53 protein-coding genes, 1 tRNA gene and 2 CRISPR repeat arrays (1 of these 56 running past the window's edge) are annotated in these 57671 nt (G+C 37.3%); of the genes, 42 read left to right on the top strand and 12 right to left on the bottom strand.

Translation table 11 applies throughout. From position 1 onward, the window contains the following. The 5 genes from HMPREF3129_RS07195 to kwaB all read left to right on the top strand — a co-directional run. Window positions 1-181, top strand: the 3' end of a protein-coding gene (locus tag HMPREF3129_RS07195; protein WP_036918678.1) for a DUF927 domain-containing protein. 2522 nt of this gene lie to the left of the window's left edge; 181 of the gene's 2703 nt are visible here — the last part of the coding sequence; its start codon lies beyond the left edge, outside the window; its stop codon occupies window positions 179-181. Between the two features lie 287 nt (window positions 182-468). Then, window positions 469-696: an ogr/Delta-like zinc finger family protein gene (locus HMPREF3129_RS07190; protein WP_049217256.1), complete on the top strand. Its 228-nt coding sequence runs from the start codon at window positions 469-471 to the stop codon at window positions 694-696. Beyond that, the gene (locus HMPREF3129_RS18675) at window positions 686-841 is read left to right on the top strand and encodes a hypothetical protein (RefSeq protein WP_157849168.1); all 156 of its coding nucleotides are present in this window, start codon (window positions 686-688) and stop codon (window positions 839-841) included. The genes HMPREF3129_RS07190 and HMPREF3129_RS18675 overlap by 11 nt, the downstream gene beginning before the upstream one ends. A 745-nt stretch (window positions 842-1586) precedes the next feature. Continuing rightward, window positions 1587-2189, top strand: a complete 603-nt coding sequence (gene kwaA, locus HMPREF3129_RS07185) for an anti-phage protein KwaA (RefSeq protein WP_052124565.1) — start codon at window positions 1587-1589, stop codon at window positions 2187-2189. A gap of 9 nt (window positions 2190-2198) precedes the next feature. Then, a complete protein-coding gene (kwaB, locus tag HMPREF3129_RS07180; protein ID WP_036918675.1) occupies window positions 2199-3173 on the top strand; it encodes an anti-phage protein KwaB in 975 nt (324 codons plus the stop codon). Window positions 3174-3216: 43 nt separating this feature from the next. On the opposite strand, the gene HMPREF3129_RS07175 is transcribed toward kwaB, so the two are convergent. From HMPREF3129_RS07175 to HMPREF3129_RS07165, 3 genes are all read right to left on the bottom strand, one after another. Further along, the gene (locus tag HMPREF3129_RS07175; RefSeq protein WP_036918672.1) at window positions 3217-4383 is read right to left on the bottom strand and encodes a tyrosine-type recombinase/integrase; all 1167 of its coding nucleotides are present in this window, start codon (window positions 4381-4383) and stop codon (window positions 3217-3219) included. 164 nt (window positions 4384-4547) lie between these two features. Next, window positions 4548-4622: transfer RNA gene (locus tag HMPREF3129_RS07170), tRNA-Arg, on the bottom strand. 325 nt (window positions 4623-4947) lie between these two features. Further along, complete coding sequence (locus HMPREF3129_RS07165) at window positions 4948-5643, bottom strand: fimbrial protein (RefSeq protein ID WP_004243775.1); 696 nt, start codon at window positions 5641-5643, stop codon at window positions 4948-4950. Between the two features lie 1321 nt (window positions 5644-6964). On the opposite strand from HMPREF3129_RS07165, the gene mlaA reads away from it, so the two are divergent. Continuing rightward, a complete protein-coding gene (gene mlaA, locus HMPREF3129_RS07160) occupies window positions 6965-7708 on the top strand; it encodes a phospholipid-binding lipoprotein MlaA (RefSeq protein WP_004248410.1) in 744 nt (247 codons plus the stop codon). Window positions 7709-7783: 75 nt separating this feature from the next. Here the strand turns inward: mlaA and fadL are convergent, their stop codons facing one another. Further along, window positions 7784-9124, bottom strand: a complete 1341-nt coding sequence (fadL, locus tag HMPREF3129_RS07155) for a long-chain fatty acid transporter FadL (RefSeq protein ID WP_036918670.1) — start codon at window positions 9122-9124, stop codon at window positions 7784-7786. Between the two features lie 345 nt (window positions 9125-9469). Here fadL and HMPREF3129_RS07150 point away from each other — a divergent pair, with 345 nt between their 5' ends. From HMPREF3129_RS07150 to sixA, 4 genes are all read left to right on the top strand, one after another. Continuing rightward, window positions 9470-9766 carry a YfcZ/YiiS family protein gene (locus HMPREF3129_RS07150; RefSeq protein ID WP_004243769.1) on the top strand — a complete coding sequence of 99 codons (297 nt, stop codon included), beginning with the start codon at window positions 9470-9472 and terminating at the stop codon, window positions 9764-9766. 236 nt (window positions 9767-10002) lie between these two features. Next, entirely contained in the window at window positions 10003-11307 is a 1305-nt protein-coding gene (fadI, locus tag HMPREF3129_RS07145; RefSeq protein WP_004243765.1) for an acetyl-CoA C-acyltransferase FadI, read from the top strand. Next, window positions 11307-13475 (top strand): fatty acid oxidation complex subunit alpha FadJ, encoded by a 2169-nt coding sequence (fadJ, locus tag HMPREF3129_RS07140; protein ID WP_070486908.1) that lies wholly within the window; start codon window positions 11307-11309, stop codon window positions 13473-13475. The genes fadI and fadJ overlap by 1 nt, the downstream gene beginning before the upstream one ends. A 433-nt stretch (window positions 13476-13908) precedes the next feature. Next, window positions 13909-14382, top strand: a complete 474-nt coding sequence (sixA, locus tag HMPREF3129_RS07135; RefSeq protein WP_020945935.1) for a phosphohistidine phosphatase SixA — start codon at window positions 13909-13911, stop codon at window positions 14380-14382. Between the two features lie 54 nt (window positions 14383-14436). Here the strand turns inward: sixA and smrB are convergent, their stop codons facing one another. Further along, the gene (smrB, locus tag HMPREF3129_RS07130) at window positions 14437-14979 is read right to left on the bottom strand and encodes an endonuclease SmrB (protein WP_004243759.1); all 543 of its coding nucleotides are present in this window, start codon (window positions 14977-14979) and stop codon (window positions 14437-14439) included. Between the two features lie 152 nt (window positions 14980-15131). After that, window positions 15132-15686 carry a Dps family protein gene (locus HMPREF3129_RS07125; RefSeq protein ID WP_004250672.1) on the bottom strand — a complete coding sequence of 185 codons (555 nt, stop codon included), beginning with the start codon at window positions 15684-15686 and terminating at the stop codon, window positions 15132-15134. 448 nt (window positions 15687-16134) lie between these two features. Here HMPREF3129_RS07125 and prmB point away from each other — a divergent pair, with 448 nt between their 5' ends. From prmB to HMPREF3129_RS07090, 7 genes are all read left to right on the top strand, one after another. Beyond that, window positions 16135-17013 carry a 50S ribosomal protein L3 N(5)-glutamine methyltransferase gene (gene prmB / locus HMPREF3129_RS07120; RefSeq protein ID WP_052124588.1) on the top strand — a complete coding sequence of 293 codons (879 nt, stop codon included), beginning with the start codon at window positions 16135-16137 and terminating at the stop codon, window positions 17011-17013. Window positions 17014-17101: 88 nt separating this feature from the next. Then, the gene (gene aroC, locus HMPREF3129_RS07115) at window positions 17102-18187 is read left to right on the top strand and encodes a chorismate synthase (protein ID WP_004243753.1); all 1086 of its coding nucleotides are present in this window, start codon (window positions 17102-17104) and stop codon (window positions 18185-18187) included. Between the two features lie 172 nt (window positions 18188-18359). Continuing rightward, on the top strand, window positions 18360-19160 hold the full coding sequence (locus HMPREF3129_RS07110) for a sulfite exporter TauE/SafE family protein (protein WP_036918665.1): 801 nt from the start codon (window positions 18360-18362) through the stop codon (window positions 19158-19160). Window positions 19161-19176: 16 nt separating this feature from the next. Next, complete coding sequence (locus HMPREF3129_RS07105; protein ID WP_004243749.1) at window positions 19177-19731, top strand: elongation factor P hydroxylase; 555 nt, start codon at window positions 19177-19179, stop codon at window positions 19729-19731. A gap of 136 nt (window positions 19732-19867) precedes the next feature. After that, complete coding sequence (locus HMPREF3129_RS07100) at window positions 19868-20140, top strand: YfcL family protein (RefSeq protein ID WP_004243748.1); 273 nt, start codon at window positions 19868-19870, stop codon at window positions 20138-20140. A 321-nt stretch (window positions 20141-20461) separates the two neighbouring features. After that, complete coding sequence (locus HMPREF3129_RS07095) at window positions 20462-21358, top strand: hypothetical protein (protein WP_070486906.1); 897 nt, start codon at window positions 20462-20464, stop codon at window positions 21356-21358. 101 nt (window positions 21359-21459) lie between these two features. After that, window positions 21460-22008, top strand: coding sequence for a GNAT family N-acetyltransferase (locus tag HMPREF3129_RS07090; protein ID WP_004248403.1), 549 nt, complete (start codon window positions 21460-21462; stop codon window positions 22006-22008). 87 nt (window positions 22009-22095) lie between these two features. On the opposite strand, the gene mnmC is transcribed toward HMPREF3129_RS07090, so the two are convergent. After that, window positions 22096-24135, bottom strand: coding sequence for a bifunctional tRNA (5-methylaminomethyl-2-thiouridine)(34)-methyltransferase MnmC2/FAD-dependent 5-carboxymethylaminomethyl-2-thiouridine(34) oxidoreductase MnmC1 (gene mnmC, locus HMPREF3129_RS07085; protein ID WP_036918663.1), 2040 nt, complete (start codon window positions 24133-24135; stop codon window positions 22096-22098). Window positions 24136-24339: 204 nt separating this feature from the next. Between mnmC and fabB the strand changes: the two genes are divergently transcribed. After that, window positions 24340-25551, top strand: coding sequence for a beta-ketoacyl-ACP synthase I (gene fabB / locus HMPREF3129_RS07080; RefSeq protein ID WP_070486904.1), 1212 nt, complete (start codon window positions 24340-24342; stop codon window positions 25549-25551). A 568-nt stretch (window positions 25552-26119) separates the two neighbouring features. Here fabB and HMPREF3129_RS07075 read toward each other — a convergent pair. Then, on the bottom strand, window positions 26120-27040 hold the full coding sequence (locus HMPREF3129_RS07075; protein WP_004248401.1) for a DMT family transporter: 921 nt from the start codon (window positions 27038-27040) through the stop codon (window positions 26120-26122). 121 nt (window positions 27041-27161) lie between these two features. On the opposite strand from HMPREF3129_RS07075, the gene HMPREF3129_RS07070 reads away from it, so the two are divergent. The 11 genes from HMPREF3129_RS07070 (at window position 27162) to HMPREF3129_RS07020 (ending at window position 37991) form a co-directional block, all read left to right on the top strand. Further along, window positions 27162-27947 (top strand): AraC family transcriptional regulator, encoded by a 786-nt coding sequence (locus HMPREF3129_RS07070; RefSeq protein WP_004248400.1) that lies wholly within the window; start codon window positions 27162-27164, stop codon window positions 27945-27947. Between the two features lie 148 nt (window positions 27948-28095). Continuing rightward, window positions 28096-29223 (top strand): 4-phosphoerythronate dehydrogenase PdxB, encoded by a 1128-nt coding sequence (gene pdxB, locus HMPREF3129_RS07065; RefSeq protein ID WP_036918658.1) that lies wholly within the window; start codon window positions 28096-28098, stop codon window positions 29221-29223. A gap of 44 nt (window positions 29224-29267) precedes the next feature. After that, window positions 29268-30278 (top strand): aspartate-semialdehyde dehydrogenase, encoded by a 1011-nt coding sequence (locus tag HMPREF3129_RS07060; RefSeq protein WP_004243737.1) that lies wholly within the window; start codon window positions 29268-29270, stop codon window positions 30276-30278. After that, window positions 30278-31147: a tRNA pseudouridine(38-40) synthase TruA gene (truA, locus tag HMPREF3129_RS07055; RefSeq protein ID WP_004243736.1), complete on the top strand. Its 870-nt coding sequence runs from the start codon at window positions 30278-30280 to the stop codon at window positions 31145-31147. Before HMPREF3129_RS07060 ends, truA begins: the two co-directional genes overlap by 1 nt. A 39-nt stretch (window positions 31148-31186) precedes the next feature. After that, complete coding sequence (locus HMPREF3129_RS07050) at window positions 31187-31888, top strand: DedA family protein (protein ID WP_004243735.1); 702 nt, start codon at window positions 31187-31189, stop codon at window positions 31886-31888. Between the two features lie 296 nt (window positions 31889-32184). Next, a complete protein-coding gene (gene accD, locus HMPREF3129_RS07045; RefSeq protein ID WP_004243734.1) occupies window positions 32185-33147 on the top strand; it encodes an acetyl-CoA carboxylase, carboxyltransferase subunit beta in 963 nt (320 codons plus the stop codon). Then, window positions 33140-34438 carry a bifunctional tetrahydrofolate synthase/dihydrofolate synthase gene (folC, locus tag HMPREF3129_RS07040; RefSeq protein ID WP_036918656.1) on the top strand — a complete coding sequence of 433 codons (1299 nt, stop codon included), beginning with the start codon at window positions 33140-33142 and terminating at the stop codon, window positions 34436-34438. Before accD ends, folC begins: the two co-directional genes overlap by 8 nt. Further along, a complete protein-coding gene (gene dedD / locus HMPREF3129_RS07035) occupies window positions 34428-35066 on the top strand; it encodes a cell division protein DedD (RefSeq protein WP_004243732.1) in 639 nt (212 codons plus the stop codon). The genes folC and dedD overlap by 11 nt, the downstream gene beginning before the upstream one ends. A 182-nt stretch (window positions 35067-35248) precedes the next feature. Further along, window positions 35249-35740: a colicin V production protein gene (gene cvpA, locus HMPREF3129_RS07030; RefSeq protein ID WP_004243731.1), complete on the top strand. Its 492-nt coding sequence runs from the start codon at window positions 35249-35251 to the stop codon at window positions 35738-35740. A gap of 30 nt (window positions 35741-35770) precedes the next feature. After that, entirely contained in the window at window positions 35771-37288 is a 1518-nt protein-coding gene (purF, locus tag HMPREF3129_RS07025; RefSeq protein WP_004243730.1) for an amidophosphoribosyltransferase, read from the top strand. A 121-nt stretch (window positions 37289-37409) separates the two neighbouring features. Further along, the gene (locus HMPREF3129_RS07020) at window positions 37410-37991 is read left to right on the top strand and encodes a UbiX family flavin prenyltransferase (RefSeq protein ID WP_017827869.1); all 582 of its coding nucleotides are present in this window, start codon (window positions 37410-37412) and stop codon (window positions 37989-37991) included. 19 nt (window positions 37992-38010) lie between these two features. Here the strand turns inward: HMPREF3129_RS07020 and HMPREF3129_RS07015 are convergent, their stop codons facing one another. Together HMPREF3129_RS07015 and HMPREF3129_RS07010 are read right to left on the bottom strand one after the other, a co-directional pair. After that, window positions 38011-38916, bottom strand: coding sequence for a TIGR01777 family oxidoreductase (locus HMPREF3129_RS07015; RefSeq protein ID WP_036918654.1), 906 nt, complete (start codon window positions 38914-38916; stop codon window positions 38011-38013). Between the two features lie 64 nt (window positions 38917-38980). Beyond that, entirely contained in the window at window positions 38981-39595 is a 615-nt protein-coding gene (locus HMPREF3129_RS07010) for a glutathione binding-like protein (RefSeq protein WP_004250689.1), read from the bottom strand. A gap of 196 nt (window positions 39596-39791) precedes the next feature. On the opposite strand from HMPREF3129_RS07010, the gene yfcD reads away from it, so the two are divergent. Continuing rightward, a complete protein-coding gene (yfcD, locus tag HMPREF3129_RS07005) occupies window positions 39792-40334 on the top strand; it encodes an NUDIX hydrolase YfcD (RefSeq protein WP_004243726.1) in 543 nt (180 codons plus the stop codon). On the opposite strand, the gene HMPREF3129_RS07000 is transcribed toward yfcD, so the two are convergent. Next, window positions 40331-41377 (bottom strand): LacI family DNA-binding transcriptional regulator, encoded by a 1047-nt coding sequence (locus HMPREF3129_RS07000; RefSeq protein WP_004243725.1) that lies wholly within the window; start codon window positions 41375-41377, stop codon window positions 40331-40333. The genes yfcD and HMPREF3129_RS07000 overlap by 4 nt on opposite strands. A gap of 226 nt (window positions 41378-41603) precedes the next feature. Here HMPREF3129_RS07000 and HMPREF3129_RS06995 point away from each other — a divergent pair, with 226 nt between their 5' ends. The 12 genes from HMPREF3129_RS06995 to alr all read left to right on the top strand — a co-directional run bounded on the left by HMPREF3129_RS06995 (window position 41604) and on the right by alr (window position 55005). Further along, complete coding sequence (locus HMPREF3129_RS06995; protein WP_004243724.1) at window positions 41604-42047, top strand: PTS sugar transporter subunit IIA; 444 nt, start codon at window positions 41604-41606, stop codon at window positions 42045-42047. Window positions 42048-42076: 29 nt separating this feature from the next. Further along, window positions 42077-42364 (top strand): PTS sugar transporter subunit IIB, encoded by a 288-nt coding sequence (locus HMPREF3129_RS06990; RefSeq protein WP_012368108.1) that lies wholly within the window; start codon window positions 42077-42079, stop codon window positions 42362-42364. Between the two features lie 10 nt (window positions 42365-42374). After that, the gene (locus tag HMPREF3129_RS06985; RefSeq protein ID WP_004243721.1) at window positions 42375-43631 is read left to right on the top strand and encodes a PTS ascorbate transporter subunit IIC; all 1257 of its coding nucleotides are present in this window, start codon (window positions 42375-42377) and stop codon (window positions 43629-43631) included. Window positions 43632-43761: 130 nt separating this feature from the next. Continuing rightward, window positions 43762-44401: direct repeats of the CRISPR family, unit length 29 nt; unit sequence GTGTTCCCCGTATGCACGGGGATGAACCG. A gap of 245 nt (window positions 44402-44646) precedes the next feature. Then, window positions 44647-47340 carry a CRISPR-associated helicase/endonuclease Cas3 gene (locus tag HMPREF3129_RS06980; protein WP_036918650.1) on the top strand — a complete coding sequence of 898 codons (2694 nt, stop codon included), beginning with the start codon at window positions 44647-44649 and terminating at the stop codon, window positions 47338-47340. Continuing rightward, a complete protein-coding gene (casA, locus tag HMPREF3129_RS06975) occupies window positions 47337-48935 on the top strand; it encodes a type I-E CRISPR-associated protein Cse1/CasA (protein WP_036918648.1) in 1599 nt (532 codons plus the stop codon). Before HMPREF3129_RS06980 ends, casA begins: the two co-directional genes overlap by 4 nt. Then, on the top strand, window positions 48922-49509 hold the full coding sequence (gene casB / locus HMPREF3129_RS06970) for a type I-E CRISPR-associated protein Cse2/CasB (RefSeq protein ID WP_070486902.1): 588 nt from the start codon (window positions 48922-48924) through the stop codon (window positions 49507-49509). Before casA ends, casB begins: the two co-directional genes overlap by 14 nt. Window positions 49510-49539: 30 nt before the next feature. After that, window positions 49540-50574, top strand: a complete 1035-nt coding sequence (cas7e, locus tag HMPREF3129_RS06965; RefSeq protein ID WP_036918645.1) for a type I-E CRISPR-associated protein Cas7/Cse4/CasC — start codon at window positions 49540-49542, stop codon at window positions 50572-50574. A gap of 12 nt (window positions 50575-50586) precedes the next feature. Then, window positions 50587-51324, top strand: coding sequence for a type I-E CRISPR-associated protein Cas5/CasD (gene cas5e, locus HMPREF3129_RS06960; RefSeq protein ID WP_036918643.1), 738 nt, complete (start codon window positions 50587-50589; stop codon window positions 51322-51324). Next, window positions 51324-52001, top strand: coding sequence for a type I-E CRISPR-associated protein Cas6/Cse3/CasE (cas6e, locus tag HMPREF3129_RS06955; RefSeq protein ID WP_036918640.1), 678 nt, complete (start codon window positions 51324-51326; stop codon window positions 51999-52001). Before cas5e ends, cas6e begins: the two co-directional genes overlap by 1 nt. Next, window positions 52002-52922, top strand: coding sequence for a type I-E CRISPR-associated endonuclease Cas1e (gene cas1e / locus HMPREF3129_RS06950; RefSeq protein WP_036918638.1), 921 nt, complete (start codon window positions 52002-52004; stop codon window positions 52920-52922). It begins immediately after the preceding gene. 2 nt (window positions 52923-52924) lie between these two features. Beyond that, window positions 52925-53221, top strand: a complete 297-nt coding sequence (gene cas2e, locus HMPREF3129_RS06945; protein WP_017627993.1) for a type I-E CRISPR-associated endoribonuclease Cas2e — start codon at window positions 52925-52927, stop codon at window positions 53219-53221. A 58-nt stretch (window positions 53222-53279) separates the two neighbouring features. After that, window positions 53280-53613: a CRISPR direct-repeat array (repeat unit 29 nt; unit sequence GTGTTCCCCGTGTATACGGGGATGAACCG). 168 nt (window positions 53614-53781) lie between these two features. Then, window positions 53782-55005 carry an alanine racemase gene (gene alr / locus HMPREF3129_RS06940; RefSeq protein ID WP_036918635.1) on the top strand — a complete coding sequence of 408 codons (1224 nt, stop codon included), beginning with the start codon at window positions 53782-53784 and terminating at the stop codon, window positions 55003-55005. A 77-nt stretch (window positions 55006-55082) separates the two neighbouring features. Here the strand turns inward: alr and HMPREF3129_RS06935 are convergent, their stop codons facing one another. Continuing rightward, a complete protein-coding gene (locus tag HMPREF3129_RS06935) occupies window positions 55083-57482 on the bottom strand; it encodes a membrane-bound PQQ-dependent dehydrogenase, glucose/quinate/shikimate family (RefSeq protein WP_036918632.1) in 2400 nt (799 codons plus the stop codon). Window positions 57483-57671 lie beyond the last annotated feature (189 nt).

Genomic DNA, 57671 nt, shown 5'->3' with positions numbered 1-57671 from the left:
ATGGAAAGAAATTTGCAAGGGATTTGATGCCCGTAAAGTGGTGCGTTTGTGTGTTGAAAAAGGGTGGCTTGAAACGGGTAAGGATGGAAAAACGCAAACCAGTATTCGCCTGCCAGAAATAGGTGTTAAACGGGTTTATGTCTTTAATAGCGACGTTTTAGGCTGTTCCGAAATAGAGTAAGAAAAACTGACCGTCTTATGTTTTTGATGTAACAGGTGTAACAGGTGTTACAATATTGATTTTAAAGGTTTTTATCTGTTACACCTTTTGTTTTTAAATGGGTAACAAGGTGTAACACAGCCGATTTGTTACACCTGTTACACCTCTGTTTTTTGAAAGTGTAACAAAAGAAAGTCTTATAATTCAACGGTGTAACACCTGTTACACCTGTTACACCTCAAAATAGCAAGAGATGTATTTAATTGGCTTTTTTCTGGCGGGCATAACGCCCGATAAGGAGAAACAAGGTGAAATTAATAAAAGTGCTTTGTCCTGCATGTTCAGCAAAAGCGAAGATCCATTACATTAAAATGAAAGGCGAAAACAATGACCCTGAATTGTATTGTGCTTGTAATGACTTGGAGTGTGGCATGACGTTTGTTTTAGATGTCACTTTTTCACACACATTGAATCCCAGTAAATTAATGCAATCTCGTCCTTCCATTGAACAAGGAGAAAATAGTCATGTTATTTAAAACAACACCGTCTATTTCTCTTGAAGTAAATCAAAATTCAATGGTGATTAATTTATCTGGATTTAGTGCTGAGGATGCAATAAAAATTATTCAGGCTCTCGTATCAGAACAAGTAAAGCATCCATTGTTACCGCCTCACCCTTGATTTATTTTTTCATTCGATTTCAGTTTGAATTTTCTGTGAACCCGCATGAATTGGGCTTTTCAGTTTTTCATGTGGGGTTTACATTAAAAATAATTCTCACGTAAAGTATGAAAACTCTTTTATTTTCATAGCATTATAAGTCTACTTGCTTCTCTCTTTTTTTCGTCAAACTGAAATAACCTGAAATCCTTTTCAATCATTTCAGTTTGACTCTGACGCAAAGAACCCAGTCACCATGCGCTCTCGCGATATGTTTTGTAAAAAATTCAAACTGAAATAATTTTTAGATCCAAATTGTGCAGGCGGGTGCGGAGTAGTGCATTTTACGTGGAGTTTTATTTTATCTTTGTGAATTCCTGAGCTTTATAATGAATTCTAAATAGTTATGCGGAATGGATAGACTACTGTTTTATTTGGGTTTATAACTTATTCTACTAAGTATTAACTAAATATGATATTAGCAAAAAGGTACAAATGACTTGTGCTAACATAAAATGTTTTTAAAAATATGATATTCATCACTGGATAACATTTCTAAATAATTTAGATTTGTAGTTTTATAATTTTTAGCCATACTTAAGCTTGATAAGGTTTCTTATTGTACTGAAAATTTATCAATAAGTTATCTTTTTCATATAAAAGGATGTGATCAGCTACATATATGATGTTCATAGTTATTGTACTATGCTGGGTTATAAGTATTTTAAAAGGTGAGGTGTTTTTTGACCTCATTAAGGAATGAAAAATGAGTGATGAATCAAAAAAAAATAAGGAGAGAACAAGAAGAAAAATAGATTTATATATCTTATCTCTTGCTATTTTGTTTGTTTTTTTTATTTTTATTACAGGTAAAATACCTATATGCTTCTCATCACAATGTGAGTTTATTGGTTTTTTAGAATTATTAAAAATTAATGTCGTCCCTATTGTTTGCATAGTTTTATTGATGTATGCATACTACGCATATTTAAGGTTTAAATATGATACAAAACGATCTGTTGAACTTCCTGTCGAAATTATAAAGATAGATAAAATAAACTATGAACATTTAACTTTTTTGGCGACATATATAATACCGTTGATAACTTTTGATTTTGAAAAAGAACGCTATATTCTAGTTTTAGCTGTATTATTAATAATTATGGGTATTATTTATATAAAAACAGATCTTTTTTATGCTAACCCTTCTTTAGCATTATTAGGTTTTAATATCTATAAAGTTAATATAAAGATAGGTAAGAATGATATAAAGGAATGTGTAATAGTTATAACTCGTAAAAAATTAAAAATAAAAGATAAAATTAGTTATATAGTACTTGATGATAGGGTTTATTATTCTGGTGATTAAGGATTAGTTATGGCTGTAAATATACCGACTAAAGAGAGCTTAGATATTGATCTACAATATTATGTTAATAATATTAATGACATTGCTGTAGTAGTTTATGCTATTATTAAGGGTAATAATGTACCTTTAAGAATGGATATAGAATCTCCAGCTCAATCTGGACTTAAATCTTTATTTTTAAACTTTATAGATAATGAGATTATTAAAAATAGTGAGTTAACTATATTACCTCTATCGTCAGCAGATGAACGAAATAATGTATTATATCATTATGATATTGAGCTCCCTCAGGAGTTAGTGTGCATAAATACTATTTTAGAGAACGAGAACGAGCAAGAATTTGATTTTAATACGCATAATATAGATGAAATAAAAGCTTTACTAATCTGTATAGGTAATGCAGAAAATAATATTATTCTTTATAAAACAATGGCTACTGTAAATATATTTTCACGAGATAGTTTCTTTCTTGTAAAATCTGATACCAGATTTAAAGAGATCAAGCAGGATTTTTTCAGAGTTAGCGGAAATTTTCAACTAATCAAAGTAAATGGAGAACTTTACGTTATAGATTTGAGTTTGGTCGAAAAAATGTTTGGTTTTCATGATGTTATAAAAAAAGAGGCCAGCCAGGGAATACGGTCTATTCGTAATATGAATTTAATCTCAAATATCGATGTTATACAAGAATTAATTGATGACGTTAAATACGCAAGGAAATTGACTCGCGTCGCTAAATCTTCCCCAGTAATTCAGGCTGGTATTAATAATTCAAGCATTATTTCATTTTGTAAATCTTATCCAACCCTAAAAGGGCGTATTAGATTTAATGAAGATGACACAATGATCACTTTGGATACAAAAGTTTCAAAGGATTTATTTATTAAAGTATTGATGGATGATTTTTTAACATCTCAATTAACTCAGTTTTACTATGATAGCATCGCCAAAGATGCGCTGATTGCTGAATCAGTTGATAGTTAAGACAATAATCATTTATACAAAGAAAAAACAAAAGAGTATTATATCAACGCATAATATTAGATGAATACCATTTGAGCATGTTTTTTCTGTTTTCAAGGTACAAAGCATGATTATAAATTCCACGGATGGAATTTTTATCAACATGAGCAAGCTGTAACTCTATCCATGCGCTATCAAAACCGTTTTCATGTAAAATAGTACTCATCATATGGCGAAAGCCATGCCCTGTTAATCTGCCTTTATAACCTATCTTTTCAATAACCTTATTAATACTTGCTTCGCTGATTGGTTTTCTTACATCATTTCGACCAGGAAATAATAATGGGTAATATCCTGTAATTACTTTTAACTCATTGAGTATCGCAATAACTTGTGGGGATAATGGTACTAAATGAGGACGGCGCTTTTTCATTCTCTCTTTGGGTATTTCCCAAATATCATTATCGAAATCAAATTCTGACCATTCAGCTAGTCTCAATTCAACAGTCCTAACACCTGTCAGCATTAACAGCTGGGTGGCATACTTCGTTATTTTACTGCCTTGATAGTTATTTAGCGCTTTAACAAAATCAGGGATCTCATCTTCACGTAAAAACGGGAAGTGTTTAGTTTCAGGCTTATTCATTGCTCCCGCTAAATCAGGTGCAGGATTATATTTTACCCTACCCGTTATGACCGCATAACGAAAAACTTCACCACAGCGCCTACGGATTTTATTTGCTTGTTCTAATGCACCTCTTTTCTCAATTTTTTGAAGAACAGCTAATAATTCTAAGGGAGCAATTTGGTCGATAGGTCGCTTTCCTATATAGGGAAAAATATCATTTTCAAAACAACGCAATATCTCGCTTGCATAACCATCACTCCATGTAGAGCATTTAGAGCTATGCCATTCCATCGCTACCGCATAAAACGTATTTTCTGTTGCGTATCTTAACGCTATCTTTTCTGATTTACGGGCATCGCTTGGATTAATATTCTCAGCTAACTGCTTTTTAGCTTCATCACGTTTCTTTCTTGCTTCAGCTAGTGTGACTTGCCCATATACGCCCAACGAAATCATTTTAGGTTTGCCCGCAAAACGATAACGGAAACGCCATCCTTTAGAGCCATTAGGTTCAATCAATAGAGATAATCCGTTACCATCATTCAATGTATACGGCTTTTCTTTGGGATTAGCTTTGCGGATTTGAATATCTGTTAATGGCATAATGTGTATAGTTTTTCCATTGAACCTAGACGTACACTCAATTTTATACACATTAGTGGCTGGATTCCAGTAAACATCTTAGAACATTACTGAACACTAATTTTAAATAACTTATTGTTTAAATTATTATTTAATACATTATTGAACATCATGAGATGTATAACTGGCGTTCCCTACAGGAATCGAACCTGTAACTAGCCCTTAGGAGGGGCTCGTTATATCCATTTAACTAAGGGAACATTTTGCGAGAGGGTGCTTAACTGTTTCTCAGTGTCCGTATAGTACCGTTTTTGTGGTGGAGGGATCAAGGTATTTAGTCATTGAGTTAGCAAGGTTTATTTTGTAATCAATGATAATACTGTCTTAATCGCTATTTCTATATTTTTATATGTTACAGTAGATCGAAATAAAAATGATAAATATAAAATTAGTAGGTTAATTGAATGAGTCATAAAAAATAAAAACAATAAACGGGAGGGAAATAAAATAAAAAAGATCTCTACCCGTTTAATGTATACAAGCTAATAGCTTGTTAATATAGTGAGAGTGCTTTTGTTAAACTTTTTAAACACCGAAAGAGAATGTTAATACGGCCTCACCAATAAAATCGAGTCCATTACTAATATCTATCGCTTTTTTAGCTAGCTTATCACGAGAAAGAATGAATGTATGAGATGATATTCCTGGTATAAATTTTGTGGTAAAGATTTCACCTGAGACTAATTTAAGAGATGCGGCGGATACATCCTCTTGTTGCTCTGATGTCCACCCATGAATATTATTTTTAACTAAGACAGACACCCCCACTTCAGCTGTTTTAGGTGTTGCTCGGCTTATAAAAGCCGTTTTTCCGTCAACAGTTGCATCTTTCCAATTAAAAAATGAAGCCCCAACAGCTTTATCTGGGTTGGCTTTATCAACTAAGCGAAACCAAGCACTATCAAAACTAGTATTATAATCAAGATCCACATCACCATATGTGTCAGTAGGTATAAAAGTCAAATAAGTTTTAGCATCACATTCAATACTGATGCTTGTTTCTGGTTTCATATCCACATATTGATAGTTTGAAGATTGTGGTATCAAGCTTGGCGATATGCGGCCATAGTCAAAGACAACTTCTGTATTGTTAGAACTATTGATTGTACAAGTTGGCGGTTTTATATCCCCATTGATCTGTAATTGAGCCGAAGGTGTTACAGCTAGCGCTGATGTTGATATAGCCGCTAGTAAGGTAAAATAGAGAAAATTCTTTTTCATTTTACTCTTCCTTTTCGTGAATGAATAATGAATTATTAAATTAGAGGATTATGATACCCCTTTTAAATTATTATTTAAGTTTTAAAATTAAGTATTTTCTTTTATTTTAGTCTGTTTAATCAAATTATGATGTTATTGAAAATATTTTATTATTTTCATCTAATTTAGAATATCACAAAATGTTTTATTTAAAATGAATCGTAAAGCTATTGTTTGAATTTTTATCATAAAAGTATAATCATTTCGTTAATGGTTATATTGTTATTTCTGCCCATTTTAATAATGAGTAATGAAAATTTTAATGCTTTTTGATTTTATATGTAGTGGGGCATCAAAAAGAGATTATTAATAATAGCTTACTTATAATGTGATATTTATTACTCATTTTGTTTAAATGTTAAATTCAAAAACTAAATGTAATAGTAGCTTGCTCTATATAATCTAAATTCTTCAGGAATATCTATATTTTATTTAGAGGTTTTTTAATTTATTTATATATCAATAAATTACATTACTTTCTGCTCCTCTAGTTTCTAAAATTACACTAAAGTTTTTTCCATGTGTTAGCTTTATTTTCTACAAACAAATCTGAAACTGTAAATGTTAAAAAAGTATCTACATTACAGGATGTTTTAATATCGCTACGTTGAGAGCCTAATGCATACTTAGCATTTTCAGGAATAATTGATAGTGCATGTTGGTGGCTTGATATCTCGATTAATTTGTAACTTAGCTGAAGGTATCTGGTAAAACTTGATGATATAATGGGTCAGCAAGGAAAAATAGAGAAATTTTTCTTCATTATATCCTAATATCGAAAATGATAATTTAGCTATTGATAGCCTAATCATGATATCTTTATTTTATCTATTTATGACTATCTTTAATCTATTCTAATTTTGCTTATTATAATTAAAAAATATTGATAAATTATTTTTATGTTTTATTTGGATAGGGAAATTTGTATATGTATCTTTATGTTTTTTTATTTCTTGATATAAAATGGATAAAAATAACAAATAAAATAGCGTATTTTTTATATAGATAGATACTTTAAGGTAAGAAAATTCTTAGCTTGATTATTGCGAATTACTTCTTCTTTGAACTATGTAACTATAGGTGTTTTGCATAAAAAACAATCTAAAATATTTTTATCAATCGGGCATAGTTAGCTCTATTGGATAAAAATAAATCCCGAATGTTCTTATAAGATTAAAAACGAATAACAGTATCACTTATCGCCTATTGACAGTATTATATGTAAAGATGATGAATAGTGACCTATGCTCTGATTATCATAGGACAGTTAGCGGAGAACATTATGAAGTATCGCCTGTGCGGTGTTGCTCTTTTAGTAGCTTTACTTTCAGGATGTGCAAGCACACCTAACAATGGTGACAGTCGTTCTGATCCCTTGGAAGGGTTTAACCGCCAGATGTTTAATTTTAACTATTATGTTTTAGATCCTTACGTATTACGACCTGTAGCCGTAGTATGGCGTGATTATGTTCCACCACCAGCACGTAATGGACTATCGAATTTCTTAGGTAACCTTGAAGAGCCAGCAAGTATGCTAAATAGCATCTTACGTGGAGATTTTGAAAAAGGGGCTAAGCATTTCGGGCGTTTTTGGATCAATACCGTATTTGGTATTGGTGGTTTAATCGATGTTGCAGGAATGTCTAGAGAGTCAATGGAAAAAGAAGTTCCTGTAAGGTTTGGTAGTACGTTAGGGCATTATGGTGTGGGATATGGCCCTTATGTGGTATTACCGGGCTATGGCAGCTTTACAGTGCGAGAAGAGGGGGGCGATTGGGCTGATGCCACCTATCCAGTACTGAGTTACCTCACTTTCTGGATGTCTGCGGGTAAATGGGCCCTTGAAGGTATTGAAACGCGAGCTCAATTATTAGATTCAGATGCAATTTTACAAAACTCATCTGATCCATATTTAATGATGCGTGAAGCCTATTTCCAAAAAAATGATTTCGATGCTAATGGCGGGAAAACAGGTGAAAATCCAAACGCAAAAGCGATTGAAGATGATTTAGACTCTATCGATTAATCTATTTATCTGGTTATTTAAATAAAAAATGGTCTTTTTTAAGACCATTTTTTGTATTTAAAGTAGCAAATCAGCTTAGAAGCGATAGTTAAAGTTCATACCGTATAACCATGCTTTACCTGATGATTCAAATTCATAAGCCGGCAATGGTAAGCTTTCAGATAGCTTCTCTTTAATCGTCACTTTCTTACCGTGCATATAGGCTAAACCAACATCCACAGACATATCTTTATTAAATGCGTAGGTTGCCCCTGCACTTAACCAGAAGCGATCTTGGTCAGGGATCGAGATAGAGCGTTTATCAGCAGGAACAGGACTATCATCAAAGGCAATACCGGTGCGGAATGTCCAATTATCATCATGGTAATAAGTGGTTCCTAATGCAATACGCCATGCATCACGGAAGCCTTCTTCTTTGTTGAAGAGTTGTTGACCATCACTTTTACGTGTTGCTCTTAACTCTTTAAACTCACTCCAACTGGTATAAGCTAAATTATAATGGACAGCCCATTTAGGGGCGACACGGTGGTAAGCAGCAAATTCCCAAATCTCCGGTAGGTTAAGGTCTAATTTACCTTTGATAGTATCTCCATTAGTACCAACCACCCCCATACCTTCTAGTGCGGGTAATGAGCGGATATCACTTTGATAATCACCATCTTTAAATTTCACTTTTACTTTAGAGCGATAAGTGAAGCTGATACGGTTATCTTCATCAAACTCATATAATAAACCGGCGTTCCAGCCAAAGCCCCAAGCATCCCCTTTTAATTGTGCAAAGCGATCACTTGGCGATAAGCTTGATACATAACCACCTAATGGAGGAGGAAGTTTGCTACCCAATAGCTTACCTGCTTCACCTACATGGCGGGTAATTTCAGCATCAGCATAGAGCGCATTTAAGCCTAAACCGACACTAAATTGTTTATTAACCCGATAACCTGCACTTAAATTTAAGTTCATGGTTTTTAAATCAGTTTTGCCGCCAATTAAACCTGCTGGGTAATCTTTTTTAAAGTCGGTAGCTAAACCAAAGTTAGTAGTACCTGATGCACCAATTGCCCATTTATCGTTGATAGGCGCAACAAAGTGAATATTGGGGACTAAAGCACTTGGGGCGATATCGCCGGCATTAGTGCTGGCGCCAGAGAGTGGAGATTTACCTTTAATATCAACACTGGGATTAATATGGATAGCACCGACGGAAAACTCAGGACGATCAAACATGGTCAATGCGGCAGGGTTTCGACTACCTACACTCGCATCATCTGCAATAACGCCTTCTCCTGAAAAAGCACGACCTAGTGCTGAAGTTGAATATTCATTTAACTGAAAACCGGCAGCGCTTGCATAAGAGGAAAGTGTTCCTACAATGGCAGCGAGAGCTGTGCGAGTAAACAGGTTTTTACGGTTCATGACCTAAACCCTCATAATTTTTTTAAATAAGTAACTTCTGATTAGAAGCGCTGGATTTTAGGTGCGGTTGTCGTTATGACAAATCAGACCAGTTGCTTAAGTATAAAGATGAATAGTGGTGATGTTGCAAGTTTGTTTTATATATATTTCCAATTTGATTTAAAATTTGGGATTTAGTTAACATTAATTTTACATTAAATGCCAATAAAGATGGTTTTGTTTATTAAACAAACAGTAAAATCAATTTTTTTTGTAAAATTGTAGGTTAATTTGAGCTAACGCAGGTTATTTTATTTTTTTGCTATTATGATAGATAATTAACACTTCTTTTGTTGGGAGACTAAAATGGCAGACGCAATTAATCGTTGTAATGCAGAAGAAACAGCTGCTTGTTGTTGTGTTGATGTTGGTACTATTATCGACAACAAAAATTGTACCGCATCTTATCAGCACGTTTTTGCCGATAAGGCTCAAGCTGAAGCGATGTTAAATGAGCTAACAGCTAAAGCTAATGCCACTGCATCTGAACCTTGCCAAATTAAACATCAATTTGCTGATGTCGAAGGTGGCGTTCAATTAACCGCTGATTTTACTTTCTCTTGTGAAGCAGAAAATCTGATCTTCCAATTAGGATTACGTTAATCCTTTGAAATTAAACTTCTTCAAGGCTATTGAAATTCAGTAGCCTTTTTTATTTTTTATCATTATTTATTCCTTCCTTTTATTGTTTTCTTCGAGTTACAGCTAATTGAATGAAATAATGAGCGCTAACTCCCACTTCTTATAAAATGATGTTTCTGATAAGTGAAAATTTTGTTAACTCTATTAATCAGGTCAGACCTCTTTGGTGTTAGGAATTCATTTTGTCAGGAGTCGTTATGAAGTCATCAGCGAGCAGTACCATAAAAGATCGTGTTGCGATTGTCAGTGGATTGCGTCTCCCATTTGCTAAACAAGCAACCGCTTATCGGGGGATCCCTGCGGTTGAGCTGGGGCGCTCGGTTGTACAAGAATTAGTGATCCGTAATGAAATTCCTCCTGAAATTATTGATCAACTGGTGTTTGGTCAAGTAGTACAAATGCCTGCCGCACCGAATATTGCCCGCGAAATTGTACTTGGCGCAGGGCTAAGTGTAAAAACAGATGCTTATAGTGTAACCCGTGCTTGTGCAACGAGTTTTCAGGCTATTGCTAATGTGGCTGAAAGTATGTTGGCAGGTCATGTTTCAGTGGGTATTGCTGGTGGCGCAGATTCATCTTCTGTATTACCGATTGGCGTGAGTAAAAAATTAGCCGATGTTTTACTCAGTTTAAGTAAAGCGAAAACATTAGGGCAACGGCTTAGTTATTTAAGTCAACTACGCTTTGGTGATCTGCTACCCGTTGCACCCGCAGTGGCTGAGTATTCCACAGGATTGCGTATGGGGGATACTGCTGAGCAGATGGCTAAGACTTATCATATTTCAAGAGTTGCGCAAGATGAATTAGCACATCGCTCTCATCAATTAGCGGCCAAAGCGTGGGAAATGGGAAAATTAAATGACGAAGTTATGACGGCATTTTTCCCACCCTATAAATCAGGTTTTCATCAAGATAATAATATCCGCAAAAATTCTGTACTTGATTCTTACGCAAAATTGAAGCCCGCCTTTGATAGGCGCCACGGTAGTGTGACAGCGGCTAATAGTACGCCTCTTACGGATGGTGCTGCTGCTGTGCTAATGATGAAAGAGTCTGTTGCCAAAAGTTTAGGCTATCAACCTTTAGGTTATCTACGTAGTTATGCTTTTACCGCCATTGATGTCTGGAAAGATATGTTGCTGGGGCCTTCTTATGCGACTCCGTTAGCACTATCAAGAGCCGGTCTTACTTTGAGTGATTTAACACTAATAGATATGCATGAAGCTTTCGCTGCTCAAACGTTGAGTAACTTAACCTTATTTGCAAGTGATAAATTTGCTCAAGAGCAACTCGGACTGTCAAAAGCAATAGGCGAAGTTGATATGGATAAATTCAATGTTCTTGGTGGCTCTATTGCTTATGGACACCCCTTTGCTGCAACAGGGGCGAGAATGGTGACTCAAACATTACATGAACTGAAACGCCGAGGTGGTGGCTTTGGTTTAACAACAGCTTGTGCTGCGGGCGGATTGGGTGCAGCGATGATTTTGGAGGTGGAATAATGGCGACTCAACAAAGGATACAAACCTCATCTGAGAAATCACCGGTATTCCAGTTTTCAGTACGTCCCGATAAGGTCGGAATTATCACCATTAATGTTGTAGATGAAAAGGTCAATACACTGAAAGCTGCTTTTGTTGAACAGTTTCAAAATGTATTAAAACAGGCTCAGCAACATTCAGGTGTAAAAGGATTAATTATCACCTCAAGTAAACCTGATAATTTTATTGCTGGTGCTGATATATCAATGATTGCAGATTGCAAAACCAAAGAAGAGGCCACCGCATTAGCAAAAGCAGGACAAGATCTTTTTACTCAATTAGAAAATTATCCTTTGCCTGTCGTCGCGGCCATCAATGGTGTCTGTTTAGGTGGGGGATTAGAACTAGCATTAGCCTGCCATGGGCGAATTTGCTCCGATAACAGTAAAACTCGTTTAGGTCTTCCAGAAGTTCAATTAGGATTGCTACCAGGTTCGGGGGGAACCCAACGATTACCACGTTTAATAGGGGTTACGACCGCCTTAGATATGATCTTAACTGGACGACAAATTAATGCCAAACGGGCTTTCAAGCTTGGCTTAGTCGATGACGTTGTGCCACAAGCTATTTTATTAGATGTTGCAGCCCAATGGATTTTAACAGCTAAAAAAGTTGCTAAAAAACAGACTATTATGGAGCGTTTTTGGGCAAATACCACATTAGGAAGAAATATCCTCTTTGATCAAGCTAAAAAGCGCACTTTAGCTAAAACCAAAGGTCATTACCCAGCGGCAGAGCGTATTCTTCATGTTATTGAACGAGGCTTAGAGAAAGATATTCAAACAGGTTTTAAAGAAGAAGCTAATGCGTTTGGTGAATTAGCCATGACCCCGGTTTCATCTGCATTACGGCATCTCTTTTTTGCCTCAACAGCATTGAAAAATGAAACAGGATCATCTGCAAAGCCAGATAAGTTACACCATATAGGTATTTTAGGTGGGGGGTTAATGGGGGGCGGTATTGCTTTTGTGACAGCAACAAAAGGTAATTTACCCGTTAGAATTAAAGATATTAGTGATAAAGGCATTGCGCAGGCACTTAACTATAGTTGGAAAGCGTTATCAACTAAGGTCAAGAAAAAGCGGCTCTCTGCTCGTGAACGCCAACGACAAATGGGGTTATTATCAGGGACATTGGATTATAGCGGTTTCCATCAAACTAACCTTATTGTCGAAGCTGTTTTTGAAGATTTGGCTTTAAAGCAAAAAATGGTGGCTGATATTGAAGCCTTAGGTGAAGGCAAGATCATCTTTGCTTCAAATACATCTTCTCTTCCTATCCATAAAATTGCTGAAAAAGCACAATATCCAGAAAAAATAATAGGGCTGCACTATTTTAGTCCCGTTGAAAAAATGCCCTTAGTTGAAGTGATCCCTCATGAAAAAACGGATGCTAAGACAATCGCCACAACTGTTGCTTTTGCTAAAAAACAAGGCAAAGTTGCCATTGTGGTAGGAGATAAACCCGGTTTTTATGTCAATCGAATTCTCGCCCCTTATATTAGTGAAGCCTTAACCTGTTTGGTTGAAGGGGAAACGATAGAGAATATTGACAAAGCATTAGTTCAATTTGGCTTTCCAGTCGGCCCCATTCAACTTTTAGATGAAGTGGGAATTGATATTGGTACTAAAATAACGCCTATTTTAGTCAATGAGTTTGGTGAGCGTTTTGCATCTCCTCCTGCGGTTGATGCGATTATTGCGGATGACAGAAAAGGGCGTAAAAACGGTCGTGGTTTTTATCTCTATAATCAGCATGCCTTACCTTTCTCTTTAGGAAAAAATAAAAAGCGTGCAGATCCGATGATTTATCGCTTATTACAGGTTAAACCTAAAAATCAGTTATCGGCTTCAGAAATAACCGAACGTTGTTTATTGCTTATGCTTAATGAAGCTGTTCGTTGTTTAGATGAAAACATTATTCAACAACCTAGGGATGGTGATATTGGTGCTGTTTTCGGTATTGGTTTTCCTCCCTTCTTTGGTGGACCATTCCGGTATATAGATAGTATGGGAACAACAAAAATAGTCGATAAGCTTAATCAATTAACTGAAAAATACGGTGAAAAGTTCCAGCCATGTGAGCGATTAGCAGCAATGGCCAAGTTAAATGAACGATTCTATAGCTAACTATCTATTCTATAATGTAATGAGTAGAAAGGATGATTAAGGCGCTTATGCGCCTTTTTTTGTACCTATATAATTGAGATGCAGTTCACTCATTGGGCGAGGGTTTACGGCGTTTTTCGCTAAATTAAGCGCTGATTAAACAAGGTGTTATTATTAATGAAAAATCGGCTTATAAATGTTAATGATAGCTGAGTGAAAAGTGTTTTTGGGGGACAATAAACGCAACTGGTATATTCTAAAGACAGTTTGTTTTAATAAGAGATTAAATATAATTTTTTGGTGTTAAAATATACCAAATAGAGCAAATTTACTGGATAAAATAGCGTATTATTTGTTAGGGGTTTTTGGTCAAAACTAGATATTTGTTATTCTTACTTGCTTTATGTATTGATACCCTTAGAAATGATAACAACAAAATAGGTTTATATTGATTATGCAAATTTTTATTATGCGCCACGGTGAGGCTACTTTTGATGCGCCCAGTGATGCACTACGATCTTTAACAGAGCGTGGTGAATATGAATCATTAACCATGGCGAATTGGATGACACAGCAAAAGCATAGTATTGATTATGTTTTAGTTAGTCCTTATTTGCGGGCACAACAAACACTGAATGTTGTGCAACAAGGCTTAGTATTACCCGCTAAGATAGAAACCGATGAAGGGCTTATTCCTGGGGGTAATCCTGATCATATTGCACATTATTTAAGGGCATTAGGGGAAGTGGGATATCACAATATTCTAGTTATATCACATCTACCTTTAGTGGGGTATGTCGTGGCAGAGCTTTGTCCAACAGTGAGTGCTCCGATGTTTTCTACCTCAACGATTGCTTGTGTTGATTTTGATTTATCAACAGGCTCGGGGAAATTGCTGTGGCAAGTCTCCCCAGCAAACTTAAAATAAATTACCGAATAAAGTCTATATGTTATTTATATTGTTCTGATTTATTCGGTGATGTTAACGACGCGCAATATCATCATTTTCGACTAACAGCAATAGTGCAGCATCACCTCCCCACTCTTTTGGTGCTTGATGAAAAGCAATAATATCAGGGTGTTGAGCTAACCAAAGAGGGGTTTGCTGTTTTAAAATATGTTTACCATGCCCATGCATAATACAGGCACAATACACATGCTCTCTTCTACAGGCCGCGATTAAGGCACCAATTTCTTGTTTGGCGATTAATTGTGTTAATCCATGTAAATCTAAAAAAAACTCTGGTACATAATCACCACGACGCAATTTTTTTAGCTCGTACGCATTTGCCCCTTCTCTTAAATAACGCATCGGGCCTTCTGTTGCCAAGTTAGGTTGAAACTCATCGGAGAAATAGTAAGAAGCATCTATTTGCTCTTGCTGTAATCGCTCTGTTGGATAATGAGTCACTTTTTTTCGCGGTGTTTGGTGGCGTATTTTATCTTGTGGGAGCTTTTTGGTGCCTTTTATCATCTCCTGAAATAATTCTATTTCTGAAGGAGGTAATATGAATTTTTTGTTCATTTTTAGCGTTCTTCATCATTGCTATCATCTATATCTATAAATAATAGTACCTTAAATATAAGGGGAGATAAAAAACTATTGTTAAATAGATGAAACAAAAAAGGCAGGGGGGATCCCTGCCAAAATAGTCACATAGCTAGCAAATAGATTAATTAGTGCCCTGATGTTTCTGCACGTCGACAAGCTTCAAATAAGAACCAAGTACGACGCTCTGTTTCATCGATCCAATTTTCAATTAAGCTTGCGGTAGAGATATCGTTATTTTCATCACAGACAACATGTGCTTTTCTCAGTTCTGCTGCAAGTAATTGATTATCTTGACATAGCTCAGCTAACATATCTAAAGGCTCAACAAATTCAGCATCATTATCTTTAATACGTTGCATTTTTGAGATCTGCCCTATAGAGCGTAATGTCATGCCACCAATTTTACGTACACGCTCGGCAATAGGATCTGTCATGGCAAAGAGCTGATCACCTTGTTCATCTAACATTAGATGATAGTCACGAAAATGAGGACCGCTCACATGCCAGTGGAAGTTCTTTGTTTTTAGATATAAAGCAAACACATCCGCAAGAATAGCATTCATCGCTGCACTAACTTCTTTTGTTGCTTTAGGTGCTAAATCTGTAGGGGTAGATAGAGGACGGGTTTGGAGTTTATGTGCATCATTAACTTCAGCAGGGGTTAGTTTTTTACTGCTCATTTTCATCTCCTAATAAATCGAAAAAGTATTATTGAGAGAACAACATCGTAAACAGAACAACCAATTGCAGAACAAGATGTTATTGATATTACTGACTGTTCAGTTCAATAATAAATCACATGTAAATAAGTATGGATCGATTTCTTATAATTACTAGTTAAAGTGATAAATATAATTATTTATTCTGGTTTTTTGTCTGTTGTTAGTTGATTGTATGGTTATTGTGTGATTGATTTGGTTTATCTGGCTAATATTGAATTTGTTTCGTCATAAAGATAAAACGAGATGAATTTAATAATATTGTCTTTTTTTATTATCTAACGCTGATTTATCACGATCTTCATGGCAAACTACAGACTTTCTATTTCGTCAGATCCGTCAGAGGACAACAGTTTTGGATATCACAGCAAAAGAAGAAGCCGTAGCTGATTTAAGCACGATCTTAGATATGTTACGTTGGGCTATGAGTCAGTTTAATTCATCAGATATTTATTATGGTCATGGTACGGATAACGCATGGGATGAAGCGTTACAGCTTGTTCTACCTACACTGGCTCTTCCTTTAGATATTCCTGATGCTCTTTTATCAACCAAACTTACAACCTCTGAAAAAATGGAAATCATTCAACTTATTGAGGTTCGTATTGAACAAAAAATTCCTGTGCCTTATTTAACGCATCGAGCGTGGTTTTGTGGACATGAATTTTATGTTGATGAACGTGTCTTGATCCCTCGTTCTCCCATTGGTGAATTGATTAATAACCATTTTGCTGGACTGATTGGGCAAGAGCCAACCCGTATCCTTGATTTATGTACTGGCAGTGGATGTATTGCTATTGCTTGCGCCCATGAATTTCAAGAAGCAGAAGTCGATGCCGTCGATATTTCAGCTGATGCGTTAGAAGTTGCCGAGTTTAATATTGAAAATCATGGTTTAATTCATCGTGTTTATCCAATGCAATCTGATCTCTTTGAGGCAATTGTTCCTACACCATACGATATTATCGTGACGAATCCACCTTACGTTGATGCTGAAGATATGGGTGACTTGCCTGATGAATACCATATTGAACCCGAACTTGCATTGGCTTCTGGTGTGGATGGCTTAGATATCACCAGACAAATTTTACTAAAAGCACCTGATTATTTAAGCGAAAAAGGCATTCTTGTCTGCGAAGTAGGTAATAGCATGGTGCATCTTATCGAACAATTTCCTGAAGTTCCTTTTACTTGGCTTGAGTTTGAAAAGGGAGGCATTGGTGTCTTTATGTTAACGCGTAAGCAACTTGTCGAATTTTCAGATAGCTTTGCTAGCGATAAACGTTGATGTCAATGTGATGAAACGGTAGATTGTTATGGTTGCAAATAACATATTAATAACATCACACAGTCAGTCATAAGATAGGAATTGAGGGATGGCGGGAAACAGTATCGGGCAATTATTTAGAGTAACCACTTTTGGTGAGTCTCATGGCACAGCGTTAGGTTGCATTGTGGATGGTGTTCCTCCCGGATTACCTTTAACGCAAGCGGATCTACAAGTTGATTTAGATAGACGTAAACCGGGAACTTCACGTTATACCACACAACGTAGAGAGCCTGATCAAGTGCGTATTTTATCGGGTGTTTTTAATGGTGTAACAACGGGAACCAGTATTGGATTATTAATAGAAAATACGGATCAGCGCTCTCAAGATTATAGCGAAATTAAAGATGTATTCCGCCCAGGGCATGCAGACTACACCTATGAACAGAAATATGGTTTACGTGATTATCGTGGCGGGGGACGCTCTTCTGCTCGAGAAACCGCCATGCGTGTCGCAGCGGGTGCTATTGCCAAAAAATACCTTAAACAAAAATTTGGTATTGAAGTAAAAGGTTACTTATCTCAATTAGGGCCAATTAGTTGTGAGTTAGTTGATTGGTCAATTGTAGAAACCAACCCATTCTTTTGCCCAGATCCTTCTCGCCTAGATGCCCTTGATGAATATATGCGAGCGCTAAAAAAAGAGGGTAATTCTATAGGTGCCAAAGTTACCGTGGTTGCAGAAGGTGTACCTGCAGGATTAGGCGAACCCGTTTTTGATAGACTTGATGCCGATTTGGCTCATGCGTTAATGAGCATCAACGCAGTAAAAGGCGTTGAAATCGGAGATGGTTTTGATGTGGTGACCTTAAAAGGGACTGAAAACCGCGATGAAATTACCAAAGAAGGTTTTAGCAGTAATCACGCGGGGGGCGTATTAGGTGGCATTAGTAGTGGTCAACCTATTATTGCACATATTGCTTTAAAGCCAACTTCAAGTATTACTATTGCTGGTAAGACACTTAATCGACAAGGTGAAGAAGTCGATATGATCACCAAAGGGCGACATGATCCGTGTGTCGGTATCCGAGCTGTTCCTATTGCAGAAGCTATGATGGCTATTGTGTTACTTGATCATGCGTTACGTCAACGGGGTCAATGTGGTGATGTTATTCCTCCATTAATGCAATGGTGATCTTAGCTTACATCAATAATACAGCGCATAATCTGTAGTAAGTTTGCTATGAGTTTTTAAAGGTGTGAGCGCCTTATTATTCTATGCTCAGATAGTGTTACTGTTTTTATTTAAAATAATCAAATAAATCAGTAACACACGCCCCCTCATTTCTGATAATTCGGATAGATAAATGGATTGGCTATTTTCAGATGGCATCTACCTTCTACTCTTTTTTGTTGCTGTATTAGCAGGCTTTATTGACTCTATTGCTGGCGGTGGTGGCTTGATCACTATTCCTGCCTTGCTCTCTGCGGGAATATCACCCGTACAAGCGTTGGCAACAAATAAGCTTCAATCAGTGGGCGGTTCTTTTTCAGCCACACTCTATTTTATTCGTCGTCGCGTCATTGATTTAAAAGCACAGCACTTTGCCATTTTTATGACTTTTATTGGTGCTGTTTCTGGTGCGATGTTAGTACAATTTATTAATCCTGAATTACTAAAACAAGCGCTACCTGTTCTTACTATCGCAATCGGTCTCTATTTTTTATTAACACCATCTATCGGGGCTAAGGATAGTAAGCAACGTCTTGGCTATTATACTTTCGGGGTTATTATTGGCGGTGGTATTGGCTTTTATGATGGTGTTTTTGGTCCTGGAACGGGATCTTTTTTCGCTTTAGGTTATGTCATGTTACTTGGTTATAATCTCTCAAAGGCGACAGCACATGCTAAATTACTCAATTTCACCTCTAATTTTGGCTCTTTGCTATTTTTTATTCTTGGTGGACAGGTAATTTGGACCATAGGTTTAGTTATGTTATGCGGGCAGTTTATTGGTGCTCGCTTAGGTGCAGGGTTGGTGTTAACCAAAGGACAAAAATTAATTAGACCAATGCTGGTCATTATCTCCTTTTTGATGAGCATCAAACTCATTCATGACAATCATGGTGATACTATTGCACTTTGGTTTTCTGCACTTTTTAATTAGGAAAGATAATTTTTAAATGTCAGCACATCATTATCAGCAGTTAATTGATATTTTTAATCAATGTTTTAGCGATAGTTACCAAACACGTTTAGTTAAAGGTGATAACGAGCCAATTTATTTGCCTAAGAGTGAAGAGATACCTTATCACCAAATCATTTTCGCACATGGATTTTACGCGAGTGCATTACATGAAATATCGCATTGGTGTATTGCTGGGGATGCGCGTCGTCAGCAGGTTGATTATGGTTATTGGTATTGTCCTGATGGGCGAGATCAAGTGACTCAAGAGCAGTTTGAACGAGTTGAAATCAAGCCTCAAGCTCTTGACTGGTTATTCTGCCAAGCAGCCAATTATCCATTTAACGTGAGTTGCGATAATTTAGACGGGGATTTTGAGCCAGACCGTTACCAGTTTAGAAACAAGGTGAGAGAGCAAGTATTAGCTTATTTGCGCGATAAAAATATCCCGCCACGTGCACAGCTATTTATTAATGCGTTACATTTGTTTTACAATACACCTGAGTTAACGCCGGAGCAATTTCCTTATCAGGAAAATCCCCTCGTTAATTAAGGATGACGAGATAAACTATCCTCGTCTATCCACTGCGCAGGTTTTAGTAAACCAATAAAGCCTGAGGTAATAAGGTTGCTATTGAAACATTGAGTGACTTAAATCTGATAGCAACATTATATATTGAGGATAAATAATGCTTTCTGAGTATGAAACGTACTTATTAGATAAAATTGATAGCCGTGTTGAACATGCTACGGATGATGAATTATTTGCTGGTGGATATTTACAAGGCCACATCACTTTAGCGATTGCGGAGCTTGAGCAAGAAAACAATACGCAATTATCAGCATTAAAATCCCGTGTAGAAGAGAGCATTCAAAAAGCTATCAAAGCAGGAGAGCTTTCTCCTCCTGATCAAATATTGGTTTTATCGACGTGGCATGATTTAGTTAACTCGATTAATTAGTATAAATAACCTATATTGAGAACAACCGATACTATCGGTTGTTTTTCTTTGATTGCTAACGATTAACCACATCGAAAACCTTGTTTAAGACAGTTGAGCTTGAAAAAGAAAGGATTTTATACAAAAATTCTCCTTACTATTTATCAATTGTTTTTATTTGATTTTTCAAAGTCGATGTCTCTTTCATTGATTAAAGCATAATAGTGCTATCTTTTGTTACTCCTTGCCATTTCTGCCAAATTACTTTTAAATGTTTTTTAGGAATGTTTCTCGGGATGCAAATGATTTGCATAAAATATTTATGATAAGGATAACAATACGATGAAAAATTTCTTTAAAATAAGCCTTATTGCTAGCATGGTATTGGTTTTATCTGCCTGTGATCAACTTGATTTAGATAATAAAAAAGATAAGTTTTATTACAGTAATCCCAGTGAAAAAAGCATGAGCTTTGTTGTTGATGATAAAACATATCAGGTTGAGCCGGGTAAAAGTGGTTATTTAACACTCTCACCGGGCGAACATAGTTTACAAGATAGTGCAGGTAATAAATCCACTTTTATGGTGTATGAAAACAACAATGGTGGAATTTTAAATCCTGATAATTTTATGTATTACCGTTTATCTGAAGTCTATGCTGTACAAGGTAAGGGAGATCGCTTTAAACCAACAGAATATAAAGTGGTTATTAATGGCTATCAGTTAGAAATGCCATTACAAAGCACGAATGCTACCTTGATTGATGGCAATGTATTTAAATGTACTTATACGTTAGGTGAACCTTTCCCCAGTGAAATTAAAAGCCATAATAAAAACGAAATGGGGAACATCAAAACCAAATGTTTTGATAAACCTGAATTAATCCAATATATTATGACTGATTATGGTCAAGATCTAAAACCACTTTCCCCTCAAGATGAGTATAACGATACTGTTAATCTAGCGTTAGACTACAGTTTACCTCAACCACAGTTTACTGATCCTGATATTCAAGCAGAGGCAGAAAATTGGGTTGCATTGCTTGATCAAATTAAAGAAAGTAATGATCCTAATATCCATAAACAGCTTAAAACACCATTACATGAAGCAATAAATAAGTTATCAAAAGCCGATAGTGAAAGAGCAGTAAAAAACTCTGTTGAAGATAATAAATACTATAATTCTTTTATTCACCAAGCGAGCCAATATCAATCTTATGGGATCTTACCTAGAGATTAAATTTTTGGTAGAACGGATAAAAAGCCATCCTTATGGATGGTTTTTTTATAGGTAATTGATACTCTTAATAAGCAAATAGCAAGTTATAAAAGAGATTATTTATGACCAACGCATCAAATAAAATCGCCACTCACGAGATCACTATTCGGCCAACTCAATTGGCTGATGCCAACCAACTACCGAAGATTGAACAATCGGCAGGAGAGTTATTTAGCAGCATAAAAGAATTAAGTTGGATCAGCGAAAGTGGTGTACAAAGTGTTGAGGCGCATATTCAATTTATCCATCAACATGCTCACTGGGTTGCTGTTAATCATGACAATCATCCCGTTGGTTTTATCATGACGCAACAACTACCTGAAAGTGTATTTATTCATGAATTATCGGTAAGTAAAGATTGGCAAAATAAAGGGATTGGTAAATTGCTGATCCAGACAGTAAAAAATGAAGCTAAATTACAGCAATTTAATGCGGTAACGTTAACGACTTTCCGCGATGTCCCTTGGAATGCTCCCTATTATCAGCGTTTAGGTTTCCATATCTTACTTGAGCATCAAATACCCTATTCTTTACAACAAATTTTAGATAATGAAGTAGAGCATGGGGGATTTGCGAGAGAAATGCGTTGTGCGATGAAGTGTGAAATTTAAATACTATAATTTAAATACTATAAAGATATTTAAGTAACCAATAAACAATAGTTACTTAAATATCAACCGTAATTTCAGTGACTGATCCTATGATTTTAATTCAATAGCTTTTCCGCGTAGTAATGGTCTTACCCAGAAACGATTTGGATGTAAGGCATTTAACACACTATCTTCTACAGGAAATGGCTCATCAAAGATTTGGCTTGCTAAGATCTCCGCAGATAAAGGTGCAGAGCATAAACCACGTGAACCTAATGCACTAATAATATAAAGCTGATGATAACTCGGTGCCAAAATAGGTGTTTGCTTTCTACGCTTAAATCGATCTAAATGCGTATAGGCGACAACTAATTTTTCAAAATCGGGTACTTCACCTAATAAAGGAAGGTGATCTCTTATTGTACAGCGGATCCCGACACGCGCATCGTTATCACTAAAATCTACCTGCTGTGCCCAAGGTGATTGTGCTAAACAGTGCGTGAGGTGCCATTGATTATTTTGTTGCTCTTCAATTGAAACATTTAAATCTAGTCGATCACGACGAAAGCTTGCCCCAACACAATGCAGATTATCTTGAGGATCAACCGGCGTAAAATAGCCATCATAGCAGAGCACCGCTTTTAATTGTGCGATATCAGGTGTCGTTGAAATATGGCTAACTTGACCCCTTACTGCACTGATAGGCAGTTTTTCACTTTGTATAAAATCAGTAATACGGTGCCCATTAGCTAAAATAACGCAATCATGTTGTGTTTTATACGTTGTTGCTTGGTGAGTCACCTCTAACTGCCAATGCTGTTGTTGTGAGGTTAATTGAGTGACTTGATGTTCAAAGAGTAGCTTGAGACCTTGTTGTTGTGCGTATTTTAATGCATTGGTGGTTAACTCTGTGGGAGAAAGCCAACCTGCTTGAGGATAAAAAAGACCATCTTGGTTGATGGCTAATCCACAAAGTGAATTCATTTCATCTTGATGGACATAATGAGCGAGTTGAGAAAAAGGTGTGGAATGCTCGATTATTCGCGCTATTTTTTTGCGCACTTTTTCATTATAAATGACTTGGGCAACACCGGACCATTGATGTGAAAAGTTGACGCCATTATGGTTTAACTCATCATAATAACGGCGGGCATATAAAAAAGCGCTAGTGAAAAAGTGTTCTAACTCATCAGATTTACCATTAAGTAATGGGTATAACACACCCTGCCGATTGCCTGAGGCATTTGCCGCAGGATGTGTATCTTCACAATAGAGCGTGACTTTGGCGCCTCTTTTTAAGCAGGCGAGCGCAGTTAATGCACTGGCGATCCCCCCACCGATAATAGCGATATCTTTTCTTTGTGTAGCACAAGGTCTGGCATAGTAGGGAACAAATGCATTGGCAGGAGGATGGGGAAATACCCCTGTTAACATTTCTCTTTTTTGACCAAAGCCTTTTATTTTCTTTATTTCAAAACCAACATGTTGCAATCCTCGTTTTACTATCCCAGCTGCGGTAAAGGTGGCAAAAGTGCCATTTTCACGCATCGAGTCTGCCATTGCTTGAAATAATGTTTCACTCCACATTTGTGGGTTTTTACTTGGTGCAAAGCCGTCAAGAAACCACGCATCAACTTTATTATGTAAAGCTTGGCGAGTTTGTGGCAGTAATGTATTGATATCACCGAACCATAAATCAAGCGTTATCGCGCCATTAGCAAGAATAAGACGATGACAACCGGCAATAGGTAAAGGCCACTGTGCACAAAGCGCTGTTGAATATTGTGCTAGTTCTGGCCAATGGCTATGGGCTGTTTGCAAATCAGCTTTAGTCAGAGGAAATTTTTCAAAACTGACATAATGTAAACGCTTTAATGGCGCATCAGGTGAGTGATGACGAAATTGCTCGAAGGCTTGCCACAGTGTTAAAAAGTTTAATCCTGTGCCAAATCCGGTTTCTGCTATAACACACTCAGAGCGTACATGTGTACCAAAACGAGATGGAAAATGATTTCCATGTAGGAATACATGTCGAGTTTCTTCAAGACCATCTTGGTTGGAAAAATAGATGTCATCAAACTGTTTTGAAATCGGAGTACCAAGTTCATTCCAACTTAAAGAGGCGGTATTTATAGCAGTGTTATTCACGGAACTACCTGTATTTTACCAAAAATAATGGGCTATCTTAACGCTGTTCTTAAGCATCTTCCACCTTTTGAGTACGCAGAGATTTTTCATATTATCTGCATTTTTGTAAAAAAGATCCTGATCGGACTTGTTCAGCGTACAAGTGTACGCTAAAGTGCTATTCAGAAATCCCGCAGCTACAACTATTATTGTAAAGAGGTATAAATGAAGCGCGCAGTGATCACGGGTCTGGGTATTGTTTCGAGCATTGGTAATAACCAGCAAGAAGTGCTGGACTCTTTAAAAGAAGGCCGTTCCGGGATAACTTTCTCAGAAGAATTTAAAGAGATGGGGCTACGTAGCCACATTTGGGGTAATGTTAAGCTTGATACTGAAGGTCTTATTGACCGTAAAATCCGCCGTTTTATGAGTGATGCATCGGTTTATGCCTATTTATCTATGCAACAAGCGATTGATGATTCAGGTCTAACAGAAGATCAAGTTTCTAACATTCGTTCTGGTTTAGTTGTCGGCTCCGGTGGTGGTTCTCCTCGTAACCAAGTACAAGGTTCGGACGGCATGAGAGCTAAAGGTCTACGCGGTGTAGGTCCTTATATGGTAACTCGTGCAATGGCGTCTGGTGTATCAGCTTGTTTAGCTACACCGTTTAAAATTAAAGGCGTTAACTATTCAATTAGTTCAGCTTGCTCAACATCAGCACACTGTATTGGTCATGCGGTTGAATTAATTCAATTAGGTAAACAAGATGTGGTTTTCGCCGGTGGTGGTGAAGAGCTAAGTTGGGAGATGACCTGTGAGTTTGATGCTATGGGGGCACTTTCAACAAAATATAATGATACACCAACCAAAGCTTCTCGTACCTATGATAAAAACCGTGATGGTTTCGTTATCGCTGGTGGTGGCGGTATTGTGGTTGTTGAAGAATTAGAGCACGCATTAGCACGTGGTGCGCATATCTACGCTGAAATTGTCGGCTATGGTGCAACATCTGATGGTGCTGACATGGTTGCTCCATCGGGAGAAGGTGCCGTACGTTGTATGCAAATGGCAATGCAAGGTATTGATCATGTTGATTATATCAATACTCATGGTACATCGACGCCTGTGGGTGATTTAAAAGAGCTTGAAGCGATTGCTGAAGTTTTTGGAACTAAAACACCGGCTATTTCTGCAACTAAGGCAATGACAGGTCACTCATTAGGGGCTGCAGGTGTTCATGAAGCCATTTACAGTCTACTGATGTTAGAGCATGGTTTTATCGCACCAAGTATTAATATTGAAGAGCTTGATGATAAAGCGGATGGTATGAATATCATTACCAAACCAACAGAGCAAAAACTAGATACAGTGATGTCAAATAGCTTTGGTTTCGGTGGCACTAATGCTTCACTTGTGATGAGTAAGTATAAGAAATAGTTAGTTATACTTAGTTTTCCTTGTATAAATGATAAAGGCAGTTGCTTATAATAAGTGACTGCTTTTTTATTTTTTGTATAAATAAATTTGTTCTGCAAAATAAATAAAGATCCTTTTGGTTTTCTAGAAAACTATGTTAAAAAAATGCTGTAAATATTATTAAAGCATAATCTTATTGATTGTCATTTTTTTATCATACAGATCCAATAGATAAAATAACTATCTAATTGTTTAAAATTAGTTGTTTTCACTATGATTTTAAATCAATCATTTAATTAAAAACTAATTTTATAGATTAAATCCTTTATTTTATAAATAGTTAACTTAATGAAAATATCGATAGCATTAAAAAGGTGAGGGGAAAAATTGATCTGGATTATTTTATATTAAATAAGCAGGAGATATTTAATATAAAAGTTGGTAATGTTTGCAACGGATACTTGTATTACTTTATATTTTATACTTTGATTTTCTTGCCTTGGTTTTTATTTATAAAAACTAGGGGAGTAAAGTGACCGGCTAATTGCTTAGCCGGTATTTTTTTATTTATAGTCTAGCTGACATTGACTCACATCTCCTGCTGACAATCTGCTTTTTTTGTGACAGATTGACGACGGAAATTCAGTGGTGCTCTTAGTTTTTGTACTAAGAATATCCCTAACAATATAACGCCTCCGCCAATAAAATGATAACTGTGCATCTCTTCACCTAACACTGCTACAGCGATCATTGCGGTAAATAGAGGAATTAAATTCATAAAGATAGAGGTTGTATTTGCACCTAATTTCATTACACCTAAGATCCACAGATAAGGCGCTAAAATAGAGGCGCCAACCCCTGCAAAAATAACTAATCCAACATTATCTTTTGTTAATGCAATACTTTCTGCGGTAAGAAAATTAGGTATTAGTAATAAAACACCAAAACCTATTTGTACATATAGAGACTGCCAATTAGGTAAAGGAATTGACCAACGTTTGGTAAGTACTCCGTAAAATGCATAGGCAGTTGATGCGATAAACATCATTAATTCACCACGTCCTAATCCTTGAGAAAGGAGTTGTGAAGGATCACCGTGGCTGACTAACCAGACAAGTCCACTAATAGATAAAATAGTTCCGAGTGCAATCCCTACAGTAGGCACGACACGCAGTACAAAAATACTAATAATAACGGTTAATAATGGAATAAGTGAATTCAATATTCCCATAAAGGTTGCTGTCACATAATAAGCCGCATAGTAAGCTAAACTTTGATATAACCCCATACCTAATGCGCCGAGAATAAATAATTTCCACCAATATTGTTTTACGGTTTTACGATGATGCCAAACAGGGACTAACAGAAACGGCGTCATCAGTAAAAATGCTAAGAACCAGCGATAAAATGAGATAGCGGCTGGATCTATCACAGATGTTGCCGCTTTATTGACAACCGCATTAATTGACCAAATAAGTACCGCTAACAGCGGGAAGATTACACTTTTCATTATTCTCACATCTATTTTTAAACCAGATGGCTATTGTAAGCCTGTCTGATTAGATATATATAATGAAAAGCAGACAACCGATAGGCCAATAAAGACAAAACGATAAAAGAGCAACATTAAGATGACAATTGAACAACAAAAAGAGATGCAGTGGTTACTCTCTGATCCAGATACGGTCCGTTTTCGTGATGAGCAATTGCTTGCAGAAACTGAATTTCGTTATCATCAACATGAGTTTGGTCAATTGCTTTATGTGATCTCTGGAGTAATGGATTTAGAAGCTGGTGGGCAGCGTTTTTTAGCGCCACCTGAATTTAGTGTATGGATCCCTGAAAAAGTAGGGCACGCAAGTTACAATAAAAAAACCTTATCTTTTAAGGTGCTAGATATTGCACCCAGTTGGTGTGAAGGTTTATTGGATAAACCCTGTCTTATTCAACTAAGTCCTATTTTTTCGACGATTTTTGCCGATTTCTTCCGTCGTGGCGTTTGTAAACCGCAAACAAAAGAAGATCTACGTTTATCTCAAGTGTTAATAGACCAACTAAAAGTATCTCCTATTCACCATACCTATTTACCTTCCTCAAAAGATAAGCTGTTAGCACCCGTTTTGGCAGCATTAGAGCAAAATCCTGCTGATAATACCTCATTAGAATTATGGGCAAAAAAACGTTATACCTCAGAAAGAACCTTATCACGTCGTTGTCAGCAAGAGTTAGGCATGTCTTTTAGTGAATGGCGTAAGCGATTACGTTTTTTACATGCTATCTCTTTGTTAGAGCAAGGAAAAAGTGTTAATGATGTGGCCTTTGATGTTGGATATAGCTCATCATCCTCATTTATTGCCATGTTTCAGCAATTTGCTGGAACAACACCAGAAAGATTTCGTCGCTTACCCAATGGTTAAGGTTTCTTTTCATATATTTACTTAAAATAGCGTCAGTTTTTATCGTCAATAATAGGCTTTACTTGGAATAAGTGGCAAAATAGACCGCTTAATTTTATTTTTGATCCTTTGTTTACACACATAAAAAACAAATCAGTGAGATAACACCGTGAAAATTCTGGTTGATGAAAACATGCCTTATGCGCAGCAGCTTTTTTGCCAATTAGGCGAAGTAAAAGCTGTACCGGGTCGCCCTTTACCTATTGAAGAGCTTGATGATACTGATGCATTGATGGTGAGATCGATTACTAAAGTCAATGCATCACTATTAGCGGGCAAACCGGTAAAATTTGTCGGCACCGCAACGGCAGGTTTTGATCATGTTGATACAGCATGGCTAGAGCAACAAAAAATAGCGTTTTCATCTGCGCCAGGTTGTAATGCGATCGCTGTTGTTGAATATGTCTTCTCTGCGTTGATGGTGTTTGCTGAGCAAGAAGGATTTCAATTAACAGATAAAACCGTTGGCATTGTTGGCGTTGGCAATGTTGGAGGGAGACTGGCAAAACGCTTACGCGCATTAGGTGTGAATGTACTACTTTGTGATCCGCCTAGAGCTGACAGAGGGGATGATGAACAATTTCATTCTTTAGAAACGCTATTAAAGCAGGCGGATATCCTGACTTTCCATACACCGCTAAATAAATCGGGTCGTTATAACAGCTACCATTTAATTAATGAGAGCAACCTCGATATTTTACCTGAAGGTCGTATTTTAATTAATGCAAGCCGTGGCGAGGTTATTGATAATGCTGCATTATTATCAGCCTTAAACCAAGGTAAAAAATTACGCGTTGTTCTAGATGTTTGGGAGCCAGAACCCGATCTTTCTCTTGAGTTATTAAATAAAGTTGATATCGCAACACCACATATTGCCGGCTATACCTTAGAAGGGAAGGCGAGAGGAACAACGCAGGTTTATGAAGCTTATTGTGATTTTATTGGTCAACCTCAACACGTTGAATTATCAACACTGTTACCAAAACCGTTGATCTCCACAATTTCTGTACAAGGTGAATTAACTCAAACATTACTCAAACAGCTTATTCATCTTGTCTATGATGTACGTCGTGATGATGCACCATTGCGCAAAGTTGCCGGTATCAAAGGGGAGTTTGATAAGCTACGTAAGTTTTACCCTGTCCGTCGTGAATGGTCTTCATTACAGGTGGTATGTGATAACCCGATAACGGCGAGCTTACTCAATGCTATTGGGTTTAATGCAACACATAAATAAGACGTGACATTATTTAAACATTTTACTGTATTGGAGGATATTTTATGGGAGAGGGTTGGAATATTGCGCTTGTGGGCGCAACAGGTGCTGTGGGTGAAGCTATTTTAGAGCTTCTGCAAGAGCGTGATTTTCCTATTGGCGAATTAACGGCGATCGCCAGTGAAGACAGTATTGGCAAAACTATCCGTGTAAAGGGTAAAAGTGTTGCAGTACAAGGTATTCATAATATCGAATGGGCGGATATTCAACTCGCTTTTTTTGCCGCGCCGGTTGAGATTAGTGCGCAATACGCACAACTTGCAGCAGATTCAGGTTGTATTGTTATTGATTGCAGTGGTTTATTTGCGATGGAGTGGGATGTACCTTTAGTTGTACCAGGGGTGAATACATCTATGCTGGCAGAGTATCGTAACCGCAATATTATCGCTATTGCTGATAGCATGGTAAGCCAACTGTTACGCGCTATCTATCCATTAACCGAAGCCGCAGGCTTAACTCGCTTGAATGTGACAAATTTGATGTCAGTATCTCGTTTTGGTAAACAAGCTGTTGATGAATTAGCGGGGCAAAGTGCGCGTTTACTGAACGGTGTTCCTCCAGAGCTTGGTCGCTTTAATAAACAACTGGCATTTAATATTTTACCATTGTTAGTTGATAATGAAGGTTCTATTCAAGAAGAGCGCCAAATGGTTGATCAGATCCGTAAAATCTTGCAAGACGATGGACTACCTATCTCAGTAACCACATTACAAGCGCCTGTTTTCTATGGTCATGCACAATCTGTGCAGTTGGAAACATCACGTCCAATGGGAAGTGAAGAAGCACGGGAAACATTACAAGAACATGACTCCCTCAATATTAGTGATGAAAATGATTTTCCAACTCAAGTCACCGATGCCTCCGGTAATGTTAGCTTGAACTTAGGTTGCTTACGTAATGATTATGGTGTGCCTGAAGCGTTACAATTTTGGTCTGTTGCAGATAACGTGCGTTTTGGCGGAGCATTAATGGCTGTAGAAGTGGCTGAAAAATTAGTGCAGGAGCAGTTTTACTGATGAACGACCAAGAGAGTGCTGATGTGATAGCGCAATCAATCAGTGAGCCTGCGATTGTGGCAGAAAGTACACCATTAAAGATAGCGCTAGGCATTGAATATGACGGTAGCCACTATTATGGCTGGCAACGTCAAAATGAGGTTCGTAGTGTCCAAGAACGGTTAGAAAAAGCGTTATCTCAAGTAGCAAATGAGCCTATCTCTGTTTTTTGTGCCGGCAGAACTGATGCCGGGGTTCATGCAACCGGGCAGGTTGTGCACTTTGAGACAACGGCTCATCGCAAAGATGCGGCATGGACGATGGGGGTTAATACCCATTTACCACAAGATATTGCCGTTCGTTGGGTAAAAACGGTAGCGAATGATTTTCATGCTCGATTTAGCGCAACCGCAAGACGTTATCGTTATGTGATTTTTAATCATCGCTATCGTCCTGCAATTTTATCCTCAGGGGTAACGCATTTCCATTACCCTCTAGATGCACAACGAATGCATCAAGCTGCCCAATGTTTATTAGGCGAGAATGATTTTACCTCGTTTAGAGCCGTACAATGCCAATCTAGAACACCTTGGCGTAATGTGATGCATGTGAATGTTTCACGCTATGGTGATTATGTGGTGGTAGATATAAAAGCCAATGCTTTTGTCCATCATATGGTAAGAAATATTGTGGGGAGTTTATTGGAAATTGGCTGTGGTAATCAGGCTATTACTTGGATGGCTGAATTATTAGCCTTAAAAGATAGGACTAAAGCAGCAGCAACTGCAAAAGCAAATGGTTTATATCTTGTTTCGGTTGATTACCCTGAACGTTTCGAACTTCCTAAACCAGCAATGGGGCCGCTATTTTTAGCAGATAACCCATTTTAAATACTTTAAACATAAAATTACCCCGTTTTCTGAGGATTTATGGAATTATTAACGCAATTTGCTGATTTAATAAAATTTCTAATTGATTTTATTTTACACATTGATGTCCATTTAGCCGAGTTAGTCGCTCAATATGGTACATGGGTATATGCCATTCTATTTTTAATTATTTTTTGTGAAACGGGGCTTGTTGTCACGCCATTCTTACCGGGCGATTCGTTACTGTTTGTTGCGGGGGCTTTATCTGCGTTAGATACCAATGATGTTAATGTTCACCTAATGGTTCTCTTACTGCTTTTCGCTGCGATTTTAGGTGATGCGGTTAACTATTCTATTGGGCGCATTTTTGGTGAAAAACTCTTTAGTAACCCCAATTCACGTATCTTTAAACGAGAATACTTAGATAAAACCCATGCTTTCTATGAAAAACATGGTGGTAAAGCGATAATTTTGGCAAGATTTGTGCCGATTGTCCGAACTTTCGCGCCATTCGTTGCAGGAATGGGCAAAATGTCATATCGTCATTTTGCTTTTTATAATGTAACGGGTGCCATTGCATGGGTACTGCTATTTACTTATGCTGGATACTTTTTTGGTGACTTAGATATTGTTCAAAAGAACTTAAAATTGCTAATTGTTGCCATTATTGTTATTTCTATTTTACCTGGTGTTATCGAAGTGATACGCCATCGTAGAGCGAGTGCAAAGGCCAAAAAAGAGAGTGATAACCAAGAGGTTTGAGCAGTTATCATTAGCTTTTGCCGTAGAATAGCAATAATAAAGAGATGCGCTGAAATTCAGTAAGCGGTATCATCATAAACTTTGCTAACCACATAGCCAGTATATTGTGAGTTAACATGTTCACAATAATCTGCTCTAAATAATTAGGGTTGTAGCTAGGCGATAAGTGAATGCAGCACGAAAAGCACACCGACAAAGTAGGTGACTTGTGCAATTAAACGCAGTCAACATGCTGCAACTTAAAATATGACGAGTATAAACTGGCGAAGGTCAGATTCAGACGAAAAGGTCCGTTAATGAGCTGGATTGAAAAAATTCTTAATAAAAGCAATATCACGAGTTCACGTAAAGCCAATATCCCAGAAGGGGTTTGGACAAAATGTGATAGCTGTGGGCAAGTACTTTACCGCGCAGAATTAGAGCGTAATTTAGAAGTGTGCCCCAAATGTGATCATCACATGCGTATTTCAGCACGCCGTCGCTTAGAAACTTTTCTTGATACAGGAAGCACGACTGAGCTGGGCAGTGAGTTAGAGCCTAAAGATATTCTGAAATTCCGCGACTCTAAAAAATATAAAGACAGAATTGCTGCGGCTCAGAAACAAACCCATGAAAAAGATGCCCTAGTGGTGATGAAAGGTACGTTAAAAGAAATGCCTGTTGTGGCCGCATCTTTTGAATTTGCATTTATGGGCGGCTCTATGGCGTCTGTTGTGGGTGCGCGTTTTGTTCGTGCGGTTGAACAAGCATTAGAAGATAATTGTCCACTGATTTGCTTCTCTGCAAGTGGTGGTGCACGTATGCAAGAAGCATTGATGTCATTAATGCAAATGGCAAAAACCAGTGCCGCATTAGCTAAAATGCAAGAGCGTGGTTTACCTTATATCTCAGTGATGACCGATCCTACTATGGGTGGGGTTTCTGCAAGTTTAGCAATGTTAGGTGATATTAATGTTGCTGAGCCGAAAGCCTTGATTGGTTTTGCCGGTCCACGTGTTATTGAACAAACTGTACGTGAGAAATTACCCGCGGGTTTCCAACGTAGTGAATTCCTGCTAGAAAAAGGGGCGATAGATATGATAGTTCGTCGTCCTGAAATGCGTGATGAGCTAGCTGAATTACTGGCTAAGCTGACTCAGTATGATTTAGCGAAAGACGAAGATGAACTGCTAGGCGAAGAAATGATCGCTGATGACATCGAATCTTCTGACAATGAGCCAGAAATTAACATCGAAACGAATAAAAAAGAAGATGTCTAATATCATAACTGCTCCTCAAGCCACATCGCCTTTGTCGGTGTGGCTTTCTTATCTTGAACACTTACACTCAAGTGCTATTGATATGGGACTTGAGCGCGTGGGCAAGGTAGGTCAATTACTGAATGTATTACGTCCTGCCCCTAAAGTTATCACTGTATCGGGTACTAATGGTAAAGGAACCACTTGCCATATGCTCGAGTCAATTTTGATGGCTTCAGGATTGAAAGTGGGGGTTTATAGTTCACCTCATCTTGTCCGTTATACCGAGCGTGTTCGCATTCAAGGTAAAGAGCTTTCACCAGCTGATTTTTGTCAAGTATTTGCTGAAATAGAGCAAACCAGAGGCGATATTTCGCTGACTTTTTTTGAATACGGCACACTCGCCGCATTGAAACTATTTCAACAAGCTCAGCTTGATGTGGTTATTCTTGAAGTTGGGTTAGGGGGGCGTTTAGACGCGACTAATATTGTTGATGCCGATATTGCAGCTATCACCAGTATTGCCCTTGATCATACCGATTGGTTAGGGGCTGATAGAGAGCATATTGGTCATGAAAAAGCCGGTATCTTCCGTAAAAATCACTATGCTGTTGTAGGCGAGCCAGATATGCCACTTTCTATTGCACAAGTCGCGCAACAGAAACAGGCTAAATTATTTCGTCGTGGTGTTGATTGGTCATTTTCTATTGATGGTGATCACTGGCATTGGCGTAGTGCAGATAAGCAGTTTGAAAAACTTCCCATCCCTAATATTCCCTTAGCCAACGCAGGTACGGCAATGGCAGTAATACGCTGCTTATTGAAAACCGATGATAAAGTGAGTCAAGGGATCACCCATCAAAGTATCGTTGAGGGAATGAGTAAAGCTCAGTTGCCGGGACGTTTTCAGATAATTTCGCAGCATCCATTAGTTATTTTTGATGTTGCTCATAATCCGCATGCTGCTGGGTATTTAGCCGAAAAACTGGCGCAATTACCGCGTTATTCTGATACCAAAGTGCGCATTGTTGTTGGTATGCTGGGTGATAAAGATATTGCGGGTACATTAGCGTGTTTATCCCCTCAAGCCGATCAGTGGTATGTTGCGCCATTGAATGAGTTTCGTGGCGCATCAGCCCAGGTATTAGCTCAGCACCTCGACTATCCGGCAGTATTTGATAGTGTCGAGCAAGCATGGCAACAAGCAATATCTGAGGCGCAAAAAAATGATATTGTGGTTGTATGTGGATCATTCCATACCGTTGCTCATGTAATGGAACTATTGGAAAAGGAGAGTGCGAGTGGCAAGTAAATTTCAAAATCGCTTAGTCGGAGCCGTTGTTCTTGTGGCGGTAGGGGTTATTTTTCTTCCTACATTATTTGACGGCGATAAGAAATATAACGAAGACCAATTTGCCTCTATTCCTTTAGTCCCCAAACCCGGTGATGAGCAAGATATTGAATCAATAGCGCCGATTGAGCAAACCACAACACCGTCAACGCCATCAGAGGGTGCTTCTGAGGCGATGATCTCTGAAGCGGTGACGGGGGTTGAACAGCCTCAAGTTTCTACTCCTGAAGTATCGGAGCCTCAAGTAGCGCCATCAACACCGGTTGTTGAGCCACCTAAAGTGGTTAATCCGCCTGTAGAGCCACCAACTACTCCGCCACCGGCGGTATCAGAAACAACCGCGCCGAAAGGTGAGGCTTGGGTTGTGCAGTTAGGTGCCTTGAAAAATGCGGCGAAGGTTGAAGAAATTATTGCAAAAATGCATCTCTCCGGTTATCCAGTATATACCGTGCCTGCTCGCCCTGTTTCAGGAAAAGTGACACGTATCTATATTGGGCCTAATGCCTCAAAAGCAGAGTTACAGGCGATGTTACCTCGCCTTAAAGAGCTAACAGGCCTGCAAGGTGAAGTAAGAGCCTATAAACCATAACTATGTTGATGAGACATCAGATGAGTGAAGTAACAAGGTGTTAACTTATTGCGGCGATTATGATTTTTCATGTCGCCGTAAATTATTTTAAAATTATCGAAAATTAGGGTTACGCAAACGTTTTCGTTTTCTGTTAGAATGCTACCGTATTAATGCGGGGCATCGTTATTGGATAGAGATTTATGGTCTGGATAGATTACGCCATTATTGCCATTATCGGTTTTTCTGCATTAGTTAGCCTGATCCGTGGCTTTGTTCGTGAAGCATTATCACTTATCACCTGGGGTTGTGGTTTTTTTGTTGCAAGTCAGTTTTATCCTTATTTAGCCGTCTATTTTACTCGGTTTGAAGATGAGCTGGTTCGTAACGGGATTGCGATTGTCACACTGTTTATTGCAACGCTAATTGTCGGTGCGGTGATTAATTATGTGATTAGCTCTCTTGTTCAACGCACAGGGTTATCAGGTACAGATCGTGTGTTGGGGATCTGTTTCGGGGCTTTAAGAGGTGTGCTGATTGTATCAGCGTTACTTTTTGTCTTGGGTGCTTTTACTCCTATGGCAGACAGTGCCGATTGGCAACGTTCTGAGCTTATTCCTCAATTCAACCATATTATTAGGTGGTTCTTTGACTACCTACAAAATGCGTCAAGTTTCGTGTCGGAGAAAATGTAACCTCTCCGTCTGGCTGATGAGGATCTTTTCATGTGCGGTATTGTCGGTATCGCTGGAGTTAATCCAGTAAACCAATCGATTTATGATGCGTTAACGGTGTTACAACACCGAGGTCAAGATGCAGCAGGCATTGCAACAATTGATGAGAATAACGGTTTTCGTCTACGCAAAGCAAATGGGCTGGTGAAAGATGTCTTTGAAACGCGTCATATGTTGCGTTTAAAAGGAACTATCGGAATAGGACATGTACGTTATCCAACCGCGGGCAGTTCGAGTGCATCAGAAGCGCAACCTTTTTATGTTAACTCACCTTTTGGGATCACACTTGCACATAATGGTAATTTAACCAATGCGCATTTGCTGCGTCGTCAATTATTTGAAACTGCTCGTCGACATATCAATACCACTTCAGACTCCGAAATTTTACTCAATGTGCTAGCGTATGAATTAGATCGCTTCGATCATTTTCCGCTAGAGCCAGATAATATTTTTACCGCTGTTGCGGCTATGCATAAAAAATTACGTGGCGCTTATGCTTGCGTTGCTTTGATCATCGGCCACGGCTTATTAGCTTTTCGTGATCCTTATGGCATTCGTCCTTTAGTGTTAGGCAAACGTACTTTAGAAGATGGACGCAGTGAGTATATGGTTGCGTCTGAAAGTGTCGCTCTAGATACACTAGGATTTGAATTCTTGCGTGATGTAGCACCCGGTGAGGCTGTTTATATCACAGAGCAAGGACAACTGTTTACCCGTCAATGTGCTGAAAATCCGCAATTAGTGCCTTGTCTATTTGAGTATGTTTATTTTGCGCGCCCAGACTCTTTTATTGATAAAATTTCCGTATATAACGCCCGTCTACGTATGGGGCAAAAGCTCGGCGCTAAAATTGCTAAAGAGTGGGAAGATTTACAAATAGATGTGGTGATCCCTATTCCTGAAACTTCTTGTGATATTGCATTAGAAATTGCCCACATCTTAAATAAACCTTATCGACAAGGTTTTGTGAAGAATCGTTATGTTGGACGTACTTTTATTATGCCCGGCCAGCAAGAGCGTCGCAAATCAGTACGTCGTAAACTAAATGCCAACCGTGCAGAATTTCGCGATAAAAACGTGTTACTTATCGATGACTCCATCGTACGTGGCACAACATCAGAGCAAATTGTTGAGTTAGCGAGAGAAGCGGGGGCTAAAAAAGTTTATTTTGCCTCAGCCGCTCCAGAAGTGCGTTTCCCTAATGTTTATGGTATTGATATGCCTAATGCCAATGAATTAATTGCTCATGGGCGTGAAGTGGATGAAATACGTAAACTGATTGGTGCTGATGGACTTATTTTTCAAGATCTCTCTGATTTAATTGCCGCTGTTCAAGAAGAAAATCCAGATATCAACCAATTCGAATGCTCTGTATTTGATGGTGTCTATATCACAAAAGACATTGATCAAGGCTATTTAGATTACCTTGAAAATTTACGTCGTGATGATGAACATAAAATTCGTGATCAACATGAAGCTGAGAACTTAGAAATCTATAACGAAGGCTAATTTTCCGTTAAAATAGTCACCTTTATCAAGCGTCGATGCTAGCGTAACACTACATCGGCGCTTGTTTTTTGAGGGTTAATCATCATAATGATTAACAAAGATATATATTCTGAGGATTATAATGAAAAAGCTGATTGTCGGGCTAACAGGTGCCAGTGGCGCAATTTATGGTATTCGTTTATTAGAAATACTTAAATCCGTGCCATCCGTAGAAACTCACTTGGTGATCAGTCAAGCGGCGCGTCGTACCATTTCATTAGAAACGGATTATTCTCTCAAAGATATTCATGCTTTAGCTGATATTATTTATGACGATCGAGATATAGGGGCGACTATCTCTTCAGGCTCGTTTCGGGTCAATGGTATGGTTATTTTACCTTGTTCGATTAAAAGCCTCTCCGGTATTGTACATAGCTATACTGATACGTTAGTGACACGTGCCGCTGATGTCGTGTTAAAAGAAGGACGTAAATTAGTGCTGTGTGTACGCGAAACACCGTTACATTTAGGGCACTTACGTTTAATGACTCAAGCTGCAGAGCTTGGTGCCATCATTATGCCACCAGTACCTGCATTTTATTTTCAGCCTAAAACGATCGATGACATTGTTAATCAGACAGTAAATCGAGTGCTTGATCAATTTGACATTGACTTGCCGGATGATCTTTTTCAGCGTTGGCAAGGGGATAAACCTGCCCGTTGATCCCCTGTGTGACGAGTGACTATTTTTTATGGCGAATAATATCTTCTAAAGCGCCTTCCAGTTGTGGGTAACGAAAGCTGAATCCTGCATCGAGCAGTTTCTTAGGAAATGCTTGTTGCCCACCTAAAACTAATGTGGCACTTTCTCCCATCATTAATTTTAATATTGTGGCAGGAACCGTCATAAATGCAGGGCGTTTCAGTATGTGAGCTAAAGTCGTGGTAAATGCTTTATTTTGTACTGGATGAGGGGCTGTCAGATTAAAGGCGCCTTGGGTATTGTTATTATTAAGTAAAAATACGATGGCATTGACCATATCATCAATATGTATCCATGGCATATATTGCTTACCATTACCTAATTTTCCACCTAAACCTAATTTAAAAGGCGGGCTCATTTTAGGTAATGCCCCTCCTTTTGTAGAGAGTACAATACCAGTACGTAGCAAACACACCCGTGTTAATGGCGTTTGTGCATCGAGTGCAATATTTTCCCATTTGGCACAGAGTTGATGAGTAAATTCATCCTTAGGTGGCGTCTCTTCAGTGACATTATTTTCACCTTGATCACCATAAAAACCCACCGCAGAGCCAGAAATTAAAACACCAGGGGGAGAGTCGCTGGCTTTTATTAAATCCACCAGCTTTTGGGTTAATTTGCATCGACTATTAACTAACGTTTGTTTTTGCTCCGGTGTCCAGCGTTTGTCTGCAATTGGTTCTCCAGCAAGATTAATCACTGCATCAAATTGGTTTAAGTTTTCTTTATCATCTAAATGAGTCCAACACGCCATTTCATTACAGAAATGAGAGTAGACTTTCTGTGGCGAACGGGAAAGTACGGTAATATTATGTTTATCTAATGCGAGTTGGCAGATAAGTGCTCTGCCAATTAATCCGGTTCCACCTGTGATAAGTATGTTCATCACCATCCTCCTGATTACTCTATCCTAATTAAGGTTGTATCATCCTGATAGGTGAGATTAGTCACTAACCAAACAGTTTTTTGGCTGCTGGACGTTGGCTTATTGTATTTAGCCATTTTTCTACCGCAGGATAATCTGCTAGATCAATATGATGTGTGTCATGGTAACGAGCCCAAGTATAGGTGGCTATATCAGCAATGCTATAATCGTTTCCACCAAGATAAGGAGATTGAGCGAGTCGGCTCTCTAACACCTGATATAAACGCTCGGTCTCTTTTGTATAACGATTAATTGCGTAAGGTACTTTTTCAGGGGCGTAACGCGTAAAGTGATGATTTTGTCCAAGCATAGGACCAAATCCCCCCACTTGCCAAAATAGCCACTGCAGTTGGGTCATTTTTTCTCGCAGATCATGGCTAAGTAATTTGCCACTTTTTTCTGCTAAATAGATAAGAATAGCACCTGATTCAAAAATAGAGAGTGGCTCACCACCGTCAGCGGGAGCATTATCGACAATAGCAGGAATTTTATTATTGGGTGATATAGCTAAAAATTCGGGTTTAAATTGATCACCTTTGCCAATATCAACATGATGCAAAGTATAAGGCATGGCGACTTCTTCGAGGAAAAGCGTAATTTTTTGGCCATTCGGGGTGTTTGCATAATAAAGATCGATCATAAAAACCTCCGCAATAAGGTGATATTCAATAGCGTATATTTTACAGTCTGCCTAGTAACATCATAAAAAGCAAAAAATCGCAAGATGAATAAAGCAAATTACCTATGATTATTATAGTGGTGAAATATGGTGATTTTGGTATATTCAGGATAAAAATTACGATCGTTTAGCATCGATTAAAAAAGGTTTGTTGAGGATGGAACAAGAAAATACGGCAGTGGTCGAGTGGGTTGATATTGTTGATGAAAAAAATGAAGTTGTTGCACAAGCAACACGTCAACAAATGCGAGCAGAAAACCTACGTCACCGAGCAACTTATATTGTCGTGCACGATGGCATGGGAAAAATTTTGGCACAACGCCGTACTGAAACAAAAGATTTCTATCCAGGTTGGTTAGATGCAACCGCGGGTGGTGTAGTACAACAAGGTGAAAATGCACTCGAAAGTGCACGTCGTGAAGCAGAAGAAGAGCTAGGTATTGCCGGGGTTCCTTTTGCCGAACATGGACAATTCTATTATGACGATGAGAGTTGCCGCGTTTGGGGAAGCTTATTTAGTTGTGTATCACATGGGCCATTTGCATTACAGCCAGAAGAAATTGAGGAAGTATGCTGGCTTACTCCCTTAGAAATCACTGAACGTTGTGATGAATTTACCCCTGATTCACTTAAAGCACTCTCTCTATGGTTAACGCGAAATAATAGTACTCGCTTGGACACAAAAGAAACTACTGACTAAGGGGTACTTTGTCCGAGTTCTAAACGATAAGCATAGTTGATAACGGTATTTTCAAACATAGCGTTATCAACCTCATCACGTAAATGTTGCAATAGTGCAATTAGGTGCTTACCTGCCTCTTTACCTATTTTATGGTAATTAAAGTGTATAGATGTCAGGGAAGGTGCTATTTGGGCGCTATTTTCAGAACCTTCTAAGCAGGCGATAGCGAGATCTTGGGGAATTTTAATTAATCTTCGTTGGCACTCAAACATCATTCCCAAAGCAATACTCTCATGGCTACAAATAACGGCATCTAGTTCGGGCTGACGTAATAAGATCTCTGTTAATGCTTGTCGACCATATGCCATAGAAGCGGGGTCGGGCGTAGTAACACTTTGCTCAGCATTTAAATAATTTTTTAATAAAGCACGCGACCAGCCGGTAATTTGCTGGTGGTGTAAACGTTGTCCTTGTAGCGCACCAACATAGCCGACACAACGTTTACCTTGCTGAATTAAATAATGGGTTAAATCAAATGCCGCTTTTTCATAACCGCAATCAATACTTATTGCAGATTGCTCATTAGATTGACTCGCGACACTGACAACAGGCACATTGGCATTACTGATATGTAAGAACTGTACATCACTTAATTGGGAGCCAAAGGCAACTAATGCGGCAGGGTTACTCTGTAATAGCATATTAATCACATCAGTTGCTTTATGGAGCTGATATTCATAACATCCCACTAATATTTGATAATGATGACGGCTGAGGATCTGCTGCAATGATTGCATAAAATCAGCACTGGCTTTATCAGTAAAAGAGGGCAGTAGTACAGCAATAATATGGCTTTGAGCGGAAGCTAAGGCCCCTGCTGAGGCATTGGGGATATATCCCAACTCTGCCACTGCTTGGTTAACTTTTTCTCTTAATTTATCCGACACTAATTCAGGCGTACGCAATGCGCGAGATACGGTCATTGAACCGACTCCGGCATGTTTAGCAACTTCTTGTAAAGTGACGCGACCTGTATTTCGGCGTTTACGTGTTTTTATCATCGTGATCAGATTTATTCGGCTTTATTTTTAATTCGCAGATCCTACCTGAAATTTTCTCACTCTGCAGAAACAATACAGTGTCAATTGTTGCACTTGTTCGCAATTAACATTTCATCAAAATGATAGCGCTATCACAATTACACATAATCTATCTAGATAGCGCTACCATTAGTGATTATTATCCTTAATACAGAGATCAAAAAAGCACCTTACTGAGGTTATAAATATGCTTAAAACATTATTAACACCGGATGTGGTACAAGTGATCCCACAAGTCAAAGATTGGCGTGAAGCAATTAAAATCGCCTGTCAGCCATTAATTGACAAAGGTTGTATTGAGCCTCGTTATGTTGATGCGATTTATAAATCACACGAGCAAATAGGCCCTTACTATGTATTAGGACCAGGTATTGCTATGCCTCATGCACGTCCTGAAGAAGGGGTTAATCAGCTCTCTTTAGCATTAACTATCATCGAAAAAGGGGTGGAATTTGGTGCTGATGAAAATGATCCGGTGAAACTTTTAATTGTTTTAGCCGCAACAGATAACGATAGCCATATTAATGCCATTGTGAAATTAGCTGAACTTTTTGATAACCAAGATGATATAGACACTTTGTTGCAAGCAAAAAGTAAGGCAGAAGTATTGGCTGTTATTAATCACTATTAATTCAATTTTAAATGACCAAGGGGAATATGATGAAAATTACCGTTGTATGTGGAAATGGTTTAGGCAGTAGCTTAATGATGGAAATGAGCATCAAAAGTATTTTAAAAGATCTGGCCGTCAATGCTGATGTTGATCATGTCGATTTAGGTTCGGCAAAAGGGACACCGAGTGATATTTATGTGGGAACTCGTGATATTGCGGAACAACTTAATGCTCAAGCGGTTAATGGCAAAATTGTTTCTTTAGATAATATGATTGATAAAGTCGCGATGAAAGAGAAACTTTCGACCGCATTACGTGAATTAGGCGCGCTATAAGGAGCCTAGTATGGACTTTTTCCGCTTTCTAATGAGCGATGTGCTTTCAGAGCCTGCTATATTAGTGGGTTTAATCGCATTGATTGGTTTAATTGCTCAGAAAAAACCTGCGACAGAATGTATTAAGGGCACCGTTAAAACCATTATGGGTTTTGTTATTTTAGGTGCGGGGGCAGGTTTAGTCATTAACTCGCTTGGTGATTTCTCAACGATTTTCCAACATGCATTTGGCATTCAAGGTGTTGTACCCAATAACGAAGCCATAGTCTCTATTGCACAAAAAAGCTTTGGTAAAGAGATGGCACTGATTATGTTCTTTGCCATGTTAATCAATATATTAATTGCACGCTTAACACCGTGGAAATATATTTTCTTAACGGGTCACCACACTTTATTTATGTCGATGATGGTCGCGGTGATTTTGGCAACAGCGGGTTTAGAAGGGGCGGTATTAGTTGCAGTAGGTTCATTAGTTGTTGGGGTATCAATGGTATTTTTCCCAGCCATTGCACATCCTTATATGAAAAAGATCACCGGCTCTGATGATGTCGCATTAGGCCATTTCTCTACTATTTCCTATGTTGTATCTGGTTTTATTGGTAGTAAATTTGGCAATAAAGCGCATTCAACGGAAGAGATGAATGTACCTAAGAGTTTACTCTTTTTGCGTGATACGCCAGTTGCGATCGCTTTCACCATGGGCATAATTTTTATTATTACGTGTTTATTTGCCGGTGACACTTTTGTTCGTGAAGTTAGTGGTGGTAAAAACTGGTTTATGTTCTCCTTAATGCAATCCATCACCTTTGCGGCAGGTGTTTATATTATCCTACAAGGTGTACGTATGGTGATTGCAGAGATTGTTCCTGCATTTAAAGGCATTTCTGATAAGTTAGTTCCCAATGCAAAACCTGCGCTTGATTGTCCCGTGGTATTTCCTTATGCACCTAATGCCGTTTTAGTCGGTTTTCTGAGTAGTTTTGCAGCGGGTGTCATTGGCATGTTTATTCTTTATGCTTTAGATTGGACTGTGATTATACCCGGGGTGGTACCTCATTTCTTTGTGGGTGCAACTGCAGGCGTATTTGGTAACGCCACAGGGGGACGCCGAGGTGCTATTTTAGGTGCTTTTGCTCAAGGTTTATTGATTACTTTCTTACCCGTATTTTTATTACCTGTACTTGGTGATATTGGTATTGCCAATACCACATTTAGTGATGCAGACTTCGGTGTGATTGGTATTCTATTAGGGATTATTGTTCGTTAATACTACCGACGTTGATATTACTTATTAGTGGAATTTTAATAAATGCCCGACTTTTTAACCCGTCGGGCATTTTTTTGGTAGAAATAGTGTATTTAAATTTTCTTTATAGATTCAATCTATTATGATTAGAGTGTTCCCCGTATGCACGGGGATGAACCGTGAAGCGGAAACCACCACTAATATTATCGGTGGTGTTCCCCGTATGCACGGGGATGAACCGCTATGGATAACTTTAACACCGATGAGCCATTAGTGTTCCCCGTATGCACGGGGATGAACCGAAATTCATGGTCTTTCTGGTGAAGAGCAGGCTGTGTTCCCCGTATGCACGGGGATGAACCGCGTTCAATGTTACTAATGTTAATCGCTATTTCGTGTTCCCCGTATGCACGGGGATGAACCGGTGATTTTGCTTGTCGCGACACACGTAATGTCGTGTTCCCCGTATGCACGGGGATGAACCGTTACTCACCTCGGTATCTACCGCTTCCTGATCGTGTTCCCCGTATGCACGGGGATGAACCGCGGATTTGTTGGGTGAATATTTGTCGATTGTCGTGTTCCCCGTATGCACGGGGATGAACCGCAGTACGTTCCTTTTCATCGTGGGATCTCAATAGTGTTCCCCGTATGCACGGGGATGAACCGGTGTTCGAATACCGCTTGCCCGCTGAACCCCAGTGTTCCCCGTATGCACGGGGATGAACCGATGACTAGACCAGCACGCGGTGAGCGTAATAAGTGTTCCCCGTATGTACGGGGATGAATCGATCATCTTGTGCATTTTTATTATGTACTGTTTTCTAAATATTCTAAGAGTTATGTTGTGATATTAAGTGGGCAATAAGTTTTGAAAAAGTCACTATAGTCAATTCATATATGTTGTAAAATAGCAACATATATGAAGCTTTGATAAAGTTTAATAAGAAGTAGATCTCTTTTTAAACATTATTTAGAGAAAAAAATAGCTATTAATTGTAATATCTTCCTGTGGTAAGAGAACGAGTTAAGCAAAATGGATAAAGATTATTATAGCTACTGGGGCAAGTTTAAATCAGAAAATAATCATGAATACTATCATTTGCTTCCATATCATAGTTTGGACGTGGCTGCTGTAGGTATGATATTGTTTCCAGAAAACTCAAAAATTATAAAAGATATTTCTACTTTTTTACAAATACACCCAAAAGAATTTTCTAAACTGTTTTTATTATTGCTTTCTCTTCACGATATTGGCAAGTTTTCTTCTTCATTTCAATATATTAATCCAAATATAATAGATAAATTAAAAGTGCCTGAAAGTAGGTTTTCCTATGATGGAAATAATTATCGCCATGATCGTTTAGGTTATTACTTTTGGAGAAAAATAAAAAATACTATTTTTTCATCAATAATAATATCTAACGCTGATTATAAAGAAAGAAAAATATCTGATGGTTTTTGGATTATTTTTGAAACAGCATTAGGGCATCATGGAAAACCTATTAATAAGAATAATATTGATGAGTCTATAGAGAACTATATTCATAAAGATAATGATAAAGCTGCTATTGATTTTACTCTTGATATATTAAAATTATTTTCTCCCAAACTTTCTGTAGAAAATTTTTATGATAAAGGATGGAAAGAAAGATTAAAACAAATATCATGGCTTCTTGCCGGGATGGTAACACTTTCAGATTGGATCGGTTCAAATAGAGATTATTTTCCTTATTATAAGAAAAAAATACCGTTATCTGAATATTGGTCTTTAGCCTTAAATAGAGCAAAAAAAGCTGTATTATCAAGTGGTTTTAATCGAAATTATCAAATATCACCTTTTATTTCTGTTGAATACCATTTTGGTTATAAACCTACACCATTACAACAATGGGCTGAAAAAGTTACAATTAATGAACACCCTCAATTGTTTATATTAGAAGATACTACAGGTTCTGGAAAAACAGAGGCTGCATTAACACTTGCTCATCGACTTATGGAAGTTGATGCAGCTGATGGTTTTTACTTCGGGTTACCTACACAAGCTACATCTAATGCAATGTTTTTAAGGATAATTAATCACTATAAAAAGATATTCGATGAAAAAAATGAAGTACCAAGTATTGTGCTTGCACACAGTGCTAGTAATATGAATGAACAGTTTACTAAAATAATTAGAGATGGTAACGAGCGATATAATATTAGTGATAACACCGCATCTGCACAATGTTATCAATGGTTATCAGACTCAAGAAAGAAAGCATTATTAGCAACTATAGGGGTTGGAACCTTGGATCAGGCATTATTATCTATGTTACCAAGAAGACACCAATCTTTAAGATTATTAGGACTAAATAGAAAAATTATTATTTTTGATGAAATCCATTCAGCTGATGAATTTATGTTTGAAATAATAGAAAAACTATTATCAACACATTTACATCAAGGTGGTTCAGTTATTTTATTAACAGCAACATTATCACTTAAACAAAGAAAAAGAATAATAGATGGTTGGTTTAATGCGTTTAATCAAATATCTCCTGAAATAGAATCAAAAAGCTTTCCATTGGCAACACATCTAACTTGTTTTCCAAAAGTTATAAAAAAAGAATATCCATTAAAAAGTAGGAATCAAGTAAGTAGAAAAGTTAAAGTTGAAATAATAAATAAAGAAGATCAATGTATTGATATTATTATTAGTGCTATAAATAATGGAAATTGTGTGGTTTGGATAAGGAATACGGTTAATGATGCGATAAAATCATATTATGATATAAAAAAAAGATTATCTAAAGATAATAATTGTTTATTATTTCACAGTAGATTTAATTTAAAAGATAGGAAGATACGAGAAGAGCAAGTATTAAAGTATTTTGGAAAAAATAGTACCGCTCAACAAAGAAAAGGCACTGTATTAATTGCTACTCAAGTTTTTCAAGAAAGTTTAGATGCTGATGCTGATATCATGATTTCAGATATTTGTCCTATTGATGATCTTATTCAACGCTCAGGACGATTACATCGACATACACGAACAAAATATGGGGATTACACATCAGAAACGATTGATAAACGTCGACCTCCTATTTTATATGTACATGCTCCTTTATTTATAGAGACCCCATCAAGCTGTTGGTTAACAGAACAATTTTCATCAACAGAAACAGTTTATCGTTCACCTGGTCGTTTATGGCTAACATTAAGAAGTTTAACTCGATTAGGTGAAATTAATATGCCAAAAGATGCGAGACAGTTAATTGAATCCGTCTATAGTGATAATGCTTACAATGAAATTCCTCAATCTTTAATACAAAAAGAAAATAATGATATAGGTGAAAAAAAAGCCAGAGTATCAAAAGCAAAAATTCAATTATTAAAGATAAATAAAGGCTATAGTGAAGAAAGTTCAGAATTTTGGACAGAAGATCACTATGATATTAGTACTAGATATAGTGATATAGAAATGGTTAATATTCTTTTATTAAAAAAAATAAAAGATAATTATGTTCCTTGGATAGAAGATTCTCATTTTTCTATTGCTTTAAGTACAGTTAAGATTTCTAAAAAGAAATATGCTGATAAATTAGTATCAGTACCCCAAGAGGTAATTGATACAATTAATAAGCAATATCCACAGGCACGATATTTACAATTGTGGATACCAGATGAAGATCACTATTATCAATATGATCATTTAATCGGTTTTTGTGAAAGACAGGAATTGTCATGAATATTATTAATCAACCTTGGTTGCCTTTTCGTTTTCGTGATGGCGAGATTAAAACACTTCCAATATCAGCTATTTCACATCCTGATATTATTGATTTCTCATTAAATAGAGCCGATTTTAAAGGTGCTGCTTATCAATTTGCAATAGGGTTATTACAAACGATATTTGCACCAGAGGATGAAGATGAATGGGAAGAATATTTTGAAACACCACCTTCAAGTAAAAAATTACAATCTGCATTTGATAAAGTTGCACATGCTTTTAATATAATGGGTGATGGCCCTTTATTTATGCAGGATTTTTCAACTTTAGAAGAGCAAAAAAATATTCCTATAGCTCAGTTGCTAATAGATGCTCCTGGTGAAAATGGAATAAAGCAAAATACAGACCATTTTATTAAACAAGGTATTGCTGATGTAATGTCATTAGAGATGGCTGTGTTAGCTTTATTTACCTTACAAATAAATGCCCCTAGTGGTGGCAAAGGTCATCTAGTCAGTCTAAGAGGAGGTGGACCTTTAACAACATTAGTTTATCCCGCAGAAGAAAATTCAACATTATGGCAAAAATTATGGCTTAATGTAATTAATAGAGAATTTTGGGAATATGATGAACCAAATTTTGATGATGGTAGTGTTTTTCCTTGGTTAATACCGCTAAATTTAAAAGAAGGAAAAGGTGAAAAAGTTTCACCTGATGATGTACATCCCCTTTATATGTACTGGGCAATGCCTCGTAGAATAAGATTAAAAGTAGAAAATAAATCTGTCACTTGTCAAATTAGTGATATGAAAAGTAATTTTTCAGTTAGATATTATGTTACTAAAAATTATGGATTAGACTATCAAGAAGGTTGGTTACATCCATTAACGCCATATTATTGGGATCCTAAAAAGCCAGAAATGTTTCCTAATTCTATTAAAGGAAGACAAGGAGGTATTCACTATAATTTGTGGGATCGATTATTTTTATCAAGTAATGAAAATGGACAAAAAAGCGCTACTGTTGTCAGTCATTACTTAAAGCTATATCAATTATTAGAATTCACAAGAAAGCCTAGATTACTTATTTTTGGTTATGATATGGATAATATGAAACCACGTGGATGGTATAATTTAGAAATGCCTATTTTCCATGTAAAAGATGAGTATAATAATAAAATTATTAATGAAATAAAAATTATCCAAAAATTAACTATAGATTGCTTAAAAAGTGTAAAAGAACAGGTGAAAAAAGCGTGGTTTAGTAGTCCTAAGGATATGAAGGGCGATATTAGTTTTATTGATTTAACTTTTTGGCAAAGAAGTGAAAATATATTCTTTGAAGTGGTACAAAACATTATCGTTCAAATACAAAAAAATGATTTTCTAACCCATGAACAAGCCAAAAAATGGTTAAACTCTATTAGAAAAATAAGTATTTCTATTTTTGATGAATATGCTTTATCAGCATTAGGAACACAAAAATCAGTTAGTGGGTGTATTAAAGCAAGAAATGGTTTAATTAAAGATCTTTATAGTAATAAAAGAATAAAGAAGTTTACTGAAGACTTTAAAATTACTAAGGAAAATGGAGAACAATATGGGATCTTATAAATCAAAAAATATTACTTTATATAATTATCCAGAATTAAAAATTAATGTATTACGTTGGTGGGAAAGTCTATTTTTATCACCAAATGAATTAAGTAAAAAAGGTATTTTACCAGCACCGAATCGTTATAAATCTGAATTGAAACGTTGTGATTCTATTACTGCTATTATGTTAACCGAAGGGTTTCGTGCTTTATGGTTGAGTTTTCCTGTGGACCTTATTAATAATGCTACAACGGAAGATATTGAGCGTTGGGCAAAAATAGTAGCTATATTAGTTTATATTACGCAGGATAGTGAAAAACACTTTGCTACTATTGCAGGTGAAAAAGATGAGAGTAAAAAATCTTGTATCAGTGAATCCCGTTTTTTACAACTACAATCTTCGCGTACTTATGATGAGTTTATTCGGCGTTTAAGGAGAATTTTAATTCAGATTAAAGGGAAATCATCTGTCTTATCAATGTGTAAAGATATTGAAAAGTGGGTTTTAGAAAAACAGCGCTTTAGTTCTATACAAAAAAATAAACAAATTATTATTGAGTGGGCAATGAAATATTATCAGGCTGCCATTTAACTATTTTAACTATTTAATAAGGAATAAAAAATGAGTCAATTTATTCAATTACATATTTTAACTTCTTATGCTCCTTCTAATTTAAATCGTGATGATTTAGGACGACCAAAAACAGCGATAATGGGAGGATTTGAACGTTTAAGAATAAGTTCTCAAAGTTTGAAACGTCATTGGCGGACATCAGAGTTATTTAATATTGCCCTTTCTGGTAATATTGGTATTCGTACTAAAAAATTTGGTTTACAGCTTTACGATGCATTAATTGAAGGTGGGGTTTCTGAAAAAAATGCCAAAAATTGGGTTGAGTTAATTATAGAACAATATGGAAAAATAAAGAAAGATTCTATTGAAACAGAACAACTTGTTCATATTAGCCATTTAGAGAAATCTTTGGCATTTGATTTAATTAATTTACTTATAAAAGAGCAAAGAGAGCCAACAAAGCAAGAATTAGAGAGTTTAAAAACAATAAATACCTCAGTAGATATTGCGTTGTTTGGTAGAATGTTAGCTTCAGCACCGAAATATAATATTGAAGCTGCTTGCCAAGTTGCTCATGCTATTAGTGTTCATAGTACTGTTATTGAAGATGATTATTTTACGGCTGTCGATGATTTAAATAATGGTGAAACAGATACTGGCTCAGCACATATTGGTGAAGCAGGATTTGCTGCTGCTCTTTTTTATAGTTATATCTGTATTAATAAAACGCAATTAATTGAGTCTTTAGACGGTAATGAAGAGCTGGCAAATAAAGCAATTCAAGCATTAACTGAAGTTGCGATTAAAGTTTCTCCAACAGGTAAACAAAATAGCTTTGCTTCTCGTGCTTATGCTAGCTATGTTTTGGCAGAAAAAGGAAGTTATCAGCCACGCTCTTTATCTGTTGCATTTCTAAAACCAATTGATGATGAAGATATGGAAAATGCGGCTATTAATGCATTAAAGTTTAGAATGGAGAATTTTGACAAAGTTTATGGTACTTGTGCAGAGTCTCGCTATCAACTTAATGCAGTACAAGGGGAAGGTTCCCTTTCTGGATTATTACAATTTGTTGCAGAGTAATGAGGAGATATTATGGCCCAATATCTCGTTTTTCGTCTTTATGGTCCGCTTGCTAGTTGGGGATTGCCAGCAGTAGGCGGTGATAGACAAACAGGGATAGCTCCTTCACGTTCAGCTATTTTAGGCTTACTGAGTGCATCATTAGGCATTAATCGAAAAGATGAAAGTAAACTACTTCAATTGCAACAAAGTGTTTTAGTTGCAACAAAACAACTTGTACCAAGTATGTTGTTAAGAGACTTTCATACGACACAAGTTCCCTCTAAACGTAAAAATATTACACACCCAACTCGACGTAGTGAATTAGCTGAAAAAGATCAAAATACTATTTTATCTAGCCGAGATTATCGATGTGATGCGATATGGATCATTGCGATTAAATTAACGGGACATTCTCAATATACGCTTGAACAACTAAAAAATGCATTATTAAAACCTGTTTATATACTGAGTTTAGGGCGTAAATCTTGCCCCCTCTCTTTACCAATGATGCCTAAAATTGTAGAAGTAGAGCAATTAAAAGAGGCATTGGATACTCAATTTCCTTATATAACAACATCGGATAAAGCAGATAGTTATTGGTTTCATTCAGATGGGTGGGTAACGTATTTTTGGGAAGGAAATTATCAAGATATCAAGGGAGAAAATATTATGACATTGTACCCTTGGGATGATCCGATAAATAGACAGCATTGGCAATTTCGTCAACGTAAAATGTATCAAATGAGTGTAAAAAGGGAGAGTGAATAATGTATTTATCAAGGATCTCAATAGACTATTCTGCTGATTATTTACACTCACTATTAGCGAATAAGTTGCCGGACGGATATACAATTCATCAGTTATTATGGCGGTTGTTTACTGAAGAAAAAGAACGCTCATTTTTGTATCGATTAGAAATAGGAAAAAATGGTAAACCTATTTTTTATATTCTTTCTTCTATAGCTCCAACTACTAAGAATAATTTTTTTAAAATAGAAACTAAACCTTTTTTACCCAAATTAGTTAAAAAAATGAAATTAGCCTTTTCATTAAGAGCAAATCCAACGGTTTGTATTACTGATAAAGAAGGAAAACGGCATCGTCATGATGTTCTTATGCATGCTAAAAAACAAGCTCAACTTGATGGAAAAGATTACAGTCATGATGATATTCATCATTTAATGCAACAAGCTGCATTAAATTGGATTAGTTCTGATGATCGTTTAAATAAATGGGGTATTTCATTAACTCAGTTACCTGATATTAAAGCTTATACACCTGAGCGTATTAAAAAGCCTTCAGGAAAAATAATGTCTTTTTCTTCTGTTGATTATCAAGGTGTTCTAACAATCGAAGAACCTCATTTATTTTGGCAACAATATCAGCAAGGGTTTGGCAGAGCAAAAGCGTTTGGTTGTGGATTGATGCTTATCAGGAATATTTAAATGGCCTTCATTCCTTTAAGACCGATTCCAATTAAAGATCGACACTCAATGATATTTATTGGAATGGGACGAATTGATGTAAAAGATGGCGCTTTTGTTGTTATTGATGAAATTAACGGTGAAAGAATGCTTATTCCTGTAGGATCCTTAGCATGTATTTTATTGGAACCTGGAACACGTATTAGTCATGCTGCAGTTAAATTAGCAGCAACCGTAGGAACATTACTAATATGGGTTGGTGAAGCAGGTGTGAGGCTTTATTCTGTTGGGCAACCGGGAGGTGCCCGATCAGATAAGTTATTGTATCAAGCAAAATTAGCACTTGATAATGATTTGCGTTTGAAAGTTGTTCGCAAAATGTTCGAACTCAGATTTGGTGAATCGGCTCCTTTAAAAAGAAGTGTGGATCAATTACGTGGAATCGAAGGAGCTAGAGTTAGAAAACAATATCAAATGTTAGCTAAGAAATTTAAAATTGATTGGAAAGGACGACGCTACGATCCAAAAGATTGGGAAGCCAGAGATATTATTAACCGCTGTATTAGCGCTGCGACAGCCTGTTTATATGGTGTCACTGAAGCTGCAATTTTAGCAGCAGGTTATGCACCCGCAATTGGTTTTGTGCATACAGGAAAGCCACTTTCTTTTGTTTATGATATTGCGGATATCATAAAATTTGACACTGTTGTTCCAGTGGCTTTTAAGGTTGCATCATATAAAGCAATTGCGCCTGATAGAGAAGTTCGTATTGCTTGTAGAGAAGCGTTTCGTAAGTATCAAACACTCAATAAACTTATCCCTTTAATTGAAGAAGTTCTTTCTGCGGGAGAAATTACTCCACCTGAACCACCTATTGATGCTCAACCCCCTGCAATTCCTCAAGCTCACCCTTTTGGCGATGAAGGTCATAGAGAAAAATAGTAATGAGCATGATTGTTGTTGTAACTGAAGCTGTTCCTCCTCGATTAAGAGGGCGACTTGCTGTGTGGCTATTAGAAGTGAGAGCGGGTGTATATGTTGGTAATGTTTCAGCTCGAATAAGAGAAATGATTTGGCAACAAATTAATGAGTTTGCTGAAGATGGTAATGTCGTTATGGCATGGGGAACTAATACTGAGTCAGGTTTTGATTTTCAAACCTATGGTGAGAATCGACGAGAGCCTATTGATTTTGATGGCTTGAGATTAGTGTTATTTAAGCCATATAAAGAAGATGTATAATCTTCGGTAGAAATAAATATATTTTTTTATTTAATAAAATCAAGTGAATATAATTAGAGTGTTCCCCGTGTATACGGGGATGAACCGCTTTAGACCATTTAGACAAAGGGGAATTGAGAGTGTTCCCCGTGTATACGGGGATGAACCGAGTGAGTGATTGCTCAGGTTTTTCTGGATACTGTGTTCCCCGTGTATACGGGGATGAACCGGCCTGATGCTGTTGTCTGATGTTCCTTATCCCGTGTTCCCCGTGTATACGGGGATGAACCGGCACATGGGGGTACCGATGCAGAAGAGAACCTGTGTTCCCCGTGTATACGGGGATGAACCGTGACTTTAATTCCGTTTTCTTTTGCTTCATTAGTGTTCCCCGTGTATACGGGGATAAATTATCATCAAGTCTTCTCTCTTACTTGGTATTTATGCAGAGATGAATTTTTATATTTATTATCTGAATAATAATGCTATTATCCTAAGTGAATATTCATAATGTGTATATTTTTGTGCCTAATTAATTATAAAAATAGGTTTAACATCATAATCACTAAGGAAGAAAGAAGATGCCTTTAGCTATTCGATATCTTGCGTTATTACCACTTTTCGTTATTACTGCTTGCCAACAGCCTGTAAATTATAATCCACCAGCAACTCAAGTGGCTCAAGTTCAGCCTGCTATTGTCAATAATTCATGGATTGAAATTTCACGAAGCGCACTCGACTTTAATGTAAAAAAAGTCCAATCATTATTAGGTAAGCAATCCTCTCTTTGTGCTGTGTTAAAAGGAGATGCTTATGGGCATGATTTATCGTTAGTTGCCCCAATTATGATAGAAAATAATGTGCAATGTATTGGTGTAACAAATAACCAAGAATTAAAAGAAGTACGTGATTTAGGATTTAAAGGCCGTTTAATGCGAGTGCGTAATGCGACAGAACAAGAAATGGCACAGGCAACCAGCTATAACGTAGAAGAGTTAATTGGTGATCTTGATATGGCAAAAAGATTAGATGCTATTGCCAAGCAACAAAATAAAGTCATTCCTATTCATTTAGCATTAAATTCAGGTGGCATGTCTCGTAATGGTTTAGAGGTCGATAATAAATCTGGGCTTGAAAAAGCAAAACAAATTTCTCAATTAGCTAACCTAAAAGTGGTTGGTATTATGTCTCATTATCCCGAAGAAGATGCTAATAAAGTAAGGGAAGATCTGGCTCGTTTTAAGCAACAATCTCAGCAAGTGTTAGAGGTGATGGGATTAGAGCGTAACAATGTCACATTACATATGGCAAATACCTTTGCGACAATTACCGTGCCTGAGTCATGGCTGGATATGGTACGTGTGGGAGGTATTTTTTATGGTGATACCATTGCGAGTACAGACTATAAACGTGTGATGACCTTTAAATCCAACATTGCTTCAATCAATTATTATCCTAAAGGTAATACGGTTGGCTATGATCGTACTTACACATTAAAACGTGACTCAGTACTAGCTAATATTCCTGTAGGTTATGCAGATGGTTATCGTCGCGTTTTTAGTAATGCGGGGCATGCATTAATTGCTGGGCAACGCGTACCTGTTTTAGGAAAAACATCAATGAATACCGTTATGGTTGATATTACCAGTCTTAACAATATCAAACCAGGTGATGAAGTTGTATTTTTTGGCAAACAAGGTAATAGCGAAATTACCGCAGAAGAAATTGAAGATATCAGTGGTGCATTGTTTACCGAAATGTCAATTTTATGGGGAGCAACCAATCAACGGGTATTAGTTGATTAAGCTAGGTTGTGAGTGTTAGCAAATAATAAAAAGGCGATTGAAAATAACAATCGCCTGATATTATTGATAATTTAAAGCTATAAATTATCAGGTAACCCATAGGCCACTAAGCTATCGCCCATTTTAGTACCAAATGAACCATGTCCGCCGGCCATAATGACCACATATTGCTTGCCTCCAATAGAGTAGGTCATTGGCGTTGCTTGTCCACCTGCGGGTAATCGTGCTTCCCATAACATTTTGCCATTCGTCACATTAAATGCTCGAATATAATTATCCTGAGAAGCAGCAACAAACATCACATTACCTGCGGTTGAGATAGCGCCTCCTAGCCCAGGAACACCAATTTTTAATGGTGGTAATTCCACTAAATTAGGCAAACTATCCCTAATGGTGCCAAATCGTTGTTGCCAAACAAGCTCATTTTTTGTTAAATCAACACCAGCAACAAATCCCCAAGGGGGTTGTTTACAAGGTAATCCTAGTGGTGATAAGAATGGATGAATATCAACACTATAAGGTGTTCCCGTCATGGGTTGTAAACCTTGCTCTCCGTGGCCTGCGTCAATTGCTTGACTGTCTTGAGGATCTTTTAAATAAAGTTTTGAGATAAAAGGCAAGGTAATAAAGTTCATTACCGCGACTTGTCTATCTTGATTAACAGAAATACCGCCCCATTCAAAAATACCGAGGTTACCAGGAAAAACAAGCGTACCGTTTTCTGATGGCGGTGTATAAATTCCCTCATAATTAAACTGATGGAAAGCGATACGACATAACAGCTGGTCTGCCATTGTGCCACCCCACATATCTGAACCTTGCAACTTATTTTTTGGTGCTAAATTAAGTGCTGAAAAAGGCTGAGTGGGTGAGTAATGCTCACCTTGTGTTTGTGGACCATATTTGACACTAGTAGGGACCGGTTTTTCTGTTACGGGAACAATAGGTGTACCGTCTCTTCTATCAAGAACAAACACATTCCCTGTTTTCGTGACGATATAAATGGCAGGTATTGTTTCATTTTTATCAGTTTTGATATCAACCAGTGATGGTTGCGAAGGAACATCCATATCCCATAAATCATGATGGGTGGTTTGGAAATGCCACAATAGCTCGCCTGTCGACCCTTTTAGTGCTAAAACTGAATTAGCGTAACGCTCTTTTAATGGATGACGATCGCCTCCCCAAATATCGGGTGTACCTACTCCTGTCGGAATATAGACCACATCCGTTTGTGCATCATAAGCTAAAGGCGCCCATGCATTAGGGGAGTTATGAACAAATTGAGTCTCTTTACCTGGCATCACATTGGGATCTTCTGCGCCAGTATCAAATACCCATATTAATTTTCCGCTATTAACATCATAGCCACGGATCACACCAGAAGGCTCTTGAGTTGATAAGTTATCAGTAACAGAGCCACCAATGATAATAGTATTACCGGTGACGATTGGGGGAGATGTTGGGTTATATCCACCCAAATAAGCATAAGGCATAGAAGCTAACAGATTGATTTCTCCATTCTGACCAAAATCACGGCATGCATTACCCGTCTGCGCATTAACTGCGATTAGGCGGCCATCATTGACTGGAAGAAAGACTTTTTCAGGACATTCATCTGATATGCTTGGTTGGCGAACGTCGAGGCTTTTGGCAAATTCGGCACTATTATTTTGATTATAATAGGCAACACCTCGGCAAGTCATATGCTGGAAGCTTTTGTTATATTGCAATTTAGAATCAAAACGCCACTTCTCTTTACCTGTTGCGGGATCTAAGCTAATTAAATATTGGTGAGGTGTACATAGAAAGAGATTATCTTCAATTTTTATAGGCGTAACTTCGTTGGTTATCTCAACGGCATCATTAGCCCTTTTTTCATCACCGGTATGAAAAGTCCATTTCTCAACTAACTTATCAACATTATCACTGTTGATTTGAGTTAATGGTGAATAGCGTATTCCGGCTTGCGTTCTGCCATAAGCGGGCCAGTCATTATCATTTACTCCGATAGGAGATATAGAGTTGGTGGGCTGTTGTTGTGTAAATTGACCATTAATGGCATGAGGATCGGTTAGTGAACTACCTAATATAATGATAAGTGTTGTGGCTAATAGTGTGAATAAGCCAATTTTATTGGTACGACAAGTGTAAACATTATTATTGAGTGTGAAAGGAATAAGGAGTAAGCCTAGAATAAAAATAATATCTAAGCGAGGAGCGAGTGCCCAAAAATCAAATCCTGACTCCCAGATACTCCAGACAATCGTTATTAAAAATAGAAAGTTAAAGAGTAATAGGGTGCTTTTCTTTCGACTTAGAAAGCAAGCTGCAATAATAAGAAGCATGACACCGGTAAAGAGATAAAAAGGCGATCCTGCTAATGAAACTAAATACCCTCCGAGTACAGTAAAGTAAAGCGCCAATATTGTGAGTATGATGAATACTATCCATCGATAGAAATGTGATATTTTCATAATGCTATCGTCCTATTCTTTCTTACCATCTTATAAATAGAATAGACAATAATTTATTAGCTCACCTGTTTGTCTCTAACAACCATTACATTAATATGCATTTATGAGAAATTTTAATATAAAACACTAGTATTGAATGTAAGTGATATGAATACTTAAAGTAGGGTGCTTGTGAACACAAGGCGCAAC

It is taken from the genome of Proteus sp. HMSC14B05, assembly GCF_001808035.1.
Taxonomy (GTDB): Bacteria; Pseudomonadota; Gammaproteobacteria; order Enterobacterales; family Enterobacteriaceae; genus Proteus; species Proteus mirabilis.
The sequence above is the reverse complement of the archived record's forward strand: the minus strand, read 5'-3'. Positions and strand labels throughout refer to the sequence as shown.

Excerpts from the sequence above, each read along its gene's own strand:
- HMPREF3129_RS18675 (WP_157849168.1), top strand. The coding sequence starts at position 686 with ATGTTATTTAAAACAACACCGTCTATTTCTCTTGAAGTAAATCAAAAT.
- kwaA (WP_052124565.1), top strand. The coding sequence starts at position 1,587 with ATGAGTGATGAATCAAAAAAAAATAAGGAGAGAACAAGAAGAAAAATA.
- kwaB (WP_036918675.1), top strand. The coding sequence starts at position 2,199 with ATGGCTGTAAATATACCGACTAAAGAGAGCTTAGATATTGATCTACAA.
- HMPREF3129_RS07175 (WP_036918672.1), bottom strand. The coding sequence starts at position 4,383 with ATGCCATTAACAGATATTCAAATCCGCAAAGCTAATCCCAAAGAAAAG.
- HMPREF3129_RS07165 (WP_004243775.1), bottom strand. The coding sequence starts at position 5,643 with ATGAAAAAGAATTTTCTCTATTTTACCTTACTAGCGGCTATATCAACA.
- mlaA (WP_004248410.1), top strand. The coding sequence starts at position 6,965 with ATGAAGTATCGCCTGTGCGGTGTTGCTCTTTTAGTAGCTTTACTTTCA.
- fadL (WP_036918670.1), bottom strand. The coding sequence starts at position 9,124 with ATGAACCGTAAAAACCTGTTTACTCGCACAGCTCTCGCTGCCATTGTA.
- HMPREF3129_RS07150 (WP_004243769.1), top strand. The coding sequence starts at position 9,470 with ATGGCAGACGCAATTAATCGTTGTAATGCAGAAGAAACAGCTGCTTGT.
- fadI (WP_004243765.1), top strand. The coding sequence starts at position 10,003 with ATGAAGTCATCAGCGAGCAGTACCATAAAAGATCGTGTTGCGATTGTC.
- fadJ (WP_070486908.1), top strand. The coding sequence starts at position 11,307 with ATGGCGACTCAACAAAGGATACAAACCTCATCTGAGAAATCACCGGTA.
- sixA (WP_020945935.1), top strand. The coding sequence starts at position 13,909 with ATGCAAATTTTTATTATGCGCCACGGTGAGGCTACTTTTGATGCGCCC.
- smrB (WP_004243759.1), bottom strand. The coding sequence starts at position 14,979 with ATGAACAAAAAATTCATATTACCTCCTTCAGAAATAGAATTATTTCAG.
- HMPREF3129_RS07125 (WP_004250672.1), bottom strand. The coding sequence starts at position 15,686 with ATGAGCAGTAAAAAACTAACCCCTGCTGAAGTTAATGATGCACATAAA.
- prmB (WP_052124588.1), top strand. The coding sequence starts at position 16,135 with ATGTTACGTTGGGCTATGAGTCAGTTTAATTCATCAGATATTTATTAT.
- aroC (WP_004243753.1), top strand. The coding sequence starts at position 17,102 with ATGGCGGGAAACAGTATCGGGCAATTATTTAGAGTAACCACTTTTGGT.
- HMPREF3129_RS07110 (WP_036918665.1), top strand. The coding sequence starts at position 18,360 with ATGGATTGGCTATTTTCAGATGGCATCTACCTTCTACTCTTTTTTGTT.
- HMPREF3129_RS07105 (WP_004243749.1), top strand. The coding sequence starts at position 19,177 with ATGTCAGCACATCATTATCAGCAGTTAATTGATATTTTTAATCAATGT.
- HMPREF3129_RS07100 (WP_004243748.1), top strand. The coding sequence starts at position 19,868 with ATGCTTTCTGAGTATGAAACGTACTTATTAGATAAAATTGATAGCCGT.
- HMPREF3129_RS07095 (WP_070486906.1), top strand. The coding sequence starts at position 20,462 with ATGAAAAATTTCTTTAAAATAAGCCTTATTGCTAGCATGGTATTGGTT.
- HMPREF3129_RS07090 (WP_004248403.1), top strand. The coding sequence starts at position 21,460 with ATGACCAACGCATCAAATAAAATCGCCACTCACGAGATCACTATTCGG.
- fabB (WP_070486904.1), top strand. The coding sequence starts at position 24,340 with ATGAAGCGCGCAGTGATCACGGGTCTGGGTATTGTTTCGAGCATTGGT.
- HMPREF3129_RS07075 (WP_004248401.1), bottom strand. The coding sequence starts at position 27,040 with ATGAAAAGTGTAATCTTCCCGCTGTTAGCGGTACTTATTTGGTCAATT.
- HMPREF3129_RS07070 (WP_004248400.1), top strand. The coding sequence starts at position 27,162 with ATGACAATTGAACAACAAAAAGAGATGCAGTGGTTACTCTCTGATCCA.
- HMPREF3129_RS07060 (WP_004243737.1), top strand. The coding sequence starts at position 29,268 with ATGGGAGAGGGTTGGAATATTGCGCTTGTGGGCGCAACAGGTGCTGTG.
- truA (WP_004243736.1), top strand. The coding sequence starts at position 30,278 with ATGAACGACCAAGAGAGTGCTGATGTGATAGCGCAATCAATCAGTGAG.
- HMPREF3129_RS07050 (WP_004243735.1), top strand. The coding sequence starts at position 31,187 with ATGGAATTATTAACGCAATTTGCTGATTTAATAAAATTTCTAATTGAT.
- accD (WP_004243734.1), top strand. The coding sequence starts at position 32,185 with ATGAGCTGGATTGAAAAAATTCTTAATAAAAGCAATATCACGAGTTCA.
- folC (WP_036918656.1), top strand. The coding sequence starts at position 33,140 with ATGTCTAATATCATAACTGCTCCTCAAGCCACATCGCCTTTGTCGGTG.
- cvpA (WP_004243731.1), top strand. The coding sequence starts at position 35,249 with ATGGTCTGGATAGATTACGCCATTATTGCCATTATCGGTTTTTCTGCA.
- purF (WP_004243730.1), top strand. The coding sequence starts at position 35,771 with ATGTGCGGTATTGTCGGTATCGCTGGAGTTAATCCAGTAAACCAATCG.
- HMPREF3129_RS07020 (WP_017827869.1), top strand. The coding sequence starts at position 37,410 with ATGAAAAAGCTGATTGTCGGGCTAACAGGTGCCAGTGGCGCAATTTAT.
- HMPREF3129_RS07015 (WP_036918654.1), bottom strand. The coding sequence starts at position 38,916 with ATGAACATACTTATCACAGGTGGAACCGGATTAATTGGCAGAGCACTT.
- HMPREF3129_RS07010 (WP_004250689.1), bottom strand. The coding sequence starts at position 39,595 with ATGATCGATCTTTATTATGCAAACACCCCGAATGGCCAAAAAATTACG.
- yfcD (WP_004243726.1), top strand. The coding sequence starts at position 39,792 with ATGGAACAAGAAAATACGGCAGTGGTCGAGTGGGTTGATATTGTTGAT.
- HMPREF3129_RS07000 (WP_004243725.1), bottom strand. The coding sequence starts at position 41,377 with ATGATAAAAACACGTAAACGCCGAAATACAGGTCGCGTCACTTTACAA.
- HMPREF3129_RS06995 (WP_004243724.1), top strand. The coding sequence starts at position 41,604 with ATGCTTAAAACATTATTAACACCGGATGTGGTACAAGTGATCCCACAA.
- HMPREF3129_RS06990 (WP_012368108.1), top strand. The coding sequence starts at position 42,077 with ATGAAAATTACCGTTGTATGTGGAAATGGTTTAGGCAGTAGCTTAATG.
- HMPREF3129_RS06985 (WP_004243721.1), top strand. The coding sequence starts at position 42,375 with ATGGACTTTTTCCGCTTTCTAATGAGCGATGTGCTTTCAGAGCCTGCT.
- HMPREF3129_RS06980 (WP_036918650.1), top strand. The coding sequence starts at position 44,647 with ATGGATAAAGATTATTATAGCTACTGGGGCAAGTTTAAATCAGAAAAT.
- casA (WP_036918648.1), top strand. The coding sequence starts at position 47,337 with ATGAATATTATTAATCAACCTTGGTTGCCTTTTCGTTTTCGTGATGGC.
- casB (WP_070486902.1), top strand. The coding sequence starts at position 48,922 with ATGGGATCTTATAAATCAAAAAATATTACTTTATATAATTATCCAGAA.
- cas7e (WP_036918645.1), top strand. The coding sequence starts at position 49,540 with ATGAGTCAATTTATTCAATTACATATTTTAACTTCTTATGCTCCTTCT.
- cas5e (WP_036918643.1), top strand. The coding sequence starts at position 50,587 with ATGGCCCAATATCTCGTTTTTCGTCTTTATGGTCCGCTTGCTAGTTGG.
- cas6e (WP_036918640.1), top strand. The coding sequence starts at position 51,324 with ATGTATTTATCAAGGATCTCAATAGACTATTCTGCTGATTATTTACAC.
- cas1e (WP_036918638.1), top strand. The coding sequence starts at position 52,002 with ATGGCCTTCATTCCTTTAAGACCGATTCCAATTAAAGATCGACACTCA.
- cas2e (WP_017627993.1), top strand. The coding sequence starts at position 52,925 with ATGAGCATGATTGTTGTTGTAACTGAAGCTGTTCCTCCTCGATTAAGA.
- alr (WP_036918635.1), top strand. The coding sequence starts at position 53,782 with ATGCCTTTAGCTATTCGATATCTTGCGTTATTACCACTTTTCGTTATT.
- HMPREF3129_RS06935 (WP_036918632.1), bottom strand. The coding sequence starts at position 57,482 with ATGAAAATATCACATTTCTATCGATGGATAGTATTCATCATACTCACA.